Below are 57,365 nucleotides of genomic sequence, written 5' to 3'. Positions count from 1 at the left end.
ATTGGCGAAGTCATCTTCAATGCTGTCTGTATCGCCAGTGTTTTTTTTTGTTGCCACAAAAATAGCCTTATGTTCTGCGTTTTTATTATGGCGAATTTTATGGCGATTATTTGAAATTGGTCAATAAAGGATTTGTGAATAGCAGCTCGACACCTACCAAACCATGTTCCTATTGGTTACTTCAGAGAAACGACAACACGGTCGCCATTAACATGGCTGACCGGCGCTTCGTCGTAACCCGCAGGTGCGACTCTCCAGAATGCCGCAGTTCTGTGCCAGACGATCTCCCGAGCAACACTGGAGCCGTTCTCAAAATTGAGCGGCAGGTTTCCGACTCGGATCGGTGAAGCTGAACAAGCCAGAAGGCAAGCGTGGCGCGGCAGGAAGCAAGGGGGCTGCTACCGCTCCCGCCCCGCCTCATGCCACGCCTTTCTGACCGGCGACAGTAGATACTCCATCACCGTCCGGTCGCCCAATTTGATCTCGGCATTGGTCTGCATCCCGGCCGAGAGCGTGAAACGCTTTTCGTCCATCTCCAGACTCATCTGTTTGAGCACAACGAGCGCCTTGTAGAGCAACTGGTTCTTCTTCGAAGAATCGGTCTGGGTATTGCCGTTGCCGGTGTTGTTATCGGCCGCATCGGCACTGACGTGTTCGACCGTGCCTTCGACCATTCCATACTTCTGGAAAGGGAAAGCTGCGAACTTCAGTTTGACCGCTTGCCCCTGACGCACAAAGCCGATGTCTTCATTACTGACCCAAACCTCGGCGCGCAGGATTTCGTCTTGCGGGACCAGTGTTAGCAGTACGGTACCGGGTTGGACGACAGTTCCTGTGGTGTGAGTAGCGAGATCCTTCACCACTCCAGCCTGTGGTGCCTTGAGTTCAAGCAAATCCTGCTTGTGCGCCTGTTTGGTCACTTCCTGCGCCAGTTTGTCGAACTGGCCTTGAATGTCATTGCGTTCGGCATGCAGTTGCCGGCGATAGTCGGAATCGATCTGGGCCAACCTCTTCTCCGATTGGAGCATACTGGCTCTGGCCGACTCGATGACGAAGGTTTGGGTTTGTAGTTCCTGCTCTTTCTCGACGCGCTCCCGTCGCTTGTCGCTACCCATCAGCGAACCGGCGTAGCCATCCTTGACGAGCTTTTCGTAGGCTTTGTCCTGCTCCCGATAATGGGGCAAGGTTTCTTCGAGTTTACGTTTGATCTGCTCGGCAGCGGCCAACTCCTGTTTAGCCTTGCTCAGTCGGGAGCGCTCTTCGGCGAGTGCCGCTTCAAAGGATGTGCGGTTGGCCCGGTATTGGGCGCCAATCTCTTGGGCGAGGTCGGATGGATCGCTGGCTTCCGTCTTGAACGTGGCACCCGACAATTCAGCCTGTATTCGGCGTATTGCCAGGCGCTTGCGCTGGTAGTCAGCATCGATGGCTTTGGTATCGGCTTCGCTGATCAGGGTATCCATGCGCATCAATACTTGGCCTGCTTTGACGCTTTGTCCTTCCCGGACCAGGATGTCTTTGACGATACCCGATTCGGCGGGCTGGACGATCTTGACGTAGCTTTCGGGGATGAGCTTGCCTTCAGCGACGGCCACGATGTCGAGTCGGCCGAGCATGGCCCAGAGCAACAAGGCCGCTAAAAGGGTGAGCAGCAGCCAGAGTACCTTGCGGCCGAGGGGATTGGGCGGAGCGTCCTGCAGACGCAGCAGGGGGGGCGAGAAATCGAGGGGATCGACTTCGTTAGCGGGAAACATCGATTTCATCGGAAGCGATTCAAAAGATTGAAGAACAAAGGAGGCGGCTGAGTGCCGCCTCCTTTGTAATGGGCACGTGCCTTATGACAGACGCACTGAGCCAGTCTGCAGTCCAGACAACGGGGTCAGGGTTTGGGCGGCAGTTCCCAGATTGGCATCAGACAAGGTGGCCAGCGCAGGCGTCACCCCGATCCCAGCCAACGTACCATTCTTACCATACTGGTAAGCCAGATCGCCACCTAGGGCTGCCGTATCCGAACCGGCCAACTGGAAGCTGGTCAGGGCATTGGTCAGCGCCCAGTTTGTCAGGCTGCCGTTGGCCGCCCGTGCGGCATCGAAGGCCCCGGCCAGGCCGGCGAAGTTGAAGTTTTCCACCTTTTGATCCTTGAGCGGGTCGGCCCCGCCGGCGGCGAAATCGGCCATGGCTTCTGCGATCATCTGCAGCTTGGCGACCGGCTTGGACGGCGTTCCTGCATACCAGTCCTTGAAGGTGATCTGGTCGGTTGCCCCAATCTTAAGGACGAGGTCGTTGGTCGCCTTGGTGAAGACCAGATCGGCGTAGGTAATGCCGCCGCCCAAGGAAATGACGTCACTGCCGGTTCCGCCCGTGGCAAAGGTGTCCTGACCATCGCCTTTGTTGAACAGGATGGTGTCGTTGCCCGCCGCCGTGGTGTAGGTATCGTTGCCCAGCCCACCGAGAAAGACTTCAGCACTGGCGCCACCGGTAATCGTATCGGCACCGGTGCCACCATTGAACAGGGCCGTGCCCGAAGTATCGGTCAGGATGTCGTTGCCATCGCCGCCTTCGAGGATGTCGTTGCCAGAGCCGCCATTCAGGGTGTTGATAGCCGTGTTGCCGCGCACCAGATTGCTCAAGGTGTTGCCGGCGCCGTTGATGGCCGTCGTTCCGGTGAGTACGAGATTTTCGACATTGGTGGTCAGCGTCAGCGTCACCGCAGACTGAATGGTGTCGTTGCCGGCATTGGCCGCTTCGGTCACGACATCGGTGCTGACGTTGACAACATAGACGTCGTCGCCCAGACCGCCGACCATGGTGTCGGTACCGGTCCCGCCATCGAGTGTGTCGTTGCCGTCACCGCCGGTCAGCGTGTTGTTGGCGCTATTGCCGGTCAACACATTGTCCAAGGCATTGCCGGTACCGTTGATGGCCGTGGTGCCGGTCAGGGTCAGGTTCTCGACGTTGGCGGACAGCGTCAGGGTCACGCTAGACTGAACGGTGTCGTTGCCGGCACCGGCTGCTTCGGTGACGACATCGGTGCTGACGTTGACAACATAGATGTCGTTACCCAGACCGCCGACCATGGTGTCATTGCCGGTGCCGCCATCGAGCGTATCGTTGCCGTCACCGCCGGTCAGCGTGTTGTTGGCGCTGTTGCCGATCAGCAAGTTGTCCAGGGTGTTGCCGGTACCGTTGATGGCCGTGGTGCCGGTCAGCGTCAGATTCTCAACGTTGGCGGACAGGGTGGTGGTGACACTGGACTGGACGAGATCGGTGCCTTCACTGGCATTCTCCGTAACGACATCACCGATGTTGTCGACGACATAGGTGTCGTTGCCGGCACCGCCTATCATCGCGTCGGTACCCGTGCCGCCGGATAGCGTGTTGGCGGCGCTGTTGCCGGTCAGCACGTTGTTCAGTGTGTTGCCCGTGCCGTTGATAGCGCTGGTCCCGGTAAGTAATAGGTTCTCGACGTTGGTCGCCAGCGTCAGGGTCACGCTCGACTGAACGGTATCGTTGCCGGCACTGGCGGCTTCGGTCACGACATCGGTGCTGACATTGACGACATAGGTGTCATCGCCCAGCCCACCGACCATGGTGTCGTTGCCGGTGCCGCCATCGAGCGTGTCGTTGCCGTCACCGCCGGTCAGCGTGTTGTTGGCGCTGTTGCCCGTCAGCACGTTGTTCAAGGCGTTGCCGGTGCCGTTGATGGCCGTGGTGCCAGTCAGCGTCAGGTTCTCAACGTTGGCGGCCAAGATATAGGTAACGCTGGTCTGGACCAAATCGGTCCCTTCGTTAAGTGCTTCGGTCACGACATCGCTGCTGCTGTCGACGACGTAAGTGTCGTGCCCAGAACCGCCAACCATCGTGTCGTTGCCGGTGCCACCGTTCAGGGTATCGTTACCGGCAGCACCGTTGAGGGTGTCATTGCCGGCCTGGCCATTAAGCGTGTCGTTGCCGGCACCGCCGTTCAAGGTATCGGCACCGGTGGTGCCATTCAACGTCAGGTTCTGGACGCTGACCACAATATCGAAGATATCAGAAGCGCTCAGATTGCCCACATCCTTGGCCGTCACCTTGACGCTGATGGTACCGAGCGTGCTGGGTGAGCCACCGAAGGTGCGTGTCGCCGCATTGAACGTTAGCCAGGAAGGCAGGGCACTACCATCGGACAGGGTTGCTGTATACGACAACGCATCGCCATCCGGATCGGTGAAAGCCCCCGATGGCACGGTGTAGCTGAAGGTGCCGCCTTGGGCTGCCACCTGGTCTGCCAAAGCCGTCGCTAGGGTCGGTGTCCGGTTTGGCGTACCGATGGTCATGTTGACGTATTCGCCGGCCGAGTAATTGTAGTTGTCCGTGCCCCACAGGATGAACTGCAGGGTGCCCACATCACCGACTGCCGGCGTTCCGGACATGATGCCGGTGACCGAGTCGAATTGGAGCCAGGCTGGCACGGCGGAGCCATCGGGCATCTTAATGCTGTAGGTAATGGAATCCCAGACGTCCGGATCGGTGATGGTATTGGCCGGCACCGTATAGTTGAAGCTCGTACCGGCCCGTGCCTGCAAGGTTGGCAGGAAACTATTGATGGTCGGAGCATGGTTGTTGTTGGCCCGGTCGACGACAGTCTGGATCATGGCCTGATCCCAGATGACGCCGTTGGCGAACTCGATCTGGTCGACCTTATGATCAGCCGCGATTCCATCAATCGTGGTCGTGCCACCGTAGTAATCGATGAAGCCGACTTGGTCGTTCGTTCCCTTGATCTTGAGGAACATGTTGCTTCCGTACTGGAAGGCCAGCACATCGTTGTCGGTGATACCAGCGCCGAAGCGTAAGGTGTCGGTCGCATCCAGAACGTCGGTGGTGTCGATGGAGTCCTGGCCGTCACCCCGGTTGAAAACGTAAACGTCGTCACCTTGATCGCCATAGAGGTAGTCGTTGCCGGTACCGCCAGTCAGAGTGTTATTGCCCAGATTGCCCCACAAACCGTTGTCCAGAGCGTTGCCCGTCACCGTGAGGTCGGTATCGCCATCGACGGCAAGGCGTTCGAGATTGGCACCCAGAGTCCAACTGACGGTGGAGCGTACAAAGTCGTCGCCTTCGCTTGCGTTTTCGACAATCACATCGCCGGCATCATCGATTTCGTAGTAATCATCAGCAGCGCCGCCGATCAGGGTGTCCTGGCCAACATCGCCGAACAGGGCATCAGCGCCGCCGCCACCGATCAAGGTGTCATTGCCCGCCATACCCCAAAGGTTATTGTCCGAATCGTTGCCGGTGATGACATTGTCGAGTTCATTGCCGTTGCCGCGATAGATGGCTCCGGTCAGGGTCAGGTTTTCGATGCCATTGGCCAGCAGGTACATCGTCTCGAAACGGCGGATTTCGGTGTCGATGCCTTCATTAAAGGATTCGTCGATCTGATCGTTTTGAGTGTCGGTGTAGTAGGTATCGTTACCCGCACCACCAGACATCCAGTCGTCGCCTTCACCACCGTCGAGCCGGTTGTCGCCAGAATTGCCGATGAGGTCGTTGTCACCGCTATCACCAGTGGCATCGATATTACCGGACCCGGTCAGATGGATATTTTCAATATTGTTTCCGGCCGAGTAGCTGGTACCAACCTCAACCGTATCGATACCGCCATTGGCCAATTCAACGACCTGGTCACCCACGTTATCCAGGACGTACACATCATTTCCATCACCACCGGTCATTACATCGGCACCCAGCCCTCCATCCAGGCGGTTGTTGCCGCTGTTTCCAGTCAATATGTTGTTTAACGTGTTACCGGTCGCATTCGCGTCGAAGTTCCCGGTCAGCGTCAGATTTTCCAGATTTGTTCCAAGAACATAAGATACCGAGCTCTGTACCGTATCCGTTCCTTCATTCGTGGCCTCGGCAACGCTATCGGCGATGTCATCAACCTCGTAGGTATCATCACCGGTTCCGCCAGTCATGGTGTCTACGCCGAGACCACCGATCAAACGGTCATTGCCAGCACCACCGATCAGTACATCGTTGCCGCCGTGCCCATCCAAGATGTTGTCCTGAGCATTTCCGGTAATGGTGTTTGCCTGATCGTTGCCCGTGCCGGCAAGTGCAAGACCCGACAGGGTCAGGGTTTCAATATTGGCACTCAGCGCGTAGTCGGCGCTCGCCAGGGCCGTATCGTTACCTTCCGCCGAAAACTCAGTGATCAAGTCGCCAGTGGCGTCGACGACGTAGGTGTCGTCACCGCTGCCGCCGACCAGTGTGTCCGTGCCAGTGCCCCCATCCAGCAGGTCATTTCCCTCACCACCCATCAGAGAATCGTTCCCAGCCATGCCCAGCAGGGTATTGTCGTTAGCGTTGCCAGTCAGTGAATTGGCCAACTCGTTGCCGGTTCCCACCAAGGCAGAGGGATCATTCTCCAGAACCAGTGCTTCGACGTTGGCGCTCAGGGTAAAGCTCTTCATGCTGCGTACCGTGTCGTAGCCCTCGGCCACCATTTCCGTAACCTGATCAGCAAGTTCGTCAACAAGGAAGGTGTCATCGCCGGTGCCACCCACCATCTGGTCGCCCCCTGCGCCTCCATCCAACAAGTCGGTGCCGTCGCCACCATTCAGGATATCGTTCCCCACGCCACCGTTTAGCGAGTCGTCACCAAGAGCGCCGGTCAGGATATCGTCTCCGCTGCCACCGGCAAGGAGGTCGTTGCCGTCACCACCATCCAACGCATCGGTGTCTGCGCCACCGTCGAGTGTGTCGTTGCCGGCATCCCCATACAGGGTGTCCATGCCGGCACCACCGGTTACCGAATCATTGCCGGCGCCGCCATATACGGTGTCGTCACCGTCGTCGCCCGTTACCAGATCATTGCCATCGCCGGCATCGGCCATGTCATTACCGGCACCCAACGTGACTTGGTCATCACCCGCACCTGCACTGACGGTATCGTCTCCGGCAAGCGCATCAATATTGTCTCGACCGGAAGTGCCTTGAACCGTATCGGCATCCGGCGTCGTCGGCAGATCGATACCGACGGCCGCGATGACGTCGGCGACGCTCATCGTCTGTCCGTTCGAGAACTGGATCGAACTGATTGGGGAGGTTCCTGCGAGATTGTCGTAGTCCACACCGTCCAGGTGGATTTCATCGCCGGCAACGCCGGTGCTGATTTTGAGGGAGCCCAGCCCCAGATGAATCATGTTCAGGTTGATTCCCCCTTGGAGAATCAGCATGTTCGAACCAGAGCTATCCTGAATATGTTTCGCGCCGCTTCCCAGTTCGATAGCGTAAATGTCGTCACCATCGCCACCGTCCAAGGTGTCATTGCCTTTGCCGGAACTCAAGAAGTCGTTGCCGGCGCCACCATTCAGGATATCGTCACCATCGCCGCCATATAGACTGTCGTTACCGTCCCCTCCGTCGAGAACGTCGTTGCCCGCATAGCCATTGAGAACATCGTTGCCGGCACCGCCGTCAAGAATGTCATTTCCCTGAAACACCAGTGGCGTATCCGAAGAGTCGCCATGCAATTGGTCATCACCGTCGCCGCCGAGAAGGATGTCGTTGCCACCCGCACCGACTAGTAGATCGTTACCGAGGCCGCCGTCGAGGTAGTCGTTTCCGAGTTTCGATGTCGGTGTAGTTTGGTCGTCGCCGTATAGCTGATCATTGCCGCTCCCCCCGAGCAACGTATCGTCGCCACCTCCGCCAGCCAACATGTCATTATCTTCGCCGCCATCAAGATAGTCGTTGCCTTGAGCACTTTCCGGCGTGTCATCAGCATCGCCAAAAAGTTGATCAACACCCGCCCCTGCAATCAAGGTGTCAGCACCGCCGCACCCGACCAGAATGTCGTTGCCATCCCCGCCGTCCAGATAGTCGTCGCCCTGCTTGTCGGCTGGCACATCGGCATCATCGCCATAAAGTTGGTCGTTACCGGCGCCGCCCAACAGCGTATCGCTGCCTCCTGCTCCGTCTAAGTAGTCATCCCCTTCTTCACCATCCAGATAATCGTCACCCAGCAAGTCTTCTGGGGTATTGGCGTTATCCCCGAACAATTGATCATGGCCGGCACCGCCATAAAGCGTATCTGCTCCTCCGCCAGCAAACAGCAGATCATTTCCGTCCTCACCATCCAGATAATCATCCCCGTCAGCGGGGTTGCTATCGTCGCCGCTTAGTGTGTCGTCCCCCGCGCCACCGAACAGAACGTCGTTGCCGCCATTGCCATAAACAGTGTCGTTGCCCTCCCCGCCGTCGAGGAAGTCGTCTCCATGCAACGCTTCATCGAGATACGAGGCATCTCCGGAAATATCGTCATCGCCCGCGCCCCCCAGGAGAATATCGTTACCGGCTTCGCCAATAAGAATATCGTTTCCGCCTTCACCGAAAACATTGTCATCACCTTCACCAGCCCAGACATGATCACTACCGTTTCCGGCGTAGATCGTGTCAGCGGCAGCGCCCACAGGGTTCGTCTCGCCCGTCACCGGGGAAAATACGCGGCCCCCCGTTGTATCGGTAAAGCCCCAGTCAAAGGTCGCGGTACTGCTGTGATACCAGTCGGTGTTGCCAATCGTGTAACGCTTGCTGGCTTCAGCGATGAACTGAGCGTCATAATTTGCATCACCTAAAATATTGTCGTCACCAGCCCCCGCAATCAGGAGGTCGGAGCCAGCCCCTCCGGTCAGCACATCATTGTCGCTACCCGCAACCAGTACGTCGTCGCCTTCGTTTCCGGAAAGCCAGTCGCCTTTCTGGCCACTGCCGGTGTCATTAGTGCCGTTGGCAATGGCTGTGGCAGTATCGATCTTGGCATTGCCATAGAGACGATCGTTGCCAGGGTCGCCGATAAGGATGTCACTGCCAGTTCCTCCCTCGATCAGATCGTTGCCGGATACCCCATACAGATAATCGTTCCCTTTTCCGCCTTCGATCCAGTCATCACCAGCACCGCTTTTAACGTCGTCATCGAGGTCTCCGGAAATGATGTGGTCATTGCCAGAGGTTCCTCCCAAGATGTCGCCATAGGAAGAGGATTCTCCTACTGGATTCCCGTATGCGTCGGCTTGTGCTTGTATGCCCGCCTTGCTGGTATCGGTATCGGTGGGGTTAATATCGCCAGTAATTGTGGTGCCCGTTTCCGGAGATTGAGCTTCGTCGACCGCATCGAAGTTGATAGTCATGTCGTTGGTTGTTACCTCACTACCATCCGCGAGCGTTAATGCGGCAGAGAGCGTAAGTACGGTATCGGTATCGACATCTCCAGTGCTCAAAAAGGCAAATGAAATCTCGGTTTGCCCTTCCACGAGTTCAAGGGTGATTTCCCCATCGGAAAAACTGATTACCTCATCTCCGGTGACACAGGAAAACTTCCCCACATCACCACCAGCAAGGCTCAGTTTGAGTATCTCCCCTAGTTTTGCAGGAGCATTTAGGAAGCATTTAATGCCCTTGCCCAACCCTTCAGCCAAGTCAGAAACATTAGTTTGTGATTGGTGGCCGACTTCGCTAAATGGTTTTGAGCCGCCAGATTTAACTAGCTCAATAAGGGATTTTTGCTCGAGTTTTATACCAAGGTAGCCGCTTCCATTGCTTTGTGTGATGTCAAAGTGCTCAATAATGATCTGTCCGTCACCCAATGCACTACCTTTAAGTATCAAGGCTTTGGTGTTGGGGTCGTAGAGATAAGTAACGGTACCATCTGCCGATTCCCAAATCTGCTTATTGCCATCAAGGCTGTATTTACTTGATGGCGCGCCAGTAAACTCTTGGCCTCCGACAATAATGCGACCCACACCATCGCTATCATCAATAACATCTTTGCCCTGACCAGAACTGAAGATGTAACTATCAAGGCCAGAGCCGCCTTGTAGGGTATCGTTACCTAGGCCGCCGATAAGGAAATCGTCGCCTTGACCGGCTTTGAGTGTATCGACTTGATCAAGTCCAACTAATAAGTCGTTTTTGTCGCTGTAATAGGCTTCGAATATTGATGCGTCGATTGTCCATCCACGACTGCTGTCCGTCGTTTTGGCGGGATTGAGGTAGATATTTGAGGCGTTGATATTGGCAAGCTGCGCCGATAGATTTGGGTAGATAATTGCCAAGTCGGAAAGAAAGCGGTCTTTAGCCAAACCCAAGCCTTCTGCGTCATTTAAAGCAGGAACCGTGAGACCATATGTTGATGCAGCGGCGATACGTCTAGCGGCATTTGTTTGATCGTAATCCAGCATTTCCTTTCGATGTAAACTTAGCGTTCGGAATATGCTTTTTGCCTCATTTTCACTAACAGTACCGCTCTCATAAAGACCAAAATATGCCGATTCTGCATAACGTCGATTGATGACACCTTGACCATCAGCCGCAGACTTATACCGTATCTGATACCAAACTTCTGCTCGATTGCCATCGATAAGAGCTTGGGTCATATTGGTTATCGAACCGTATTTACTTCGGAAATAAACGGGAGTTTGATACCACATCGACATCAAAACGGCACGTTCGCGAGAGTCAGTAAGCGTGATTCCGTTACGGGTTAAAAATAGGTTGAATGCCGAATCACGAGCAGCAATTGCTCTGTTTAACAAACTTGTAGCAGCCGCTTCACTTGGCAGAGCCAATCCAACTAAGTCAGCGGGAATTCCGGTGGTGTTATCGGATAGCGCGCCAAGAGCCGTTCGCTGGGTTTCGGTAAGCACAACACCTATAGCTGTCAGATCATTAATAGCGGCCCCACGGTTCGCCACAAGGTCGTATCCATAGCCAATTACCGGGCGAGTTTTTGTGTCGGTCGTTATATTCAAATATGAAGCATTGCTTGGGTTTCGACGTAAATCATTGTTTTCAGCAACCTTTAGGAAAAACTGCAAGTCACTTTGATATGACCCGTTAACATAGTTGGTGTGAAGCGCGTTGAGCGACATATCAATCCCCTCCAGATACAGTGTTGTTATTCAGCATGATCATTCGGATGCGACATACGTTCTCCGTATTCGCCGTTTCTATAATTTGGCCTTCGAGACGCTTGCCACCTGCAAAAACACGCAGGATGTTCATGTATTCACGGTCGGGATATAGCTGATATCGATGATTTTTTTTGGGGGACAAGCTTTTGTCGTCCAACACGAATTGATATGCTGAAAGATAAGTTTTCCCCTTATAAACAAAGGGGCGGAGTTGTAGAGCGACCTTCAGGTCAAGCAATCTAGGTTGGCGACCAGGTTTTTGTCCGTGGACGAGTTGCTTAAGTGTCAAGGGCATCGTTAAATCAAGTCCATCTTTGGGAAATATAGCCAACCCATCTTCGCCAGAATAATCTTCGTCACCTGCATCAGAGACGAATTTGGTAGGAATCTTGAACATGAACGAATGCTTCACTACCCACTCTTTTTGCCCATCGTTGTCAATGTCGATTTCAGCAACTAGCATCGGACGAAGGTGGCAAATATCCTCTTTACCTCCCTCTGGGTAGCAAGTCCTCCCTTCCTTCCATCTAACCGCATCAAACTCTGGTGAAGACGGGAATTTTGACAGCAACATTTCGTAGGTCGATTCTTTGTCGAAACTAACATCAGGAAGCCGCTCATATAATTTGTCATACGGTTTACCAAAGATGAGCGGATTTTCCCCCTCAAATCCAATGCCTCTGTTCCACGGAGTCTTAAAATTTTGGTTGAAGACTTGAGTCATATGTACACACAGGCTCTTGTCCTTACTTTCTTCCAGACGGTATTTGTACATCTCGGTCTGGGAATGGCTTGCTTCTATCAATCCCCAGAAGAGAAAAATGGAAACCGGAGCTTGATAATTAATAGATTTACGTAGGCCAGCCCCGATTTTTGCTAGTGGCCTCCGAGTATTAAAAAATAGTAGCGACAATTGCGGTTTTATGGCATTTGCCATTTAAATCCCCCTAAAATATTTATCGCCATTTTTCATCTCTCTAATTTGCCGAAAAAAAATCGTTTATCTCTTCTTCTACGACTTCCATCTGTCGGGTTGTACTTGCTCCCAGATCGATGACCTCATCCACCATCAGCCCCCTCGGAACCTGATGCGTAATAAACAGCATCGTCACCTTTCCCTTGAGCTTGTTGATCGTTCTGGCGAAGTGCTCCGCTGTCTGCTGATCCAGGTTTGACACCGCCTCATCGAAGACCAGAATCTTCGGCCGTTTAAGCAGTGCTCTGGCAATGGCAATCCGTTGCCGCTGCCCACCCGATAGCCCGGTGCCGCGTTCGCCAATCTCCGTCTGATACCCATCATTGAGCGTCTCAATCACCTCATGAATCTCCGCCGCCTTGCACGCCTGTATCACATCCTCGAAGCTGGCATGCGGATGCGCCATGACCAGGTTGTCGTAGAGGGTACCGGCGAAGAGCACCGTCTCCTGCGGCACGACGCCGAAGATTTGCCGCAGTTCGTTGGCGGCGAGGTGGCGGATGTCTTTGCCATCGAGAGCGATCTGCCCTTCGTTCGGTTGGTAGAAGCCAAGCAGCAGTTTGGCCAGCGTGCTCTTGCCACAACCGGACGGCCCCATCAGCACGGTCAGGTGGCCGGGCTTCAGCGTCAGGCTGAGATTCTTGTAGAGCCAGGGGTGATGTTCGGAATAGCGGAAAGCGAGATGACTGAGGTCGATTCGACCGGGGCCTTGATTTTCCCGGGTCGGCGTCAAGGTATGCGGTTCCTGCGGCATGTCGAGAATGTCGCCCAGGCGTTTGACGGCGATGTTGGCTTGCTGGAATTCCTGCCACAGACCAACGAGCCTGAGGAGTGGCTGACTCATCCGCCCGGCGAACATCTGGAAGGCCACCAGCATGCCGACCGTGAAGCCGTCGTTCTGCATGACGAGCAAGGCACCGACGATCAGGATGGCCAGGGTCATCACCTGTTCCAGGGCATTGCTGATCACGTTATAGGTATTGCCGACCTGCTTGGTCGAGAAGCCGGCGGCCAGATACTGCGCGAGGAAGTCGCCGTACTTCTTGTCGATGTCGGCTTCCATCTGCAGGGATTTGACGGTGGCCATGCCAGCCACGTATTCAGTCAGGAAAGACTGGTTTCTCGCGCCAAGCATGAATTGCTGGTTGAGCTTGTCGCGGAAGACTGGCGCGACGAGAAAGCTGATGAAGGCGATAGTACCAAGCAGGCCGACGGCAATCAGCGAGAGTTGCCAGCTATAGGCGAACATCACGGCCAGGAAGATGAGCAGGAAGGGGAAATCGAGGACCAGCGTGACGGCGGCACCGGAGACGAATTCGCGGATAGTTTCGACGCCGTGTAATCGAGCGACTAGGGTGCCCGTGGGGCGGTGCTCGAAGTAAGGCAGTGGCAACCGCAGCAGATGCCGGAAGACCTGGCTGCCGAGGACGGCATCGATGCGATTGCCGGTATGCAGCACCAGGTATTGGCGTAGCCAGCTCATGCCGCTGGTGAAGAGCATGAACATGACCAAGGCCACGCCGAGCACGATCAGGGTGCTGTGGGTCTGGTGCAGCACGACCTTGTCGATGATGACCTGGGTGAACAGCGGGGTGGCCAGACCGACGAGCTGGATGGCCAGGCTGGCGAGCAGCACGTCGCGCCAGATGGCTTTGTACTTGAGGAGTTCGGGGATGAACCACTGGAAGCCGAATTCATTCTTCTCGACTTCAAAGCCGGGGATCTCCCCATTCTTGTTGGTACCACTGGCTTCGCGTGAGGCGAGGATCAGTTCGGGTTCAAACTGGGTGACGGCTTCTTCGACGGTGATCGTTTCGGGGGCTTGGCTGCCGGCGCGGAAGTAGAGCAGCTTGTGGCCATCGGTCTTGAGGATGAGGACCGGGAGGGTTGGGACAATTTCGTCGGAAGTGGTTTCCGGCACGGCACGCAGAAAGGCGATGGCCGGCAGCGGCATTTTTTGCCAATCGGCTGGATGTGGGCTGTGCCCAGTCTTGAAGCCAAGGGCGCGAGCGGCTTCATGGAAGGTGGCGAGGCTATGCGGCGGCGGAAAGTCCTGCTCGACCAGCTTGGGGTCGAAGGGAATGCGATATAAGCTGCATAGACTACCGAGCAGCCACAGCGCCTCCTGATACCCCAGCCCCCCTTCTGAAGTTTGCATCGCCCAGTTTGTTTTTATGAAGATTGGGCATTATGCAACTCGAATCATGCTGCGTAAATATCACAAACGGCGTAATTTGCGGAAGCGGAGTCTACGTTTTTGTGACAACGAAAAAAGTAGCGGACGGGAAATCCTCGACCGCATCAACATGGCGCGTGAACGGGCTTATGAATCCTCCTTGCTGCGTGCTCAGCATCTCCCGCTCTGGCTACATCACTACAACTGGCACAGACCACATGCCGGCCTTCAATATCAGCCGCCTATCTCTCGCATTCCCGAACTGAACAACCTGGTGGGTTTACACGGCTAGCAGTCGTGGTCGCAACGGTTGTGCCGTTTTCTCCAAGACTGTCATGGCACAGTTCAAACTGGGTACAAGCGTGGTTTCGTACCGGATTGCCGAACGCTTACATGAGGAAGCTGATCAGCGTTTGGCGGCTCTGACCGACAAACACAAGGCGGAAATTGCGGCACTGAACGACACCATCGTTCTTAATCTTGGGGAGCGGCGACATTCGGGAGTGCGCCATTTGTTCCGCGCGTACGCTTCCCGTTTAGGGGTTGGCGGAAAAGTGTTCTCGAAGCAGTTTGTCGGGCGCGGGCCAAACTGTGGCGGCAATGAGTCGGACGGTCGGATTGACCCAGAATCCGGCCATCATTTCGAGATTCTGCGCGGACGTACCGCCGACGCATTTGACTTAGCGAAGCGCCACGGCTTTCTCCGCTTTTAGGCTCTTCGGATTGTCGATCCCGACGAGCAGGACACACCAAGTCGCTCGACTATCACGCGACGCCAAATATATCGCGTTCAGATATCCCGTTCACAAACGACTCCGGAATAATTGGCCAGCGCCCCACGACTTCCGTGTGACCATATCCAACAATATTCGCGTTGGATAAATTGAGTCTAGTCTGTAAAAGAACCTTAATGGCTTTAGTGTAAGAACTGAAATTGTCGTGTGGAAGGTAAATCCGGAAGAAATCATCTAGACGATTGTCCAGAATCGCCTCAAGAACAGCGCGAACCTCCCGGCTATGAGAGGGTTCAGCTTGCAGATAAGCCGACCAAGCCAAGGCAATTCCAGAAACTCTGCTCATCTTTCCCATGGAGAGCCGGAGGCATCGATCAAAAACAGGCCCCAATCCATATTCAGCAATCAGTTCACTCATCCCGGGAATCGTTATGGGATTTTGCTGAACTAAGTTATGAACGACCAGTAGTTGATCAATCCGTTGTTGAACAAGCTCGGGAGAAACGGACGATTCTTGCAATAGTGCCCACAACTGGGCATTGTAAAGCGCTCTCGTGCCTTTGAAATCAGGGTGCCTGTCGACAGCCTCGACTAGTGCATCCATTGATCTCCAGCGCATGTCTCTCCCTGCTGGTTTTCTAGCTTTTTTACGTATCCACTCAAATGTTCTAGGTCGATTCACCGTTAATTCGGTGTCTTTATCTTTGTGCGCCCAAGCGAACTCCATGTCGAGTGCGTAATCAGACCATTGGCATAGGCGCTTAACTTCGTAGTACCACGTCCAGACACGAACTTTTTCTGCCCAGTGCTTTTTTTGGCCGCCTCGGGTTTTGGTCATTTTGGTGTCACTCGAATCGTAATTCAGGCGACCTAGATTCTACAGTGCGGGGTTGTCAATATATGCCCAACTCAACATTACTTAAGGTTCGACATGCCCTCCGGATCATCAAACGACCTCGCAAATAATTTGTTGGATCGATATGGCCCAACACTTGGTGGCCGAGATTTGTATGCGGCATTGGGTTTTAAAAGCTATGCCGCGTTTTACCGCAGTAAACAACGCGGCGAGGTTGGAATAGATGTCTTTACGCTGCCAGGACGACGGGGTTGGTTCGCATTTACAACGGAGGTCGCCGCATGGCTAATTAATCAGGCACATTCAGGAATGCGTGAAGGCGCCGAGGAGAGATGAAATGACCAGCTAAAGGGCCAATAACCGGCGTAGAAAAGCACAGGGCCCGGGAGCTTTTACGAGAAGCTATCCGAGCCCTTTGAAGTGCACAAGCAGGCCGCTTGCGCTTCATATTGTGTTAAATCAGGTTACCCATGTCAAGCCAGATTTTTGCTTGAGGGGGAGGGTTTTTCAAAAATCCTGAACTGCGCCACCAGTCCATCACAAGGATTGGCCAACAGGTGTCCAAATGTCTGCACGACAGGCATGGACACCGTTTGCAACGTTTCGACATGCAAATAATCTATGGCGCAACATTTCAGTCAAAGCAAAGAATTTCGAAACCTTACACTTCCAAAGATTCAAGAGCTAAGCGAGCAGGAGTCTTGGGAGTGCTTCGTTAAGCTTCGTTGGGGTAATTTGACAACTATGCCCTGCCCAAGTTGTGGCACGGTCGATAAGCATTACCCGCGGAGAGCTCGAAAACAATGGTGTTGCAGAAGTTGCAGCAAGGTCTTTAGTGTCACGACGGACACGCCATTCCTGGACCGGAAGCTGCCATTCAAGCAATTACTGCTGCTTATCTATCTGTTTGTCGCAGCGCCCAAAGGGCTTGCCGCCAATCAGGTTCTTGCCCTCATGGGTGTTACGTTCCGAACGGCCTACCAAAATCTCGGAAAAATCCGCGAGGCAATTTTTGAAACTCAGGACTGCTCGGCTATGAGCGGTGTTGTCCAGATTGATGGCGGTCATTTTTGTGGGAAACCCCGTCGTCCACGACGCAGAAACCATATGTCATCCGAGATCGCAAATCACAGATTGCGAAATCGAAAGGCCTCCATTGCTCCGCCCAAGGCATCTTATTCTATCGAACCATGGAATGCGGAAAAACTCAAAAAACGCAGGATTGTGCTTGTCCTCCGACAACTTTCAAATATCACTAGCAGAGGAGCAACAAGAACGATTATCGCCGTCATTCCTGCCGAAGACCAAAAAAATGCAATTCCAATAATTCAAAAATTAGTACGGAGAGAATCTACGATCCAGACAGATGATGGTCGAGCTTTCTCAAGCTTAACAGCATGGTATGAACACCAAACTGTTCGACATTCAGCCGAGTATTGTACTGACGACGGCGTTAACAACAATCAGGCTGAGTCGTACTTTAGTCGAATGAGACGTGCAGAATACGGCGTTCATCATGGCATGCGGCCGCAGTATCTTGCATTTTTTGCGACTGAATTTGCTTGGCGAGAAGACAGCAGAAAAATGCCTCTGCGGGAAAAATTTATTGGTTTGATTGAAAAGCTATTTCAATGCGATGTATCGCGCGCTTGGCGAGGCTATGCACAAGGGCATCGTTTGGGCTTTGAATATATGGATTACAGCTGAATTTCCGAAATTTCCCACCACCCGTCAGAGTTAGGGCGGGAGTTATGCTTCGGGGAAACCAATCCACTTCGTTTCAAGCCTTTAAGGCGGTAGCGAATAGACTGTCGTAATTTTTCAATGCTTTCAGGCTCGGCTGCTAGATCGGCATGTCTAGCGGCAATGAATTCAGCAATAACACTGGTGGAAACAGCAGAACCTTTGTTTAGTCTTAGGCATAACAGAATGCTACGAGTCAATTCGCCATGAGGAAGGGTGATACGTACATCATGGCTACGAATAGGGCTGATTTCATTCGGATCAATTTCGATGTCGTGAAGACCTAGAGTCTGGTCAACCGCGTGCAGCATATCTTTGAGTTGGTCTAGCTCTTTGACCAAGCTCTGGCAGTGGCTAAGCATCGACTCAATTTTCGTGATTTCGCCTGCTACACGAGCTCGTCGATCAATTAGCCATTTTAGTGAAGAAGGAAGTCTGGGCATTGGTCAATTAGACCAATGCCCAGACGAACCGCCAAGTGCACCAGAGACATAATGGCGGCCATAAGTAAAAAGCCCGCCAGAGCGGCGGGCTTTCTGTTCCTGAGCGGGTTTGCGTCAGCCTTTGACGTGCAGGCCGCACTCCTTGCTTTCCGGATTTTCCCACCACCAGCGGCCGGAGCGGACATCCTCACCGAGCGAGATGGCGCGCGTGCAGGGGGCGCAGCCGATGCTCGGGAAGAATTTGTCGTGCAGCGCGTTGTAGGGCACGGCGTTCTGCTTGATGTAGGTCCAGACTTCCTTTTCGGACCAATCGGCGAGCGGATTGAATTTCTCCAGGCCGTTGCCTTCGTCGAATTCGCGGAAAGCCAGGTTGCCGCGAGTGGCGGCCTGCTCGGCACGCATGCCGGTAATCCAGGCCTTCTTGCCGGCCAAGGCGCGCTTCAGCGGCTCGACCTTGCGGATGTAGCAGCAGGACTTGCGCAGCTCGATCGACTCGTAGAAGGCGTTGATGCCGTTGGCGCGAACGTAGTTTTCGACGCCTGCGCTGTGCGGGAAATAGATTTTCAATTTCAGGCCGTAGTGCTTGTCCACCGCCGCCATCAGGTCGTAGGTTTCGAGCGGCAGGCGGCCAGTGTCGAGGCTGAAGATTTCGATCGGCAGGCCGGCCTTGACGATCAGGTCGGTCAGCACCATGTCTTCGGCGCCGAGGCTGTTGGCGAAGGTGGCCGGCGACCAGTTGCCGGCGATGTCGGCAAGCAGAGCTTGCACGGCCGCCGTTTTGGTGGCGACGCTGGCGGTCAGTTCGGGCGTGATGTTGAGCAGGCTCGGGGTCATGGCGGAATCAGGCGCGGCGGCGGAAGTAGGGTTGCGGCTGGCTGGTCGAGGTCTGGTAGGTGTCGCTGAAGCTGTTGAAGCCGGCTTCCAGCGCATAGACCGCGTTCTTGCCATCCTTCAGGGCGTAGCTGTCGAAGCCGACGCGACGCATGAAGAACAGTTGATCGTGCAAGACGTCGCCGACGGCGCGCAGTTCGCCTTCGTAGCGGTAACGCTGGCGGAGCAGGCTGGCCGTCGAGTAGCCGCGACCATCGACGAATTTCGGGAAATTGACGGCGATGACGATGAAGTATTCGAGATCGCCGGCAACGTCCTCAATCAGTTCATCCGGCTGGATGAGCAGGCCAATGCGCTTGTGGCAGGAAATAATTTCGGTCTTGCGCGCTTGCCAGACGGCGAGCGGAAAGATGATGTCACCGGCCGGCAGGGCGACGGTTTCCGGCGTTTCACCTTCGGCCAATTCGAGCGTTTTCCAGGTGTCGACCGCAAGGGTGTCGTTCTTGATCAGCTGAGCCATTATGCGGCCTCCTTTTGTGCAGTCTTGGCCTTGCCGTGGGCGCGGCCTTCGTAAACGCGGTTCTTGAACGGATCGAGGCCGATGCGATCGAAGGTGTCGAGGAAGCGTTCGTCGGCATGACGGCTTTCCAGATAGACCTTGATGATCTTGTCGACGACATCCGGCATTTCGTCGGCCGAGAAGGACGGGCCGATCACCTTGCCGAGCCGGGCATCGTTGCCTTGGCGGCCGCCAAGGGTTACCTGGTAGAACTCCGAGTCGTTCTTGTCGACGCCGAGCACGCCGATGTGGCCGACGTGGTGGTGACCGCAGGCGTTCATGCAGCCGGAAATATTGAGGTCGATTTCGCCGATGTCGAACAGGTAGTCGAGATCGTCGAAACGGGCCTGGATGGCGTTGGCGATGGGGATCGACTTGGCGTTCGCCAGGTCGCAGAAATCGCCGCCCGGGCAGCAGATCATACCGGTCAGCAGGCCGATGTTCGGGGTCGCCAGGCCGGCCGCCTTGGCTTTTTCCCAGACAGCCGGGAGGTCAGCTTTTTTAACGTCGGCCAGGATGATGTTTTGTTCGTGGCTGATGCGCAGCTCACCGAAGCTGTACTGGTCGGCCAGATCGGCGACAGCGGCCATTTGCGCCGAGGTGATGTCGCCCGGGGCGACACCGTGCTGCTTCAGCGACAGGGTGACAGCAGCGTAGCCGGGCACCTTGTGCGGATGGGTGTTGCGGTCCACCCATTTGGTGAAGGCTTTTTCCGTTGGCAGGGCGACCTCGTCCTGCTTTTCGTAGTCCGGTGCGGTGAAGTGGGCGGCAACACGGTCGAATTCGGCTTGCGTCAGCGTCGCCGGGCCGTCCTTCATGTAGGCCCATTCGTCTTCGACCTGCTGGCTGAAGGCTTCGATGCCGGTCGCCTGGACGAGGATCTTGATACGTGCCTTGTAGGCGTTGTCACGGCGGCCAGCCCGGTTGTACACGCGGAGGATGGCTTCGCAATAGGTCAGGATGTGCTGCCAGGGCAGGAATTCGCGCACGACCTGGCCGCGGATCGGGGTCCGGCCGAGGCCGCCGCCGACGATCACGGTGAAGCCGACCTGACCGTCCTGTTCCTTCAGATGCAGGCCGATATCGTGGAACCAGGTGACGGCACGGTCTTCCCGGGTGCCGGAAATGGCGATCTTGAACTTGCGCGGCAGGAAGGCGAATTCCGGGTGGAAGGTCGTCCATTCGCGGAGGATCTCGGCCAGCGGCCGGGGGTCGATCACTTCGTCGGCGGCAACGCCGGCGAACGGGTCGGTGGTGATGTTGCGCAGGCAGTTGCCGGAGGTCTGGATGGCGTGCATCTCGACTTCGGCCAGTTCGGCCATGATTTCCGGCACATCCTCGATCTTCGGCCAGTTCAACTGCAGGTTGTGGCGGGTCGTGAAGTGGCCGTAACCGCGGTCGTACTTGGCGGCGACATCGCCGAGCTTGCGCAACTGGGCGGAATTCAGCATGCCGTAAGGCACGGCGATGCGGAACATCGGCGCATGGCGCTGGATGTAAAGGCCGTTCTGCAGGCGCAGCGGGCGGAATTCGTCATCGGCCAGTTCGCCGGCTTTCCAGCGGCGGACTTGGTCACGGAACTGGGCGACCCGCTCGTTGATCAACTGGCGGTCGATGGCATCGTATTTGTACATGAAACGTTCCTAACGTGAATCAGGCAAAGACCAGCTTGCTGCCGATCAGGATAAGCATGGAGGCCAGCAGGCGGCGGAGGATGTGCTCCGGCACCTTGGCGGAAACTTGCGTGCCGAGCCAGATGCCGGGCAGCGAGCCGAGCAGCAGGCTGCCGAGCAGCGACCAGTCGACCCCACCCAGCGCCCAGTGGCCGAGGCCGGCAACCAGTGTCAGCGGCACGGCGTGGGCGACATCGGATCCGACAATCTTGATGGGCGAAAGTTTGGGGTAAAGGAAGAAAAGGACGGCGACGCCGAGGGCGCCGGCACCCACTGAGGAAATGGTGACGAGGACGCCGAGAATGGCGCCGACGACGACGGTGATTTTACCCAGGCAGCACTTGCGGAGTTCTGATTCGTCGTGCTGGCTGGCGTATTCGCGGAGTCTGCGGCCAAACAGGATGGCAATCGCGGTGAGCAGCAGGGCGAAACCGAGACCGTGCGAAATGACGGCGCCAATGACATTGCTGCCCTTCGGCAGTTGCGACAGGATCCACAGCGTAATTGCCGCGGCTGGAATGCTGCCGAGCGCCAGGCGGCCGGTGATCGACCAGTCGATATGCCCTTTCTTGCCATGGGCGACGGTACCGCCGGCCTTGGTCAGCGCTGCGTAGAGCAGGTCGGTACCGACCGCGGTGGCCGGATTGACGCCGAACACCAGCACCAGCAGCGGTGTCATCAGCGAGCCGCCACCGACGCCGGTCAGGCCGACAATAGCGCCGACTGCGAAGCCGGAAAGGGTATAGAGATAATCCATGGGAACGAATCGTACCGGGCTTCATTTGAAACAAAAAGAATATTGGGTTAGATTGTTATATCGTTAAGTTATTAAATGTGGCCATGAAGCTTCAGCAACTGCGTTACATCGTCGAAATCCAGCGTCAGGGGCTGAACGTCTCGGAGGCGGCGGAATCCCTCTATACCTCGCAGCCGGGCATTTCAAAGCAGGTCAAGTTGCTTGAAGACGAGTTGGGGGTCGCCATTTTCGAGCGCAGCGGCAAGCGCTTTACCGGCATTACCGAGCCGGGCAAAAGCGTGCTGTCGATTGCCGAAAAAATTCTCCGCGAAGCCGACAACCTGAAGCGGGCCGCCGCCGAGTTTTCCACGGGCGACAGCGGGCGGTTGGTGCTGGCCGCGACCCATACCCAGGCACGCTACGCCCTGCCGGTCGTGGTTCGCGATTTCGTCGCCCAGCACCCAAGCGTCAAGCTGGAAATGCATCAGGGCAGCCCGACCCAGATTGCCGAGTGGGTGGCGGCCGGCGAGGCGGACATCGGCATCGCCACCGAGTCGCTCGACCAGTATGCGCAACTCGTCACGCTGCCGGTGCGCCAGTGGAGCCATTGCGTCATTGCGCCCGAAGGCCACGCGATTCTCAAGTCGCAACCGTTGTCACTGCATGAACTGGCGCGCTGGCCGCTGATTACCTATGACTCGGCCTTCACCGGCCGTTCGCGGATCAATCGCGCCTTCGAGCGGATCGGTACCCAGCCCAACATCGCGCTGACCGCACTCGATGCCGACGTGATCAAGACCTACGTCAGCCTCGGCCTTGGCTTGGGCATCATTTCGGCGCTGGCTTTCGATGCTCAGCGCGACAGCGGTCTGGTTGCGATCGATGCGGCGCATCTGTTCGAATCGAATACGACGCGGCTGGCCTTGCGGCGCGGCACTTTTCTGCGCCGTTATGACTACGATCTGATCGCGCTATTTGCGCCGCACCTGACCCGGCGCGTCGTCGAAATGGCCATGCAGGGCGGCGGCGACGAGTATCAGCTATGACTTTAGTCGTGTTCTCAGGGCAGACGTTACGGGGTAAGCTGCGCCGGTCTTGGGGAGCACGTTGGCATGAACGCAATTTCAGAAGAAACGCAGTTGCACACTCTGTTGCAGGGTGTCGATATTCCGCCTTGCCCGGCCATTCTGGTCGATCTCGATACCGAGCTGCGCAAGGACGAGCCCAATTCACGTGAAATCGCCCGCCTGATCAGCCAGGATGTGGCACTTTCCGGTCACCTGATGCAGCTCGCCAACTCACCGGCTTTTGCCCGGGGGCGGCGGCTTGAATCGGTAACCCAGGCGCTGACCGTGCTCGGCAACCGGCAAGTGTTCAACCTGGTGGTGGCGCAGTTGTTGAAAGTGGCACTGGCCGACAGTACCGACGCACGGATGGACCGCTTCTGGGAGTCCTCGGCGCTGATCGCCCGCTTGTCCGCCGAACTGGCCCGCCGGCTGCGTTGTGTGCGGCCGGATATTGCCTATACCTTCGGCCTCTTTCACGACCTCGGCATTCCGCTGATCATGAAGCGTTTCCCCAAGGCCCGCGAAGCCCTCGCCGCGGCCAATGCCGCCGAGGATTTGAGCTTTACCGAGACCGAAGAGCAGCACCTAGGCACCAATCATGCGGTCGTTGGCTATTTCCTGGCCCGCCGCTGGCAATTGCCGGATTTCGTCAGCGAAGGCATTCTGCATCACCACGATTATGTCGTACTCGCCGAGCCCGGCCGGGTGTCCGATCAGGCCCGGGTCTTGATCGGCATCTGCGTGCTGGCCGAGCACATCATCCGGCTACAGGCCAATGGTGACGGCGAGCACGAATGGGCGAAGGCGGCCCCGGCCACCTGCCAACTCTTCGGTTTGTCGCTGGGAGCCGTCGATGACCTGATCGAGGACATGCGCGACTGGTTAGCGTGACTTGCCGACGCGCGGCGCGCTGTCGCGCAGGATGAGGCCGGGCGACGAGAAGGGCGCCAGTCGTTCGAGGAAGTCGAGCAGTTCGAGGACCGGCGAGTTGCGGAAAAACTTGGTCGCCGGGGTATCGAGCCAGATCCGGTCGGCGTAAGCGTAGAGCTCATGCGGCGTGTCGCCGAGGCCGTCATGGTTGCGGTCGAAACCCTGGTAGTCATCCCAGTAATTGCCCCACCAGAAGTCGTTCAGCGGGTCGCCGTCGCCGATGATGCTGACTGGCCAGAGGTTGCCGCGGAAGGTGTTGCCGATGGCGATATGACCGCCTTTTGCACCGTAGAAATAGATGCCGGTGACGTTGTGGGCGATCAGGTTGTCGGTGAACACGATCCGGTTGGTCGGGTTCATTGGCGAATCGGCCATGATGCCGTGGGCGCAATGGACGATCTCGTTGCCCTCGATCAATGCCGACGAGGTTTCCTTGAGGGCGATGCCGGCGCCGGAGGCGTCCATGGCGTGCATGATCCGGTTGCGGCGAATGATCAGCCCTTCGGAGTTGAGAGCGATGATGCCGGTCGAGTTTTTCTCGAAATGGTTGCCCTCGATCAGCGTCCGGTGCGAAAAGAGGAAATTCAGCGCCCGCCGGCTGTCGCGGACAGTATTGCCGACAATCCGGTTGTGCGGCGAGTTGGAAATGGTGATGTCACGGATTTGCGCGATGTCGTTGTTTTCGATGCGGTTGAAGGTGCTATACCAGATGCGCAGGCCATCGCCACGCTCGGCCGAATCGCCGGCCCGGGAGCGGATCCGGTTGTGGCGAATGATGCTGTCCGTCGTGCTGTGCAACGAGATGCCGAATAGCACGTCCTCGATCACATTGTTCTCGATTAGCAAGTCGCGGCCTTCGGCCATGATGCCGCCGTCGATCTTGTCATGTGAGTCGCCGCTGCCGCGCAGGGTCAGGCCGCGCAAGGTAACGCGGTCGGCCTTGACGGTCAGCACTGTGCCCCGGCCTCCGCCGTCGATGACGACCTTGCCGTCACCCTCCAGGGTGATCGGCTTGCTTATGCTGACCGGGCCTTGATAGACACCGGGCGGCAGGCGGATGCGGGCACCGGGCAGCGCCGTATCCAGCCAGGGCTGGAGCGGTTGGGCGGCGTGAGCAGTGGAAAGCAGGCCGAGCAGGAGTGCGGCCAATCGGTAGAGAAACGTCATCAGGACCGAATGCTGCGGTCAACTGCCGGAAAAGGCCAGAATCTGGATCAAGTTTTCCCGATTTGGTGAGCGGGGAAGGCTATTCCCAGTGCTCGGTGACTTCGCTGGCCCAGGCGGTTGCGGCAAGCAGGGCGCGGTTGACGCTGGCCGGGTCGAGGCTGACGGCCTGGGCGGCATTCTGCATGCGCACCACGTCGAAGGCTTCGCTGGCCTCGGCAATGGCGAGCAGGCCGGCAAAAGGCCCCTGGCGTTCGAGCAGGGCGCTGCGAATGTCGTCGGAGATCGGCAGGTCGTGGATGATGTCGGCCAGCGGGCGGCGCAGCAGGCGATCCAGGCAGGAAAAAATGCCGGTCAGGAAGAGCGGGTCGTGCGCCTGGTCGGGCAGCAACTCGGCGCCGAGTTCTTCCATCAGGCGGCCGCGGGTGAGGGCGCTTTCGACCAGCATCCAGTCGGCAAAGTTGGGTTCGCGCACCGAGAATAGCAGCACCGAGAGCCAGCGGGTCAGCCGTTGCCGGCCGAGGATGATCAGCGCCTGGCCGATCGAGTCGATCCGGTGACTGAGGCCGAGCGTCGGCGAGTTCAGGTAGCGCAGGATACGGAAGGTGAGCAGCGGATCCTGCTTCATCGCCTCGGCCAGTTCGCCGGTCTCGGCTTCGCCCTGGACGAGGTGCAGCAGGTGCAATAGCTGGATCTTGTGCGGATCGGCCTGGGCCGATTCCGGGCGGGGCGGGGCGTTGACCGCGAACGGGCCGTGAAAGAAGTCGAAATGCCATTGCTGGCACAGACGATGTTCGTCGGGTGTCTCGATATTCAGGGCCAGCAACTGCATCGGCTGTTCGCGCTCGCTGGCGCGCAGGGCAGCCGAAAAGTCGCGGACGGTGCCCGCTTCATGGCCATTGACGTTGAGTACGCCGAGATCGGCCTGCAGAATGGCGGCGGCAAACAGCGGGTGACGCGGCTGGCGGAAAATACCGATCTTCAGGCCGCGTTCGCGCAGGGTGGCGAGGCGGATGATCAGCGCCGCCTGATCGTCCTCGTCGGGGGCCAGTTGAACGAGCAGGCCGACGTTGCGGGTCGGCAGGCGGTCGACTGCAGTCAGGTCGAGCGAACCGGAGCCGAGCGGCAGGAAGGCAAATTGCGTATTCCAGGCATCGGGGCTGGCGGCCAGAATGGCGAGCAGGCGGGCATCGACCTGGCGCTGGATGTCGCGCGGCGCGTCGGCGAACAGCGAGCTTTTTTGCAGCGAGAACAGGTGGGCGCTCAACCGGTTCTGGCGATCGAACATCGCCTCCCGGCGCAGAAAGGCGCTGATGCTGTCGGAGGGCGGTGCGTCGACCGGTACCGGCGGCGCGGCGGCGGCCGGGGCTGCGTTTTCGGTTTTTCCCCCGAACAGTTTCTTCAAGCTGAACACGCGCTGACTCTCCAAACAAAAATGCCCGCCGGTGGGCGGGCACGGGTCACGGCCGCTGGCCGATCAGTTAACCTTGGCCTTGGCGCGCAGGTCCTTGAGCAGGTTCTCGATCTGCTGCTGGCTGGCACGCTGCTGCAGTTGCGGCTTGACCTGTTCGAACGGCGGCGGGGTCATCGGACGGGAGTCGTCGAGCTGGATGACGTGGTAGCCGAAGTCGGACTTGACCGGGGTCTTGGTGTATTCACCCTTCTTCAGCTTGGTCAGCGCTTCGCCGAACGGCTTGACGTAGGCGGTCGGCGAGCTCCAGCCGAGTTCGCCGCCCTTGTCCTTGGAGCCCGGATCCTTCGACTGCTTGGCCAGTTCGGAGAACTTCTCGCCCTTGTCGAGCTTGGCGATGATCGCCTTGGCGTCGTCTTCCTTCTCGACCAGCACGTGGCGGGCCTTGTATTCGGTGTTGCCGAGGTTGGCCTTGATCAGTTCGTATTCGGCCTTGAGCTGCGCTTCGCTGACCGGGTTGGCCTTGACGTAGTCGGAGAGGAAGGCGCGGATCAGCACGGCCTGCTTGGCCAGTTCAACTTGACCCTGGATGTCGCCCTTCTTGTCCAGACCCTTTTTCTTGGCTTCCTGGGCGAGGATTTCGCGGCGAACCAATTCTTCCTTGACGGCGTTTTGCAGTTCCGGCGAATCCGGCGTGCCCTGAGCCTTTTGCTCGGCAACGAAAGCGTCGTATACGGATTGCGGAATCGGCTGGCCATTCACCGTGGCAAAGGCCTTGCCCTTGTCGGCAGCGAGAACCGGGGCGGAAACAATGGCGCCGGCGACCAGCAGGGCGGCCAGACGGGAGAGCTTGAGCATGTAATGTGTCCTTGGGTGGAGGGAAAACCGGAAAATTATACTTCGTCGGGCGTCAAAGCGCGGATGACCAGCGCATGGATGCGGCCACGCATCAGATCGCCGGCTGCATCATAAACCAGGCGATGCCGGGCCATGGTGTTCTTGCCGGCGAAGGCCTCGGCGACGATGGTCAGCACATAGTGGCCGCCACCGCCCTTGGCGCCGGCGTGGCCGGCATGTCGGTGCGATTCGTCTTCGATGTCGAGCGATTGCGGCTGCAGCGCCGCCAGGCGCTGGCGCAACAGTTCGATGGTGTCCTGGCTCACGCCGGCAGCGCCTTCTTGAAAGGCTTGACCGTGACTTTTTCGTAAACGCCGGCTGCGACATAGGGGTCGGCCTCGGCCCAGGTTTGGGCGGCGCTCAGCGAGTCGAATTCGGCGATGATGATGCTGCCGGAGAAACCGGCCGGGCCGGGGTCGGGCGAATCGATCGCCGGGCAGGGGCCGGCCAGGAGCAGGCGGCCGGCGGCCTGCAGGGCCTGCAGGCGTTCGAGGTGGGCGGGGCGGGTGGCGAGGCGCTGGTCGAGCGAGCCGGTGCGGTCTTCACCGATGATGGCGTAGAGCATTACTTGTCTTCCTCAACGTACTTCGAGAGCAGCATGCCCTGGCCGAGCACAAAGATCAGCATCAGGCCCATGCCGCCGAACAGTTTGAAATTGACCCAGACGTCGGTCGGGAAATTGAAGGCGATGATCAGGTTCAGGAAGCCCATCACGATGAAGAAGGCGACCCAGGAAAAATTGACCTTGCTCCAGACCGCCTCGGGCAGCGTCAACTGTTCGCCGAGCATGGTCTTGATGGCGTTCTTTTTGAGAACGAGGGCGGCGAAGCTCATGCTGCCGGCGAACACCCAGTAGAGGATGGTCGGTTTCCACTTGATGAAGGTTTCGTCCTGGAAGATCAGGGTCATGCCGCCGAAGACGGCGACCAGTACCAGGCTGACCCAGAGCATCTTGTCGACCTTGCCGTGGCGGAACCAGACCCAGGCGATCTGGGCGACGGTGGCGGCGATGACGACGACGGTGGCGAGCAGAATGGGCGCCTGTTTGACGTCGACCGCAGCGGAACCGAGCAGGGAGCCAATCCAGCTTGCCGCCAGCTCCGGATTTTTCTCGGAGTACTTGAAGGCGACGAAGAAGAGGATGACGGGGAAGAGGTCGAAAAGCAGTTTCATGGCGCCGCATTATATACTGCGCAAAACAACCCACCAGCCTTTGAGAGAGCTTATGCATACGGTGTTGATCATCGACGACAGCGACATCAACCTGACCCTGATCAAGGCGCTGGTGATGAAGCTCGGCGAGTGCGAAGCGGTCTTGTTCGCCAATCCGTTGAAAGCGCTGGAATGGTGCCGGAGCAACGTGCCGGACCTGGTGATCGTCGATTACATGATGCCGGACATGGACGGTCTGAAGTTCATCAGCGCCTTTCGTGCCCTGCACGGCCGCGATGAGGTGCCGATCCTGATGGTCACCGCCAACGACCAGAAGGATGTGCGCTACGAGGCCCTGCTCGGCGGCGCCAACGATTTTCTGACCAAGCCGATCGACCGCATCGAGTTTTCGGCCCGTGCCCGCAACATGCTGTCGCTGCGCACCGGCCAGAAATTTCTAGCCGACCGCGCCCAGCACCTGGCCTCGCTGGTGGATGAGCAGACTCGCGAGATTCGCGACCGCGAGAAGGAGTTGATCTTCCGCATGTCGCGCGCTGCCGAGTTCCGCGATCCCGAAACCGGCGCTCATATCCAGCGCATGGCGCATTACTCGCAAGCCATCGCGATCGGCCTCGGGCTGGAGCGGGCGGCGCAGCAACTGATTCTCGAAGCGGCGCCGATGCACGATGTCGGCAAGATCGGCATCCCGGATTACATCCTGCTCAAGCCGGGCAAGCTGACGGTCGAGGAGTTCGAAGTCATGAAGGGACATGCCCGTCTCGGCTACGAACTGCTCAAGGACAGTCGCTCCGACATTCTGCGGGCGGGGGCGCAGATCGCCCTGACCCACCACGAGAAATACGATGGCACGGGCTATCCGCGCCACCTGAAAGGCAACGACATTCCGGTTTTCGGGCGCATCGTCGCGGTCGCCGATGTCTTCGACGCGCTGACCTCCGAGCGGCCGTACAAGAAAGCCTGGTCGCTGGAAGACGCCTGCCGTTTTCTCGAGGATGGGCGCGGCAAGCATTTCGACCCGTTATGCGTCGAGGCGCTGCTTGCCGAATGGAACCGCGTGCTCGATATCCGCCAGCGCTTCCAGGATGAAGTCGTGCCGATGGTTTGACGGCTGTCATGCGCTTCTTGATTCCACGGCGTCTCAGCCATCAGATTGTGCTGGTCGCCGCCTTGCTGCTGGCGGCCACTTTCCTTGGCTATGGTGCCTATTCCGTGCGCCAACAGAGCGGCGAGGCCGAGCAGCGCCTGCTCAGCCAGAGCGAGGTGCTGGCCCGCGGCATCGCCGAAATGCTCGATAGCGACCTGCTGCGCGACGATCGCCGGGCGCTCGGCGGCTTGCTGGCCCAGATCGCCGCCTACCCCGAAGCCCGTTCGATTCACCTGGTCGACCGCGAAGGCCGGTTGATTGCCGGTGTTCGCAAGGATGGCAGCGGTGTCGTCTTCGATGACGTGCCGACCACCGCCTTCGCGCCGCCGTCGGCGGCCGGGCCGGAATGGGCGGCGCACGAACTGGTCGTCTGGCAGGGCCGGCCGGGCAGCGCAAGCGGCATCTGGGTCCGGATGGCGATCGGCCTGGAGCGTCTCGACCAGCTGCGTCAGCGGATCTGGCAGGACAGCTTGATTGCCGGCCTGCTGGCGATTTCCGGGGCGATGGCGCCGCTCCTTTTGCTGCTGGCGCGACCGATGCGGGTGCTGGCCGAGGCCAGTCGCTTCGCCGCGGCGCTCGATGTCCGGCGCGGCGGTCAACTGCCCGAATATCGCGGAAACCAGGAAATCAGCAGCCTGGTCGATGCCCTGAACCGGGCTTCAGTCAGGCTGAAAGAGCAGGAAGAATGGATCGAAGCGCAGAACCGCTTCCTCTCCAGCCTGACCGACGCGCTGGGCGAGGGGGTCCTGGCGGCCGACGCCGAGGGCCGCTGCACCTTCGTCAATGCCGAGGCCGAGCGCCTGCTCGGCTGGTCGCGCGACGAGTTGATCGGGCGCGACCTGCACCAGACCATTCACTATCAGACGGCGTCGGGCCAGCCGGTTCGCCACGACGAATGCCCGATGCACGCGCCGGTCGCCGCTTGCCACGCCTTTCGCTCGGAATTTGATGCCTTTACGGCGCGGGACGGCCAGGTCTTTCCGATCTCGGTGGTCTCGGTGCCGCTCTTCGAGGGCGAGCGCTTCGTCGGCACCGTCGCTGCTTTCCAAGACATCACGCTGCGCAAGCGCGACGAGGAATATTTGCTGTCGACCAGTTCGCGTCTTTCGGCGCTGCTCGAAAGCATGCATTCCGGCGTGCTGGTCGAGGACGAACAGCACCTGATGGTGATGGCCAACCAGGCGCTGTTCAACCTGTTCGGTATCGAAGACCTGTCGCTGGACGCGGTCGGCCAGCCGACGCTGCAACTGCTTGATGCCTGCCGCGCCAACGTGGTCGAGGCCGATCAATTCATCGCCGGCGTGCAGGCCACTCTGCAGGCCGGCGTGGTGTCCACCGAGCACGAACTGCAACTGACCGACGGCCGGATTCTCGCCTTCGATTACGTGCCGATCTACATCTTCCCGTTCAACCCGCAGCCGGACGAGTGCCGTGGCCATCTCTGGCTGTTCCACGACATCACCGGGCGCAAGCAGGTGGCCGAGGAACTGCGCCTGGCCAAGGAAGCGGCCGAAACGGCGAACCGGGCGAAGAGCCATTTCCTGGCCAACATGAGCCATGAAATCCGGACGCCGATGAACGGCATCATCGGCATGACGGCGCTGGCGCTCGATACCGAACTGCTGCCCGAACAACGGGTATATCTCGAAATGGTCCGTTCGTCGGCCGATGCGCTGCTCGAACTGATCAACGAGATTCTCGACTTTTCCAAGATCGAGGCCGGCAAGATGCAGCTTGAGGAAGTCGAGTTCAGCCTGCCCGCCTTGCTGCGCGAAACGGTCAAGCCGCTCGGCCTGCGTTGTGAACAGAAAGGTCTCGAACTGGTCATCCAGCTCGCGCCCGAAGTGCCGGACTGGATGGTCGGCGACCCGGCCCGCCTGCGCCAGATCATCATCAATCTGCTCGGCAATGCGATCAAATTCACCGAGCGCGGCTCGGTACTGCTGCGTATCACCCAGCTCGACGACGGGCCGCGCCCGATGCTGCAATTCACGATCAGCGACACCGGCATCGGCATCGCGCCAGACCAGCAGGCGAGCATTTTCGAAGCCTTCTCGCAGGCCGACTCCTCGGTGTCGCGGCGTTTCGGCGGTACCGGCCTCGGCCTGAGCATCTGCGGCAAGCTGGTCGCCCTGATGGGCGGCCAGATCTGGGTCGAGAGCGTCGAGGCGCTGGGCAGCGAATTCCATTTCACGATCGAGACCCGCAGCGCGCGGGCGCAACAGGCGGTGCGCGTGCCGGATCTGGCGGGCTGCCGGGTGCTGATTGCCGACGACCTGCCGGCCAATTGCGAGGCGCTGGTCGCCGAACTGCGCGGCTGGGGGGCGCAGACGACGGTCGTCGGCAGCGGCCAGGCGGTACTTGAGGCGCTGAGCGGTTCGACCTATCAAGTCCTGCTGCTCGACGCCGCCTTGCCCGAGTGCAGCGGCTTCGAGGTGCTGGCCGCGCTGTCGGCCAGCGCTTTGTCGCGCCCGGCAGTCCTGATGATGATTTCGGCGGTCGCCCTGGCCAGCGAGGCCGAACAATGTCGCCGCTTCGGCGTCGAACATTACCTGACCAAGCCGCTACTCCGCGACGAGTTGGGCGAGATGCTGCAGCGCCTGCTCGGGCCGGCCCGGCAGGCGGCAACGCCGATCGGCCAACCGGCGCCAAGGTCAGCCAAGCCGGGCGGGTTGTCGATTTTGCTGGCCGAGGACAATCTGGTTAACCAGAAACTGGCGCTGGCGATTCTGAAAAAGCAGGGCCATCAAGTAACGGTGGCCAATAATGGCAGGGCGGCGGTCGACCTGTCCCTGGCCGAGGATTTCGATCTGATCCTGATGGATCTGCAAATGCCGGTGATGGATGGCCTGGAAGCGACGGCGATGATTCGCCAGCGTGAAGCCGGGCTACGTCATACGCCGATCGTTGCAATGACGGCCAATGCGCTGGCCGGCGACCGCGAGCGTTGCCTGGCGGCCGGCATGGATGGCTACGTTTCGAAGCCGATTCGGGTCGATGCCTTGATGCTGGCGATCGCCGACTGCTATCCCGAACAAGAAAAAGCGCCGCGCCTGGTCGTACCGGCGGCCTGAGAGGAGAAAAAGATGCTGGATGTTTTTGTGCTGGATCGTGCCCCCATCCTTGAGCGCCTGGGCGGTGACGAAGAAATTTTCACCATGATGATCGACATGTTCCAGCAGGACGTCGATAACAACTGCGCCACACTGATCGCGGCGCTGGCCAGCGGCGACCCCCTGCTGCTGCAGCGTGAGGCTCACACATTGAAGGGCTTGCTCGCCACCTTTTCGGACGATGCCGGCGCCGAACGTGCCTTCGCGCTGGAGCAGAAGGTGAAACGTGGCGAACTGGCCGGGCTCGACGCCGAGGTCGAGATTCTCGTCGCGCGTCTGCGCGAGGTGGCCGGCGTGCTGGCGCAGGCCTGAGCCAGCTTTCAGGCGGCCGGAAACTGCAGGAAGGCGGCTGCCCCGGCGCTGCCGCCGGCGGGATTGTGCGGCACGACGCCGAGCAGCGGGGCGGGCAGCAGGGCTTGCAGGGTCGCCATATTTTCGTCAAAACGCGCCATTGCCGGGTCGATCCGGTTGGCGACCCAGCCGGCCAGCGTCAGGCCGCGGGCGGCGATGGCTTCGACGGTCAGCAGCGCGTGGTTGATACAGCCGAGGCGCATGCCGACGACCAGGATGACCGGCAGGGCGAGTGCCACGGCGAGATCGGCACTGTCGCCGTCGCCGCCGAGCGGCACGCGAAACCCGCCGACCCCTTCAATGATCACCAGGTCGGCCTGCTGCATGGCTTGCCGGCAGGCGCTCTGGATCGTCGCGAATTCGATGCGCCGTCCTTCCTCGCTGGCGGCGATGTGCGGCGCGATGGCGGCGCTAAAGCAATACGGGTTGAGGATGTCGTCGGCCAGTGCGACCGTGCTGGCGGCACGGATGTTCTCGACATCGTCGTTGCGGCCGTCGGCATCGGTGCCGGCCGCCACCGGCTTGACCCCGGCGGCACGGATGCCGCGTTGCGCGGCATGGTGGAGCAGGGCGCAGGTGATGAAAGTCTTGCCGATTTCGGTATCGGTACCGGTCAGGAAATAGGCTGGGTTCATGCTCGGGCGTAAAGGGTGATGACGTCGTAGGTCAGCGGCAGGCCGGCCGCCGTGCGCAGGGTTTCGAAGGCCGTTTCGGCGCGCAGGAAGGTCTGGCGGCTCATCAGGCTGCGCCGCTGGCCGTCGCCGATCTGGTTGGCACCAATCGCCTTGACCGCATGCAGCAGGCTTTTGAAATCGGCGTAATGGGCGGTTTCCGTGCTTTCTTGCACGTCGACCGCAGCAAAGCCGGCGGCGGAGGCCATTTGCCGGATTTCATCGACGCTGTGGAAGCCCAGGGTGTGGCGATATTGGTCGACGTCGGCAAAGGCATGGCGCAGTTCGTGGAAAGTTTGCGGGCCGAGGCTGGCCAGCGCCAGCCGACCGTCGACGCGGAGCACGCGGCGGGCTTCCTGCAATACATTGGGCAGCTCGCACCACTGCACGGCCAGGCTGGACCAGTAGAGATCGAGGCTGGCCGTGACCAGCGGCAGATGTTCCAGATCGCCGGCCAGCCGGGCGCAGGCCGCCGTGATCTGCTGCAGCATGCCGGCCGAGAGATCGAGCGCCAGCGCCTGGGCGGCCGGGAAGCGGGCTTGCAGCAGGGCCTGGGCGTAGCCGGTGCCGCAGCCGGCGTCGAGCAGACGGCCGACCGTGGCGTCGCCCGGCAGGCCCTGCAGCAACTGGCCGCAAATGCGGCGCTGGACATCGGCCGCGCTGTCGTAGGTTGGCGCGGCGCGTTCGAAGGACTGGCGGACGCGAGCCTTGGAGGGGCGCTGGCCGGCCTTCGGGGTCAGCTCACGGCTCATTGACGAAGGCGGCAACCCGGGCGATGAACTCGGCCGGGGTCGAAATGAACGGGGCGTGCGCGCAGTCGGCGAAGACTTCGAGACGGGCGCCGGGAATCAGCGCGGCCAGCGCTTCGGCCGCCGGCAAGGGCATCAGCGGGTCGGCCGAGCCGTTGACGAGCAGCGTCGGCGCCTTGACCTGGCCGGCGGCCTGGCGCAAATCGACATCGCGCAGCCAGTTGAGGCCGACGCCAAGCACTTGGCCTGACGGACGCGGGTCGGCCAGCTTGAGCAGTTCCAGCGTTACCGCCTTGGCTCGGGCATCGCCGCGGTTGAAGCCGCCGACGAAGCGCGGCAGCATCGCTTCGGCATCGGCTGCGATGCCGGCCGCGAATTCGGCCAGCATTTCCGGCGGCATGCCGTGCGGCCAACCGTCACGCTGGATGAAGGAGGCGGTGCCGGCGACCAGCACCAGCTTGCCGACCTTGGCCGGGGCACGGGCGGCGACGGCCAGTGCCAATTGGGCGCCGAGTGACCAGCCGCACAGCGTGCTGCCGGCTGGCAGGCGAGCCGCGACGTCGTCGGCGGCGGCGTCGAAATCCTCGATCAAGGGCGCGCTGCCGTAGCCGGGCAAGTCAAAAAATTGCCCGTGCAGCGCGTCGACCGCAGCACTCAGCGGGCCGCGGCCGAGACACCAGCCGGGGATGAATACGAGAGGGGCGTTCATGCCAGTTCCTTCAGTGCGTTGATCAGGTGCTCGATGTCGGCGGCGGTGTGGGCGGCCGATACCGAAATGCGCAGGCGGGCGGTGCCTTTCGGCACCGTCGGCGGGCGGATGGCCGGTGCCCACAGGCCGCGTTCCCAGAGCGCTTTCGAGAGGGCGATGGCGGCCTCGTTCTCGCCGACGATCAGCGGCTGGATGGCGCTCAGCGACGGCAGCAGCGACCAGCGCAGGCCGGCCAGGCCGTCGCGCAACTGGCCGATGCGGGCGAACAGGTTGGCGCGCAGGGCATCGCCCGCCTTGATGATGGTCAGGCTCTTGCTCAGTGCGCAGGCGATCGGGGCCGGGGCGGCTGTCGTGAAAATGTAGCTGCGCGCCCGCTGCAGCAGGTATTCGATGGCGATGTCGGAGCCGGCGACGAAGGCACCGCCGACGCCGGCCGCCTTGCCGAGGGTGCCCATCAACAGCAGGCGCGGGTGAAAGGGCAGGTTGAAGTGGGCCAGGCTGCCCTTGCCGTGCGGGCCGAGGACGCCGAAGCCGTGCGCATCGTCGATCACCAGCCAGGCGTCGTAACGTTCGGCCAGTTGAAAGAGCAGCGGCAGCGGCGCGAGGTCGCCATCCATGCTGAATACGGCGTCGCTGACGATGACCTTGGTCGGTGCGCTGCTGGCGGCGAGCTGGCGCTCCAGCGCCGCCATGTCGTTGTGCGGGTAGCGCTGGCTGTCGGCGCCCTGGGCCTTGGATAGTTGCACGGCGTCGATCAGCGAGGCGTGGTTCAGCTTGTCGGCGAAGACCGCCGCGCCGCGCCCGGCCAGGGTCGGCACGATGGCGAGGTTGGCCAGGTAGCCGGTGGAAAAGGTCAGGGCGCGCGGAAAGCCGAGGAAGGCGGCGATCTCCTCTTCCAGCCGGTCGTGCGGCGCCAGGTGGCCGCTGACCAGGTGCGAGGCGCCGCTGCCGGCGCCCCAGTGCAGCGCGCCATCGGCCATCGCCCGGGCGATCTCGGCATTACCGGCCAGCCCGAGGTAGTCGTTGCTGGCGAAATTGAGCATTTTCCGGCCGTCCACCGCAGCAATCCGGCCGCAGGGCGATTCCAGCACGCGGCGGCGGCGGCTCAGGCCGAGGCTGGCGATTTCGGCCAGTTCGGCCTGCAGGCGGTCTTCGATCATGGGTTTCCTTCGTCTTCAGCCAAGCCGGAAGCGGTTGGCGGCGTCCCCTGGCCGGACGGCGGTCCGGGCTGCGGCGGCGGGCGATACACTGCATGCCGCTGGGCCGGCGGGCGGGCCGGCCATCCTAGAGGTCTTGGCCTGAATTGGCAAGCCTGGGCGGGGCACCACTAATTGCGCCGCGCCACCCAGTAGCAGGCGCCGTGCTCGCCGTAGCGTTCGGCATGCGGCACTTCCCGCGCCAGCTCGAAAGTGTCGCCGGCATTCAGATGCCGGGTCTCGGGGCCGACGCTCAGCCACATTTCGCCGTCGACGACGAGTGCCTTCAGGGCGAAGGGATGAGTATGCGTTTCGAGGACGGTCAAGGGCGGCCAGGTGCGCTCGATGACTTCGTCGAAACCTTCGGTCAGGGCCTGGCGGCGGAAGTCGTCGAAGTCGGGCCGCGTCATGGCGTAGTCCCGGAGGATGGCCGGGCCGGCAGGCCGCTGGCGAGCAGAGTGAGCAGTTCGGCGAAGGGCATCGGGCGGGCGAACAGGTAGCCCTGGCCTTCCTCGCAGCCGAGGTTTTCGAGGATCTCGGCCTGGGCCGGGTGTTCGATGCCTTCGACGGTGATCGACATCTGCATGGCCTTGCTCAACGCGACGATGGCCTCGACCACGGCGCGCTGGTTTTCGCTGGTCGGCAGGTCGATGATGAAGGAGCGGTCGATCTTGATGCGCTTGATCGGCAGGTCGCGCAGGACGCTGAGCGATGAATAGCCGGTGCCGAAATCATCGATGCTGATGGCGACGCCGAGCGCTTCCAGGGCCTGCAGAATGGACAGGCTGCGCTCGGTGGCCTGCAGCGTGCTCTCGGTGATTTCCAGTTCGAGCGCACTGGCCGGGAAGCCGGTTTCATCGAGTACCGAGCGGACGACGGCAACGAAATCGACACCGAGAAACTGGCGGGCCGAGACGTTGACCGCCAGGTGGAAAGTCTCGCCGGGCGGCCTGCTGCGGACCACGGCCAGCATTTCGGAACAGGCCCGCTGTAGTACCCAGCGGCCGAGATGTTCGATGATGCCGCACTCTTCGGCGATGCTGATGAAGCTGAGCGGGGAAATGATGCCGCGTTGCGGGTGCAGCCAGCGGACCAGCGCCTCGACGCCGACAATGCGCCGATCGGCGAGATCGACACGTGGCTGGTAATGGACGAGCAGGCTGTCGGTGGCGAGGGCACGGCGCAGGCCCTGCTCGATGTCCATGCGCAGATGGGCCCGCTCCGACATGTCGTTGGCGTAGAAATGGTAGCGGTTGCGACCTTCGGCCTTGGCCGTATACATCGCCATGTCGGCGGCCCGCATCAGTTGCTGGCAATCGGCGCCGTTTTCCGGGAAGACGGCAATGCCGAGGCTGCCGGTGACCGACAGCAGTTCGCCGGCCACCGGCACCGGCACGCGCAATTGATCAAGGATCTTCTGCGCCAGTTGCGCCGCGTACTCCGGGTTGATGCTGCCGGCCAGGATGACGAACTCGTCGCCGCCCAGGCGGGCGATGGTGTCGCTGCTGCGCAGCACGTTGCGCAGTCGGCCGCCGACGACGCGCAGCAACTCGTCGCCAATGGCATGGCCGAGCGTGTCGTTGATCACCTTGAAACCGTCGAGATCGAGAAAGAGCAGCAGGCAGCGCTGTTCGTTGCGAATCGCCTGTTCGATGGCAGTTTTCAGCCGGTCGTCGAACAGCAGGCGGTTGGGCAGGCCGGTCAGCGGATCGTGGTGGGCCAGGTGGTGAAGTTTCTGCTGCGCTTCGTAAATGGCGGTGACGTCGGAAAATGCGGTGACGAAATGGGTCAGCTTGCCGTCCGGATCGTGCACGACGCTGACGCTCTGCCAGGCCGGGAAGATGCTGCCATCGTGGCGGTGGCAGCTCACTTCGCCCTGCCAGAAACCGGCGGCCCCCGGCTGCAGGCTGTCGGCATAGTGTTCGAGCGCCGGTGTGACGCGCAGCAGGATGTCCGGATCGAACCCGGTGACCTCGTTTTCCGGGTAACCGGTAATGCGCGAAAAAGCGCTGTTGACCGCAACGATCCGGCGCTGCGCATCGCTGATCACGATGGCTTCGGCCGTCGTCTGGAAAACGACGCTGGACTGGCGGAGCAGGGTTTCGTCCTGATGGCGCTGGGTGACATCCTGCAGGATGCCGACCACCCGCTGCACGTTGTCGGCATGGCCGTAGGCCTTGGCGTGGGCCTCCATGCGGCGGGGCGGGTAGGCTTCGCCGGCAATGCGGAACTGGACGCAGACGGCCTCGCTGCCCGGCAGCTTGGCGGTCAGCGCGAGGCGCACCCGTTCGCGGTCGGCTTCGTCGACACGGGCGATGAAGTTCTCCCATGGTTCGTCGAGCGGCTGCGGCAGGTTGCCGAACAGCATGCCGAGGTAGTCGTCGCCGGTCAGTCGGTTCGAGGTCGGGCTCCATTCGAGGACACCGAGCGAGGCCGCTTCCAGCGCCAGGCGCAGGCGCTGTTCGCTCTGTTCGATGGCGACTTCGTCTTCCCGGCGGGCCAGCGCCATCTGGATCGTCGCATGCAGCTCGCGCCCTTCGCAGGGTTTGATCAGGTAGCCGAAAGGCCGGCTGTCCAAGGCGCGGCGCAGGGTGTCGTCCTCGGCGTAGGCGGTCAGGAAGACGACCGGAATCTGATGCCGGGCCCGAATCCGGGCGGCGGCCTCGATACCGTCCATCTGCCCTTCGAGGTGGATGTCCATCAGTACGAGGTCGGGTTTTTCATGGGCGGCCTGGCTGACCGCCTGTTCGCCGCTGGCAACGACGCTGCCGACGTGATAGCCGAAACCCTGCAACTGGCGTTTCAAATCGAAGGCGACGATACGCTCGTCTTCGACCAGCATCAGGTTGATCGGCAGGCGAGCAGTCATGGAATCTCCTTGGCGGCAAAGCGTTTCGGGAACCGGATCGAGAACCTGGTACCGCTTTCCCGCTCGACGCTCAAGGCGCCATGTAATTGTTCGACGAACAGCTGGACAAGCTGAAGACCCAACGAAGAACTCTGGGCCAAATCGGCTTCCGGAGGCAGGCCAATACCGTCATCGCTGACGCTGAGGCAGATCAGGGTATCGGCATCCTCACTGATTTCGATCACGATTTCGCCGTGGCGTTCCGCCGTGAAGGCGTGTTTGTAGGAATTGGTTACCAGTTCGTTGATCAGCAGGCCGCAGGGAATGGCCCGTTCGAGATCGAGCTGGACATCGGTGGCCGGCGATTGGAGGCGCAGGCCGATGCGGTCGCCGCTCGCCCGGTAGCTGGTGCGGATCGACTGGACCAGGCGTTCGAGATAGTCGCCGAGGTCGAGCCGGGAAAAATCCTTGCGCTCGTAGAGCAGTTGGTGGGTCAGCGCCATCGCCTTCACCCGGCCGCAGCTTTCGGCCAGGATCGCCCGCAGCCGCGGGTCGGCGGCAAAATCGGCCTGCAGGTTGAGCAGGCTGGTAATGACCTGCAGGTTGTTCTTGACCCGATGATGGACTTCGTTGAGCAGCACGGTCTTTTCGAGCAAGGCATCTTCCAGGCGTTGCTGGGCCCGGCGGCGCTCGGTGATGTCGATGATCGAGGCGAGGACCATGGTGCCGGCCTCGGTGGCGATCGGATTGAGGCCGATCTCGATGGGAAATTCGCTGCCGTCGGCGCGACAGCCGGCCAGGTCGCGGCCAACCCCCATCGGGCGCGGTGCCGGGTCACCGAAGTAGCCGGCACGGAACGAGCGATGGTGCTGGCGAAAGCGCTCGGGGACGAGAATTTCGACCGGCTGCCCGATCAGAACCTGGCGGTCGTAATCGAACATCCGCTCGGTCTGGGCATTGACCAGCACGATGATGCCTGCCTGGTCGATCATCACCATTGCGCTGGGCGCCCATTCGACGACCCGGCGGAAAGAGTCTTCGCCGAGCGCGGGGCCGGCCGCATGGGGCGGCACGAAGGGGCAGGAAGCCGGCTCCGGTTTTTCCGGTGGGGCGTTGGTGGTGGGGGCGGCATCCATGGAAAACTCCTGAAAGAGTGCTGTCACCACGGAAGGCCAGGCAAGTCCGGGGATCACATTCGGGGCTGTGCTGGGAATTTGGACAGCCGCCGGCTGAAAATGATCGCGGGAGGCTAAAAAATTATTGGCGATGCCGCCGGCTGGCCGGCGAAGGGGCGCCTTCGCTACCGGCCGCCAGAGGTTCAGGTCAGCGCGCTGTCGAGTGCGGCGTGGATGGCCCGGCCGAGGTGCGCAATCTCGTCATCGCTGACGATGTAGGGCGGCATCAGGTAGACCGTGTTGCCGATCGGCCGGATCAGCGCTTCATTGTCGAGCGCGGCGCGGTAGAAGCGGCGGGAGAAATAAGGGTCGGCGGTCGCCACGTCGAAGGCGGCGATCATGCCGCGCTGGCGCAGGTGTTTTACCTGCGGATGGTCGGCGAGCGGGGCGAGGGCGGCGCTGATTTTTGCCGATTTCAGGCGGTTGACCGCAAGGATGTCGTCTTCGGCAAAGATGTCGAGCGTTGCCAGCGCGGCGCGGCAGGCCAGCGGGTTGCCGGTGTAGGAATGCGAGTGCAGGAAGGCACGGGCCACCGAATCGTCGAGGAAGGCGTGGTAGATCGTGTCGCTGCACAGCACGATGGAGAGCGGCAGGTAGCCGCCGGAAATGCCTTTCGACAGGCACATCAGGTCGGGCCTGATTTCTGCCTGCTCGTGGGCGAAGAAAGTGCCGGTGCGGCCGCAGCCGACGGCGATTTCGTCGCAGATCAGGTGCACTTCATACTGGTCGCACAGGGCGCGGGCGAGGCGCAGGTATTCCGGGTCGTACATCGCCATGCCGGCGGCGCCCTGGACCAGCGGCTCGACGATCAGTGCGGCGATGCGCTCGCCATGCTGTGCGAGATGCGCTTCCAACGCAGCGGCAGCGCGGCGGGCGACATCGGCCGGGCTTTCGCCGGCTTCGCCGAGGCGGAAATCGGGTGAGGGCAGGACGTGAGCGGCGGCGCGGACCAGCGGCGCGTAGGCATCCTTGAAGATGGCAACGTCGGTCACCGCCAGCGCGCCGACCGTTTCGCCGTGATAGCTGCCGGCCAGGCAGAGGAATTCCGCCTTCTCCGGGCGGCCGACATTGCGCCAGTAATGAAAGCTCATCTTCAGCGCGATCTCGGTGGCCGAGGCGCCGTCCGAGGCGTAGAAGGCGTGGCCGAGGGCGCCGCCGGTCAACGCGCTCAAGCGCTCGGAAAGCTCGACCACCGGCTGGTGCGTGAAGCCGGCCAGCATGACGTGTTCCAGCGTTTCCAGCTGATCCTTCAAGGCCGCATTGATCCGCGGGTTGGCGTGGCCGAACAGGTTGGTCCACCACGAACTGATGCCGTCGAGATAGCGCCGGCCGTCGAAGTCGTAGAGCCAGGCCCCGCTGCCGCGGGCAATCGGCACCAGCGGCAGGTGGGACGGCGCAGCGGCATCGGCGTGGTGCTGCATCTGCGTGCACGGGTGCCAGACGGCAGCCTGGCTGCGCGCCAGCCAGTCATTGTTGGAGGAGTTGCTCATGGCTTCAGTTGGTCATTCCCGCGCAGGCGGGAATCCAGTTCAATCATCCTGGGTCCCCGCCTGCGCGGGGACGACATTTTCCGGCTCATCAATGCAAAGCTTGCGAGTTGGCGGCGGCCTGTTCCGGCATTTCGGCGTGCACCAGTTCGGCTTCGGCGTTGGGATAGAGCGGGGCGCCGCAGTCGTCGCAGAATTCCATCGGGAAGTGATGGTCGAGGAAGAGGACGTCCTTGACGCCGGCTTCGCGCAGTACGGTTTCGATCTCGCCGGCGGCGTCGGTCGCTTCGTCTTCGGCGCCGAGCAGCGGCCAGACGATGCCGTGGTAGGTCTCGCCACCTTCTTTCGGGCCGAGGCCGACGCGGTATTCCTCCATCCGGCGGTCGTAGCACGGGCCGACGACGGCGCGGATGTCGGCCGGCAGCAGGCCGAGCATGGTCTGCAGGAAGGCGACCGAAGCTTTCAGCGAATAGGGCCGCGACAGGCGGTCGGCGTTGCGGCAGCCAGCGTGGTAGGCGTCCGGCAGCAGCGGTTGCCAAGCGCAGCCGGTGAGCAGCGCTTCCAGGTTGGGGCTGCCCTGCTTGATCCATTCCTTGAGCGAATTTTCCTTGCTGCCATCCTTTTCGTTCCAGCGGAACAGCGGCTTGCCGCGCGGCACGGCCACGCTGCCGACCAGGTAGCGAACGTCGGACAGGAAACGGTTGGTTTCGGCCATGCCGGTGGTGTCGACCGCCAGGGCCTGGCCGGCCAGTGTGGCCTGGCCGAGGGCCTGGGTCAGTTGCCAGGTGTCGCAGAAGCTGCGCGGCAACTGGTCCGGGCTGAACAGGAAGTCGGCCAGCGCGACGCGGCTGTCGGCACCGAAAACGTGGGCGCCGAGATGCACGGTCAGCGCCTCGACGGTGCTTTTCGGCAAGGCGGCGGCGGGAATCGAGAAGCGCGACCAGGCCAGCACCGGTGCGGCAAAGAGCTGGATGTCGAATTCCTGGCCGTTGAAGTCCATGCGGCTGGTTTCGGCACGCGATTCGACCATGTCGGCCAGTTCGTCGTGGGCGCGCGGGTTGCCTTCGAACAGGCGGTCGAGGGCGGTGTTGATGTCGTCTTCGGCGCCGTTCTTGAGCAGGCTGTCGACGGTTTCGGCCAGCTGGCTTTCCCAGTAGCTGTCTTCCAGTTTGCCGCCGGATTCGGAGAGGCCGGTGGCCAGGCGCTGGAGTTCAGCAGCATCGCGGGAAAGGCGGTCGCGCGCGCCGAAGCGGGTTCGTTTCATGGGTGTTCCAGAAGATACAAAGAGAGAATTTTACCAGCCGGCCGCCCGATTCGCCGCGCAGCCTGTCGGGCGAAGGCGATTCAGCCGTTGCCTAGCGCTGATGGGTGAAAACTTTGAGCGGATTCCGACAATGCTTGAGCGTCCGGCAACAGCAGCCCGGGGCGCCGGCCGGCACACTGGCCGCTGTCCAAACCACGCACGGAGAAGCAAGATGAACTTGAATTTCAACCGCAAGATATTCAGCCGAAAAACTGTCGGCCTGCTGGCCACCCTGGCACTGGCCGCGGGGTTCGCCCAGGCTGCCGAGTTCAAGGTGGAAAGCGTCAGCCAGCAAGATGGCCGCCTGCTCAATGCTCAGTTTGCCAATGGCATGGGCTGCCAGGGCGGCAACCAGTCGCCGCAAGTCAAATGGTCGGGCGCGCCGGCCGGCACCCGGAGTTTCGTCGTCACCATGTACGACCCCGACGCGCCGACCGGTTCCGGCTGGTGGCACTGGGTGACGGCGAATATTCCGGCCAGCGTCAGCGAATTGCCGGCCGGCGGCAAGCTGCCGGCCGGCGCGCTGGCGATCAATAACGACGCCGGCCAGCCGGGCTATGGCGGCGCCTGCCCGCCGCTCGGCCAGAATCACCGCTATGTGATTACCGTGCATGCGCTGAAGGTGGAAAAGCTGGACCTGCCGCCTAATGCGACGCCGGCCCTGGTCGGCTTCATGAGCTGGGCGCATGGCCTGGGCAAGGCCAGCCTGACCTTGATGGGCAGCCGCTGAGCGATGGGGCGCGACGGCCGCGGGCCGTTATCATGAGGCCTGCGGTCGACTGCCTGGAAAGGGCAAAAATGATCGCCATCCTCGTCGATCTTGGCGCATTGCAAACTTGAACAGGACAAGCATGGAACCGCGCATCATTCACCGGCCCGGGGTCGGCACCACGGCCGGCGTGTTGCAGAAGCAGGAACTGGAATTCAAGCGCCTGTTCATCGACCAGCCGGTGCTGATCGTCGTCGAGCGCGGCAGCAAGGCGCTGCGCTGGGCACAGGGCGAATACATCATCCGTGCCGGCGAGGCGATTGCCATTGCCGGCGGCCAGACGGTGGATATCATCAACCGGCCGGCGGCGGATGGCAGTTACCGCGCTTTCTGGCTGGTCTGGGATGCCGCCCTGATCGCCGCCCATGCCCTGGCCCACCCCGCCCAGCCGGTGATCCGCCATGCCTGGCCGCTGCCCGGCCAGCCCGGTGAATTCATGGCCGCCTTTCGGCGCGCGGTCGATGCTGTCGAGGACGAGGCGATGCCGGCCGACATCGCCCGTCATCGGGCCAGCGAAATGTTGCTGTGGATCGGCGCCCAGGGTGGCAAATTTGCCCCGGCCGAGGCGTTGACCGTAGGCATCAAGGTGCGCCGGCTGATCGGCAGCGACCTGGCTCGTGACTGGAGCGCCGCCGCCATCGCCTCGGCGCTGGCGATGAGCGAAGCGACGCTGCGCCGCCGACTGGCCGACGAGGACACCAGCCTGTCGGAAATCCTGCTCGATGCCCGCATGTCGTTCGCCCTCAACCTGCTGCAATGCAGCGCCCAGCCGGTGACGCAGATTGCCTACCACGTCGGCTACCAGTCGCCGTCGCACTTCGCCGTGCGTTTTCGCCAGCGCTTCGGTTTCTCGCCGAGCGCCATCCGCCAGGGCGCGCTGCGGGCCTGAAAGCCTTCCGGTAAAATCGCCGGCATGCTGATCTTCCTCTCCCCCGCCAAGTCGCTCGACTACAAGACGCCGCCGCACGTCGCGATGCACACGCTGCCGGCCTATCTGAAACAATCCGAAGCGCTGATCAAGCAGTTGCGCAAGCTGTCGCCGGCCGACATCGCCCAACTGATGGATCTCTCCGATCCGCTCGCCGTGCTCAACTTCAACCGCTACGCCGAGTGGTCGCTGCCCTTCACGCCGGACAATGCCAAGCAGGCGGCGCTCGCCTTCGACGGCGATGTCTATGATGGCCTGGGTGCCCGGACGCTGGCCGCCGACGACCTCGATTTCGCCCAGCGGCAGGTGCGCATCCTGTCCGGCCTCTACGGCATCCTGAAACCGCTCGACCTGATCCAGCCCTACCGGCTGGAAATGGGTACCAAGTTCGCCAACAAGGCCGGCAAGGATCTCTACGCCTTCTGGGGCGAGACCCTGCTCACGGCGATCAATGCCGAACTGGCCGAAATGCCGCGCCCGGTCGCGGTCAACCTGGCTTCCGAGGAATATTTCAAGGCGGCGGTCGGCCGCAAGCTCAACGGCCAGTTGATCCAGCCGGTGTTCGAGGACTGGAAGAACGGCAAGTACAAGATCATCAGCTTCTACGCCAAGCGGGCGCGCGGTCTGATGACGCGCTACGCCGTGCTGAACCGCCTGCGCGAGCCGGAAGGGCTGAAGGATTTCGACGTCGACGGCTACGCCTTCGCGCCGGAAGTTTCGGATGAGCAGCGCTGGGTTTTCCGCCGGCGCGAAGCATGAACGAGTTTCCAGAACGGCCATCGATCAGCGAGCGCGGGACGCGGGTGGCGCTGATCTTCGCGCTCGCCGCCGAACGCCTGTCGGCTTTCTACGAGCATGGCCAGTGGCTGACCGAGGCGCAAGGGGCGAGTCTGGCCGCCGACTGGCTGACGCGCTCGAAACGCAGCCTGCCGCTCAACGAACGCCGCCAGCTTTCCGGCTTGAGCGATCAACTGGCGCGGCAGATCGCCGGCACCCTGTCGCGCGAAGCGGGGATGTACACGGCGCATGAAATGATGGAAGCGCTTGATCCGCGCTATCACTCGGAACTGGCCGACTCGATGCTGGTCGAGTGCGAACGGCTGCTCGACGGCGCCGCCGCCGACTGAGCTTCAGCCGGCGAGCAGGGCCGAGGCGGCGGCCGGTTTCATGATCTGGAAAGTCAGCGTCGTCCGGCCGCGCAGCCGGAGCAGCGCCTTGTCCTTGCTGACCAGCACATTCGCGGCACAGCGGGCGGCCAGTTCGAGGAACTTCTGGTCGTCGCGGTCCTTGCAACGCGGCAGGTGCGGCGCCTCGCCGGGCGGCACCAACTGGATCAGACCGCTGTAGCGGGCATAGCGCTCGCTGATCATGTCCGGCGTCATTTTAAGTTGCGGGTAGGTCAGCACCCGCTGCAACTCGTCGAGCGTGCGCTCGTCGGCAAAGCATTCGATCTGCCCGGCTTCGAGCGCGGCCATGATCGGCACGGCATCGGTATTGGCCCAGTGGAAGAGATCGAGGACGACGTTGGTATCGAGAACAAAACGCAGCATGGTGCGGATTATAGATCAAAGACCATCAAAACATAAAAATTGCAAATATAACTTGTTGATTTGTATATTTTTGTGTCTTCCCTGCTTTGTTGTTTTCAGGGGTTAAAAAACAACATGGGCCATTCGTTAGAGACATGCTTGAACAGTGAAATTGCAGAGGTGGCAATGGAGCAGAAATGCCGCCATTCGAATCAAAAATGGCGATGAGTACAAGCGGCCATGAGCGCTCATTGGTCTAATTATCCGAAAGCTGCCATCCGTAGCACGGTCCAGATTGAAGCGATAATAAACATTTTCATGGCAGGAGACGGCATGAGCGGAACTGCAGGCACGGCTGATCAGTCTGGGCGAGAGCTTCGGGTATTTGTGGCGAACTGCCTGATGGGTGGGGATGAAATTACGCGAAACGGCAACAACTGGATTCGTGATCGGGTCGTGTTCAACTGTGGAGACCGACGCTTTCTGTTTCGCCAAAAACCAGAGATCGTTAACAATCAGCTATTGCAGTTAAAAGACCGCTTTGCGGAAACGACGGAGGTTGTTGTTACAGACGTAGCGGTAAGTGATCTACAAGATGTTCTGGCCGTGATTGACCGTATTTGTTGGCTTTTGTCTTTTGTCGGCACATGCCGAGTCATCCGATTCGGATATGAATACCCCAACGGTTCCGGGTTGGTCAGCCAACAATCCGTATCTGGTATCGGGCGGCTTTCCAGGCCTGTGCTTGATATTCGTGATGGCAAACGCGTCAAGTCACTGGTTGAGCAAACTTATGACAAATACACTCAGCTTGCACAAGTCCGTAAACTGCCGATTGTGATTGATTACCTTGCACAAGCAGAGGTGCCCTCACAAGTGATAGAAGTCAAGGCTGTATTGGCGTTTGTCGCGCTGGAGTGCCTGAAGCATACATTTGCAGTTGAAAAGGGCATCCGGTACGAAAAAGGCGCTTTCCGCAAGCCGACATGGGTGCCGAGTGGAAAGAACAAGAAAAGTGATACGTACACATTCAAGGAGCTGGTTGGGATGATGCTAGGTAGCGTCAATATGAGTCACAACCTTGATGCTTCGTACCGGCTGAGGAACGAACTAATCCACTCTGGTTTTTCCAGCGAGTCCTTCAACCGTCGGCGTGAACTGTATGAAGACGTATACGACCTTATTCGTGAATATATGCTGAGATTGCTTGGCTACCGAGGCCGCTTTGCGCTGTATTCAAACCCGATGGGTGATACAGCGGAGATTTAATAGGGGATTGCTGAGATTCCCGAAACTCCGTCGATTTGGGCTACACACCCTATTGAACGTCTGCTTTTCAATGTCAGAACGGCAGTTTTGGGTCGCGAACTGCCGATGCCAGTCAGAAACTGATCGTCTGTTAATACTGCCAATGCAAGCTTAGCCTACCCACATCAATTTCGTTCTTCGTATTGATTGCATTTCAAAACGAGTCGAGTTTTGAAATCGTAGAATTCAGGCTGATGCCTAAAACATATTAAAAATTAAACAGTTAGGTGGCTTTCGGTTTTTGTTTTTGGTGGCTGCGCAGCTTATAATGCGCGGCTCTTCAGCGCCTTGTCCGGAATTCCCGTAAATGCCCCGTATTCTTCTCGCCCCGATGGAGGGGCTCGCCGACAATCTGTTGCGCGGCGTGCTGACCGGCATTGGTGGCTACGACTGGGGCATCTGCGAATTTGTCCGGGTTTCCAACAGCCTGCTGCCGGTCAAGACCTACGAGCGGATCTGCCCGGAGTTGCTGACTGACAGCAAGACGGCAGCCGGGACGCCGATGCGCGTCCAGTTGCTCGGTTCCGACCCGCATTTCATGGCCGAGAACGCGCGCCGCCTGGTGACGCTGAACCCGGCCGGCGTGGACATCAATTTCGGCTGCCCGGCGCCGACCGTTTTCCGCCATCGCGGCGGTTCGGCGCTGCTCGGCGAGCCGGAACTGCTGCATGAGATCGTCAGCGCCGTGCGGGCGGTGGTGCCGGTCGACATCCCGTTTACGGCAAAAATGCGCCTCGGCATCGAGGACACCAGTCGCGCCGTCGACTGCGCGCTGGCCTTGCAGGCAGGCGGCGTCGATGAACTGATCGTGCATGGCCGGACCAAGGTCGACGGCTACCGGCCGCCGGCGCGCTGGGAATGGATCGACAAGGTGCGGGCGGCGGTGAATATTCCGCTGATCGCCAATGGCGAGGTGTGGACGGCCGAGGATTTCCGCAATTGCCAGCAGGTTTCCGGCTGCGCCGACATCATGCTCGGCCGCGGCGTCATCGCTGATCCGCTGCTGCCGCGCAAGGTGCGCGGCGAGGAAACCGGCGGCTGGGCCGAGGTGGCGCCGGGTGTCGCCGCCTACTGGCTCGGTGTCCGCCAGAAAGTCGTGCCGGACCATGCCGGCGGCCGCGTCAAGCAATGGCTGGCCTTGTTGCGCCGCACTTACCCGGAAGCCGAAGTGCTCTACCAGACCCTGCGCCCGATCAAGACGGCCGAGGGGATCGATGCGGCGCTGCTCGCCGCCGGTGTGCTGCAGGAAAGGCCGGTGCTGCAATGAGCACCGCCCACGACGGCAATTCGCGTTTCATCTCCAGCGCCCAGGACGGGCCGCACCGCGACCTGGAGGAACTCGTCCGCCGCCACATGGCGCACCCGTTCCGCAAGCCGATCCTCGATTACAACCGGGAGGCCTTCGCCGCCGCCATGGCTGCCCGCGCCGCCTGGCAGCCGGATGCGCCGCTGATCCTCGACGCCGGCTGCGGCGTCGGCTGGAGCACGCTGCGGCTGGCCGAGCAGTTTCCCGATCATTTCGTGTTCGGCGTCGATCAGTCGAGCGACCGCATCGGGCGCGGCAAGCCGATGGCGCTGCCGGCCAATGCCGTGCTGATCCGCGCCGATCTGGTCGATTTCTGGCGCCTGCTCGCCGAGCACGGCGTGCGGCTGGCCCGCCATTACAACCTCTACCCGAACCCGTGGCCGAAGATCGGCCACCTGGCCCGGCGCTGGCAGGGGCATGCGGTGTTTCCGGTCTGGCGCGAACTGGGGGGCAAACTGGAATGCCGCAGCAACTGGCGGATCTACATCGAGGAAATGGCGCAGGCGCTGAGCCTGCTCACCGGTCAGACGGTCGCCGCCGAGCCATGGGCAACGGACGATCCGATGACGCCTTTCGAGAAGAAATACCTCGCTTCCGGCCATCAGCTATGGCGCTGCCGGGTCAGCCTGCCGTGAGTCCCTGCCAGTCCTGCGGCGCCTGCTGCGTCAGTTTTCGCGTCGATTTTCACCCGGCCGAGCTGGCCGGCGGCGCCTTCGCCTGGGGGCCAGGCGTGCTGCCGGCGATGACGGTGCCGGTCACCGCCAACATCGTCCGCATGGCGGGCACCGATGCCAGCCCGCCGCGCTGCGTGGCGCTGGCCGGCGAAATCGGCAGCGCCGTGAAATGCACGATTTACGACGGTCGACCGTCGCCCTGCCGCGAATTCGATACCGAGCATGCCGCCTGCAACCGGGCTCGGCAGCGCTGCGGCCTGCCGCCGCTTTAGGAACTGGCCGCGCTTTCCCAGGGCGGAGCGGGCTGGAACAGACTGGCCAGTTCGTCGAGCAAGACCCTCACTTTCGGCACGCGGACCCGGCTCGGCGTATAGCAGGCGTAAAGGTGGCGGCCGAAGCTGCTCATCGGCTCGAAATCGTCGAATAGCGTCTTGAGCCGGCCGGCGGCGATTTCCGGGCCGCACAGGTAGGTCGGCAGCAGCGCGATACCATGCCCGGCCAGCGTGGCGTCGAGAATGCAATCGACGTTGTTGAAACGGATCTTGCTGTCGATCGGAATGCGGATTTCATCACCGTTGCGGTCGAGCAGCTGCCATTCGCGACCGTCTTCGAGTTGCAGGAAGTTGAAGCACTGGTGATGGGCGAGTTCGTGCGGCGTCTTCGGCTCGCCATGCGCCGCGAAGTAGGCCGGCGTCGCGCAGATCACCCGTTTCATGTGCGCCAGCTTGCGCGCCACGGCGTCCTGCGGCGGGCTCTTGGTCAGGCGCAGGGCGAGGTCGATGTTGTCTTCGAGCAGATCGACCAGGGCATCGGTCAGCACCAGTTCGCAGGTCAGTTCCGGGTATTTGGCGACGATTTTCGGCAAGAGCGGGGCAATGTACAGCCGGCCGAAGGTGATCGAGGCGCTGATGCGCAGCACGCCGTGCGGCGCGTCGCCCAGGTTGCGGACGGCAACTTCGGTGCTGTGGATGGCCTCCAGGGCGCGCAGCGCGTGCTGGTGGAAGATTTCGCCGGAGGGCGTCAGGCTCAGCTTGCGGGTCGAGCGTTCGAACAGGCGGACGCCGAAACTCTGTTCCAGTTCGGCCACCTGCTTGCTGATCTGGGCGCGCGAGCAGTCCAGCCGGCGTGCCGCCGCGGCCATGCTGCCGCTTTCGACGACCTTGATGAAGGCGTCCCAACTATTGAGCCATTGCATATTGTCAATGATCCGTTGACGTAGTGGGCCGAATTATCGGCTTTTTGCCAACGGATTTGCTAACTATAGTGTGGGCTCAAACAAGACTTCTGGAATAAGCATATGTTGCGTTCATTGAATCGCCCCGACATCCTGATCGTCACGCTGGCCGCCGCCGGCATCCTGATGGTCACCATGGGCGCCCGTCAGTCGCTGGGCCTGTTCATCGCGCCGATCGACGCCAGTACCGGCCTCGGCATTGCCAGCATCAGCCTGGCGCTGGCCGTCGGCCAATTCACCTGGGGCGCGATCCAGCCGGTGGCCGGCGCCGTGGCCGACCGTTACGGACCGCGCGCCGTGCTGATCGGCGGTCTGGTCGTCCTGGCCCTCGGTTGCGCCATCACCCCCTTCATGGGCACCGGTTTCGGCCTGGTCGTTTCACTCGGTCTGCTTTCGGCCATCGGGTCGGGGGCGGGCAGCTTTTCGGTGCTGATCGGTGCCGCCGCCCAGCGCCTGCCGCTCGAAGCGCGCGGTTCGGCGTCCGGCGTCATCAATGCCGGCGGCTCCTTCGGCCAGTTCGTTTTTGCCCCGATCCTGCAGAAACTGATCCAGGGCATCGGCTGGATGGGCGCCATGTGGGCGATGGCCCTGATGACGTTGGCCGCCTTGCCGCTGATTGGCAAGCTGACCCGGCCGGTGGAAGGGCACGTCCCGCACACGCATGAAGAAGGCGGCCTGAAGCGGGCGGTCGGTACGGCGATGAAAGACCCGAGCTACCTGCTGCTGCATGCCGGCTTCTTTACCTGCGGCTTCCATATCGCTTTCCTGGTCACGCACCTGCCGGGCGAAGTCAATCTGTGCGGGTTGCCGCCGGCGGTCGCCAGCTGGTCGCTGGCCATCATCGGGCTGGCCAATATTTTCGGCAGCCTGTACGCCGGTTCCTGCGTCGCCAAATACCGCAGCAAGTACGTGCTGGCCGCGATGTATGCCTCGCGCGCCGTGCTGATTGCCCTCTACCTGATGGCGCCGCGTACCGAACTGACCTTCTACCTGTTCGCCGCCGGCCTCGGCTTCACCTGGCTGGCCACCGTGCCGCCGACCGCGGCCATCGTCGGCAAGCTGTTCGGCATCCGCTATCTGGCCACTCTGTTCGGCCTGACCCTGCTCAGCCACCAGATCGGCGGCTTCCTCGGCGCCTACCTGGGCGGGCTGGTGATTACCCAGTTCGGCGACTTCGGCTGGATGTGGTACGCCGACATGGCGCTGGCCCTGGCGGCAGCGATCGTCAATCTGCCGATCCGCGAAGCGCCGATCGCGCCGAAACTGGCGATGGCCTGAATAGAACACACCATAAAAGGAGAACAGTAAATGACGACACTACGTAGCGATGTTTCCATTGCCGAACTGAACGAGCGCGGCCTGGAATACCTGCCGGGCTATCTCGGTATCCAGATTCTCAGCCTGGCACCGAATACGGTGAGCAGCCGGATGCCGGTCAAGAAGCTGCATTTCGCCCCGAACGACTTCCTGCATGCGGCAAGTGTCGTCGCGCTGGCCGATACGACCTGCGGCTACGCGACCATCGCCCATCTGCCGGACGGCGCGCAGTCCTTCACCACCATTGAACTGAAAAGCAACCATCTCGGCACGGTCAAGGAGGGCAGCATCGCCTGCGTGGCGACGGCGCAGCATCTCGGGCGCAATACGCAGGTCTGGGATGCGGTGGTCACCGACGAGGCGAACGGGCGGAAGATCGCGCTCTTCCGCTGCACGCAGATGATTCTCTGGCCGAAGGGCTGAGTTCCGGCTTCAGGACGGCGACAGCGTCGCCACGACGCGGCCGGGTTCGATGCGGATGCTGCGCAGCAGCCAGCGGGCGGCGATTTCTTCGGCACTGCCGTCCTCGCGCAGCACATAGACCGGCTTGCTGCGGAAATAGCTGGCGATCAGCGCGTTGACCGCCTGCTTGGCGCCCGGTGCCGCCTCGCGCGGAATGGCCTGCGATTCGATGCTGTGGGCGACCGGGTTTTCCAGGAAGAAGGCCTTGCGCTGGTCGTCGTAGCGGACCCCGGCCGTCCCGGTGACCTCGACCGGCACGGCGCTGCCGCCGAGCAGCGCGATGTACAGGCGGGCGGCGATGCCGACCTTGCCTTCCGGGTTGCCCAGCGTGATCCGCGGTGCTTCGCGCAGCGTCACGGTCATCCAGCCGCCGTAGTTTTGCGATTGCTGCCCGTTCTTGAGCAGCGAATTCTGGATTTCCGTTTCCGAAAAGACCACCTCCCGGTCGAACAGGGCAGCGCCGACGCTGCCGGCCAGGGCCAGGCCGGCGATCAGCAGCAGCGCAAAGCGGCTCGTTTTCATGCCGACTACTGCACCAGTTCCAGCAACTTGGCGAAGGCCTCGGCGAATTGCTTGAGGCCGGCCTGCTGCAATTCTTCGCCGACGGCATCGAGGTCGATGCCTAGCGCGGCGAGGGCGGCCAGTTGCGCCTGTGCTGACTCCAACTGGCGGCCCAGCGTGGCGGCCGCTTCGCCGTGGTCGCGGAAGGCGGTGAGGGTGACGTCGGGCACGGTATTGACGGTGCCGGCGCCGATCAGTTCCTCGACGTAAATCACATCGCGGTAGGCCGGGTTCTTGGTCGAGGTCGAGGCCCAGAGCAGCATTTGTTGCCGGGCGCCGCCGGGCAGGGCGGCGGACTGCTGCCAGCGGGCGTATTCGTTGCGGGCGAAGGCGATCGCCGTCTTGCCCTGTAATTCGGCCGGCAGCCTGGGGTCGAGCAGGCTGTCGAGGCGGCTGATGAAGACGCTGGCCACCGAAGCGATGCGGTCGACCGGCTGGCCGGCGGCAAAACGGCGCTCGATGCCGGCCCGATAGGCGGCCTGGACGCCGGCCAGTTGGGCCGGCCCGAAGATCAGCGTGACATTGACGTTGATGCCTTCGGCGATGGCGTCGGCAATCGCCGTCAGGCCGGCCGTCGTCGCCGGGATCTTGATCATCGCGTTCGGCCGGTCGATTTCCTGCCACAGCCGGCGGGCGGCGGCCAGCGTGCCGGCTGCGTCGTCGGCCAGTTCCGGCGCCACTTCGAAACTGACGAAGCCGGCCCGGCCTTGGCTGGCGGTATGGAGCGGTGCGAATAATTCGCAGGCCCGACGGATATCGGGCAGGACGAGCGTTTCGAAGCGTTTTTCCGGGTCGACCGCAGCGCTCTTCAGGCGGGCGGCTTCGGCCTGGTAGCCGGGGTCGCTACGAATCGCGTTGTAGAAGATGGCCGGGTTGGAAGTGACGCCAGCGATGGCGTCGTCGGCAATCCAGCCGGCAAGTTCGCCGGAATCGAGCAACTGGCGGGTCAGGTTGTCCAGCCAGATCTGCTGGCCGAGCGGGGCGATGGCTTTGATGCGGGACATGCGCGTGGGTCCGTTAGCTAAAAACGTCAGTCTAGCAGCGCACTTTCATAAATTCTATTTATCCCCGTTTTGGTCGGGTAAGTCTGTGGATAAGCTCGGGATGGTTTCGCTAATCCATTGTCCGGCAAGGAAAAAGAGGCAGTGCCCAAAAAATGGGCGACTGTCGCTTGGTTATCGCTTATTCAGATCGAAGCTATCGCCACAATGCAATTTTCCCGCCGCGGCCTTTGCGGTACGCTGCCTGTTTTTAGAGATCAGGAGAGCGCGATGCCTTACGTCAATATCAAGATCACCCGCGAAGGGGCGACGACCGAGCAGAAGGCTGAACTGATCCACGGCGTCACCGAACTGCTGCGCACGGTGCTTGGCAAGAATCCGCAAACCACGGTCGTCGTCATCGATGAAGTGGAGACCGACAACTGGGGGATTGGTGGCGAAAGCGTCACCCTCCGCCGCCAGCGCGGGCAGTAGTTTCAAGCGGCACGGCGCTGTGTATAAGCAGCGTTTATCCACTTTTTCATTGGGTAAGTCTGTGGATAAGCGCTGGATAGATTCGCCAAGTCATTGATGGTGCAGCGTTTGTGGGTGTGTGCTCAAGAATTGGGCAGATTCGCTGTTCTGAGGATAGATAATTTTTATCCCCGTTTTAGTCGGGTAAGTCTGTGGATAAGCTCTGGGCAAGCGGGCTAATCCATTGATCTGGCAGGCCTTTCTATGCTTTGCGCAAATTTTGAGCAGTCGACCGTTGGGGTCTGGCGCCAGCGCATGCCGCACTTAGCAAAAGCGGTGAGATAACATATAATATATAAGACTTGCGGGCCGGCCTTGGGAAGCAACATGCCGAACCATTCGGCCGTCGCCATTGTCGTAAAATATTCGTTTTCCCAGAGCAACCCTTTACGAAAGGAAGTCGCCGTGCTTGAAGCCTATCGCGCCCACGTAGCAGAGCGTGCAGCCCTCGGTATCCCGCCGCTGCCCCTGTCCAAGCAACAGACCACCGAACTGGTCGGCCTGCTGAAGAATCCGCCGAAGGGCGAAGAAGCCGCTCTGGTCGAGCTGATCACCTACCGCGTGCCGGCTGGTGTGGATGACGCCGCCAAGGTCAAGGCCGAGTTCCTGGCCAAGGTCGCCAAGGGCGAAGAAGCCTGTGCCCTGATTTCCAAGGAAAAAGCCACCGAATTGCTCGGCACCATGCTCGGCGGTTACAACGTCAAGCCGCTGATCGACCTGCTCGCCTGCCCGACTTGCGGCGCCGTGGCCGCCGAAGGCCTCAAGAAGACCCTGCTGGTGTTCGACTTCTTCCACGATGTCGCCGAGCTGGCCAAGGCCGGCAACGCCAATGCCAAGAACGTCATCCAGTCCTGGGCTGATGGCGAATGGTTCACCTCGCGTCCGGAAGTTCCGGCTTCGCAGAAGCTGACCGTCTTCAAGGTCACCGGCGAAACCAATACCGACGACCTGTCGCCGGCACCGGATGCCTGGTCGCGTCCTGACATCCCGCTGCACGCCCTGGCCATGCTGAAGAACCCGCGTCCGGGCATCGAAGCCGACGAACCGGGCTCGCGCGGCCCGATCAAGCAACTCGAAGCGCTGGCCAAGAAGGGCAACCTGATCGCCTACGTCGGCGACGTGGTCGGTACCGGTTCTTCCCGCAAGTCCGCCACCAACTCGGTGCTGTGGTTCACCGGTGAAGACATTCCTTTCGTCCCGAACAAGCGTTTCGGTGGCGTCTGCCTCGGCTCCAAGATCGCCCCGATCTTCTTCAACACCATGGAAGATGCCGGTGCGCTGCCGATCGAACTCGATTGCGGCCAGATGGACATGGGCGACGAGATCGAACTGCGGGTCGATGCCGCTACCGCCAAGGTCACCGCGCTGAAGAACGGCACCGTGATCGCCGAATCGCAGCTGAAGACTGCCGTGATCATGGACGAAGTCCGTGCCGGCGGCCGTATCCCCCTGATCATCGGTCGCGGTCTGACCACCAAGGCGCGCGAATTCCTCGGCCTGCCGCAATCCACGCTGTTCCGCCTGCCGCAGAACCCGGCCGACGACGGCAAGGGCTACTCGCTGGCCCAGAAGATGGTCGGCAAGGCCTGCGGCGTGACCGGCATCCTGCCGGGCACCTACTGCGAGCCGAAGATGACCACCGTCGGTTCGCAAGACACCACCGGCCCGATGACCCGCGACGAACTGAAAGACCTGGCCTGCCTCGGCTTCTCCGCCGATCTGGTCATGCAGTCCTTCTGCCATACCGCCGCTTATCCGAAGCTGGTCGACGTCAAGATGCACCGCGAACTGCCGTCCTTCATCTCGACCCGTGGCGGCGTTTCGCTGCGTCCGGGCGACGGCGTCATCCACTCCTGGCTGAACCGCCTGCTGCTGCCGGATACCGTCGGTACCGGCGGTGACTCGCACACCCGTTTCCCGATCGGCATCTCCTTCCCGGCCGGTTCCGGTCTGGTCGCCTTTGCCGCCGCCACCGGCGTCATGCCGCTCGACATGCCGGAATCCGTACTGGTTCGCTTCAAGGGCAAGATGCAGGACGGCATCACCCTGCGCGACCTGGTTAACGCCATTCCGCTGTACGCCATCAAGGCTGGCCTGCTGACTGTCGAGAAGAAGGGCAAGAAGAATGTCTTCTCCGGCCGCATCCTCGAAATCGAAGGTCTGCCGGATCTCAAGGTTGAACAGGCTTTCGAACTGTCCGACGCCGCCGCCGAGCGTTCCGCCGCTGCCTGTGCGATCGCCCTGAACAAGGAACCGATCGTCGAGTACATGCGTTCGAACATCACCCTGATGAAGTGGATGATCGCCGAAGGCTACGCCGATGCCCGCACCCTGAAGCGCCGCATCAACGCCATGGAAGACTGGATCGCCAACGGCACGCTGCTCAAGGCTGACGCCAACGCCCAGTACGCTGCGGTCATCGAAATCGACCTGGCCGAAGTCACCGAGCCGATCCTGGCCTGCCCGAACGATCCGGACGACGTCAAAGTGCTGTCCGAAGTCGCCGGCGCCAAGATCGACGAAGTCTTCATCGGCTCCTGCATGACCAACATCGGCCACTTCCGTGCCGCCGGTAAGGTCCTCGAAGGCAAGTCCGACATCCCGACCCGTCTGTGGATCGCTCCGCCGACCAAGATGGATGCGCTGATCCTGACCGAAGAAGGCTACTACGGCGTTCTCGGCAAGTCCGGCGC

At 60.8% G+C, this 57,365-nt stretch carries 48 protein-coding genes and 1 pseudogene; 20 read left to right on the top strand and 29 right to left on the bottom strand.

The window, feature by feature from the left end; all coding sequences use genetic code 11:
• Positions 1-398: 398 nt before the first annotated feature.
• The 4 genes from AT959_RS02560 to AT959_RS02545 all read right to left on the bottom strand — a co-directional run bounded on the left by AT959_RS02560 (position 399) and on the right by AT959_RS02545 (position 14,089).
• Positions 399-1,760, bottom strand: a complete 1,362-nt coding sequence (locus AT959_RS02560) for an HlyD family type I secretion periplasmic adaptor subunit (RefSeq protein WP_066880220.1) — start codon at positions 1,758-1,760, stop codon at positions 399-401.
• A 72-nt stretch (positions 1,761-1,832) separates the two neighbouring features.
• Positions 1,833-10,913, bottom strand: a complete 9,081-nt coding sequence (locus AT959_RS21710; RefSeq protein ID WP_240481673.1) for a putative Ig domain-containing protein — start codon at positions 10,911-10,913, stop codon at positions 1,833-1,835.
• A gap of 1 nt (position 10,914) precedes the next feature.
• Positions 10,915-11,892 carry a hypothetical protein gene (locus AT959_RS02550; RefSeq protein WP_157651187.1) on the bottom strand — a complete coding sequence of 326 codons (978 nt, stop codon included), beginning with the start codon at positions 11,890-11,892 and terminating at the stop codon, positions 10,915-10,917.
• A gap of 40 nt (positions 11,893-11,932) precedes the next feature.
• A complete protein-coding gene (locus tag AT959_RS02545; RefSeq protein WP_066880214.1) occupies positions 11,933-14,089 on the bottom strand; it encodes a peptidase domain-containing ABC transporter in 2,157 nt (718 codons plus the stop codon).
• A gap of 166 nt (positions 14,090-14,255) precedes the next feature.
• Here AT959_RS02545 and AT959_RS20880 point away from each other — a divergent pair.
• Both AT959_RS20880 and AT959_RS20875 read left to right on the top strand, forming a co-directional pair.
• Positions 14,256-14,399 (top strand): annotated as a pseudogene (locus AT959_RS20880) (integrase core domain-containing protein); the annotation flags it as partial.
• A gap of 43 nt (positions 14,400-14,442) precedes the next feature.
• The gene (locus AT959_RS20875; protein WP_157651186.1) at positions 14,443-14,820 is read left to right on the top strand and encodes a hypothetical protein; all 378 of its coding nucleotides are present in this window, start codon (positions 14,443-14,445) and stop codon (positions 14,818-14,820) included.
• Between the two features lie 52 nt (positions 14,821-14,872).
• Here the strand turns inward: AT959_RS20875 and AT959_RS02540 are convergent, their stop codons facing one another.
• Complete coding sequence (locus AT959_RS02540) at positions 14,873-15,679, bottom strand: hypothetical protein (protein ID WP_066880211.1); 807 nt, start codon at positions 15,677-15,679, stop codon at positions 14,873-14,875.
• A 639-nt stretch (positions 15,680-16,318) separates the two neighbouring features.
• Between AT959_RS02540 and AT959_RS20235 the strand changes: the two genes are divergently transcribed.
• A complete protein-coding gene (locus AT959_RS20235; protein WP_083518161.1) occupies positions 16,319-17,404 on the top strand; it encodes an IS1595 family transposase in 1,086 nt (361 codons plus the stop codon).
• Here the strand turns inward: AT959_RS20235 and AT959_RS20870 are convergent.
• The 5 genes from AT959_RS20870 to AT959_RS02515 form a co-directional block, all read right to left on the bottom strand.
• The gene (locus tag AT959_RS20870) at positions 17,395-17,802 is read right to left on the bottom strand and encodes a hypothetical protein (protein ID WP_169795436.1); all 408 of its coding nucleotides are present in this window, start codon (positions 17,800-17,802) and stop codon (positions 17,395-17,397) included. The two genes, AT959_RS20235 and AT959_RS20870, sit on opposite strands and share 10 nt — an antisense overlap.
• A 195-nt stretch (positions 17,803-17,997) precedes the next feature.
• Positions 17,998-18,717, bottom strand: a complete 720-nt coding sequence (locus AT959_RS02530) for a phosphoadenylyl-sulfate reductase (protein ID WP_066880207.1) — start codon at positions 18,715-18,717, stop codon at positions 17,998-18,000.
• A gap of 7 nt (positions 18,718-18,724) precedes the next feature.
• On the bottom strand, positions 18,725-19,234 hold the full coding sequence (locus AT959_RS02525; protein ID WP_066880205.1) for a DUF934 domain-containing protein: 510 nt from the start codon (positions 19,232-19,234) through the stop codon (positions 18,725-18,727).
• Complete coding sequence (locus AT959_RS02520; RefSeq protein WP_066880203.1) at positions 19,234-20,907, bottom strand: nitrite/sulfite reductase; 1,674 nt, start codon at positions 20,905-20,907, stop codon at positions 19,234-19,236. The genes AT959_RS02525 and AT959_RS02520 overlap by 1 nt, the downstream gene beginning before the upstream one ends.
• A gap of 19 nt (positions 20,908-20,926) precedes the next feature.
• A complete protein-coding gene (locus AT959_RS02515) occupies positions 20,927-21,703 on the bottom strand; it encodes a sulfite exporter TauE/SafE family protein (RefSeq protein ID WP_066880201.1) in 777 nt (258 codons plus the stop codon).
• An 83-nt stretch (positions 21,704-21,786) separates the two neighbouring features.
• Between AT959_RS02515 and AT959_RS02510 the strand changes: the two genes are divergently transcribed.
• Together AT959_RS02510 and AT959_RS02505 are read left to right on the top strand one after the other, a co-directional pair.
• On the top strand, positions 21,787-22,728 hold the full coding sequence (locus tag AT959_RS02510; protein ID WP_066880199.1) for a CysB family HTH-type transcriptional regulator: 942 nt from the start codon (positions 21,787-21,789) through the stop codon (positions 22,726-22,728).
• A gap of 66 nt (positions 22,729-22,794) precedes the next feature.
• Positions 22,795-23,640 carry an HDOD domain-containing protein gene (locus AT959_RS02505; RefSeq protein WP_066880197.1) on the top strand — a complete coding sequence of 282 codons (846 nt, stop codon included), beginning with the start codon at positions 22,795-22,797 and terminating at the stop codon, positions 23,638-23,640.
• Here the strand turns inward: AT959_RS02505 and nosD are convergent.
• From nosD to AT959_RS02475, 6 genes are all read right to left on the bottom strand, one after another.
• A complete protein-coding gene (gene nosD / locus AT959_RS02500; RefSeq protein ID WP_066880195.1) occupies positions 23,632-24,846 on the bottom strand; it encodes a nitrous oxide reductase family maturation protein NosD in 1,215 nt (404 codons plus the stop codon). The two genes, AT959_RS02505 and nosD, sit on opposite strands and share 9 nt — an antisense overlap.
• 79 nt (positions 24,847-24,925) lie before the next feature.
• On the bottom strand, positions 24,926-26,257 hold the full coding sequence (locus tag AT959_RS02495; protein WP_066880193.1) for an EAL and HDOD domain-containing protein: 1,332 nt from the start codon (positions 26,255-26,257) through the stop codon (positions 24,926-24,928).
• 63 nt (positions 26,258-26,320) lie between these two features.
• The gene (locus AT959_RS02490; protein ID WP_066880191.1) at positions 26,321-27,112 is read right to left on the bottom strand and encodes a peptidylprolyl isomerase; all 792 of its coding nucleotides are present in this window, start codon (positions 27,110-27,112) and stop codon (positions 26,321-26,323) included.
• Positions 27,113-27,147: 35 nt separating this feature from the next.
• Positions 27,148-27,417: a BolA family protein gene (locus tag AT959_RS02485; RefSeq protein WP_066880189.1), complete on the bottom strand. Its 270-nt coding sequence runs from the start codon at positions 27,415-27,417 to the stop codon at positions 27,148-27,150.
• Positions 27,414-27,716, bottom strand: coding sequence for a YciI family protein (locus AT959_RS02480; RefSeq protein ID WP_066880187.1), 303 nt, complete (start codon positions 27,714-27,716; stop codon positions 27,414-27,416). Before AT959_RS02480 ends, AT959_RS02485 begins: the two co-directional genes overlap by 4 nt.
• On the bottom strand, positions 27,716-28,324 hold the full coding sequence (locus AT959_RS02475) for a septation protein A (protein WP_066880185.1): 609 nt from the start codon (positions 28,322-28,324) through the stop codon (positions 27,716-27,718). The genes AT959_RS02480 and AT959_RS02475 overlap by 1 nt, the downstream gene beginning before the upstream one ends.
• A gap of 52 nt (positions 28,325-28,376) precedes the next feature.
• On the opposite strand from AT959_RS02475, the gene AT959_RS02470 reads away from it, so the two are divergent.
• The 3 genes from AT959_RS02470 to AT959_RS02460 are packed head-to-tail and all read left to right on the top strand — an operon-like array spanning position 28,377 to position 32,893.
• On the top strand, positions 28,377-29,429 hold the full coding sequence (locus tag AT959_RS02470; protein WP_066880183.1) for an HD-GYP domain-containing protein: 1,053 nt from the start codon (positions 28,377-28,379) through the stop codon (positions 29,427-29,429).
• An 8-nt stretch (positions 29,430-29,437) separates the two neighbouring features.
• Positions 29,438-32,542, top strand: coding sequence for a response regulator (locus AT959_RS02465; RefSeq protein ID WP_157651184.1), 3,105 nt, complete (start codon positions 29,438-29,440; stop codon positions 32,540-32,542).
• A gap of 12 nt (positions 32,543-32,554) precedes the next feature.
• Positions 32,555-32,893 (top strand): Hpt domain-containing protein, encoded by a 339-nt coding sequence (locus tag AT959_RS02460; RefSeq protein WP_066880179.1) that lies wholly within the window; start codon positions 32,555-32,557, stop codon positions 32,891-32,893.
• An 8-nt stretch (positions 32,894-32,901) separates the two neighbouring features.
• On the opposite strand, the gene bioD is transcribed toward AT959_RS02460, so the two are convergent.
• The 9 genes from bioD to AT959_RS02415 form a co-directional block, all read right to left on the bottom strand.
• On the bottom strand, positions 32,902-33,567 hold the full coding sequence (bioD, locus tag AT959_RS02455) for a dethiobiotin synthase (protein WP_066880177.1): 666 nt from the start codon (positions 33,565-33,567) through the stop codon (positions 32,902-32,904).
• Positions 33,564-34,355 (bottom strand): malonyl-ACP O-methyltransferase BioC, encoded by a 792-nt coding sequence (gene bioC, locus AT959_RS02450; protein ID WP_066880175.1) that lies wholly within the window; start codon positions 34,353-34,355, stop codon positions 33,564-33,566. Before bioC ends, bioD begins: the two co-directional genes overlap by 4 nt.
• Complete coding sequence (locus AT959_RS02445) at positions 34,345-35,061, bottom strand: alpha/beta fold hydrolase (protein ID WP_066880173.1); 717 nt, start codon at positions 35,059-35,061, stop codon at positions 34,345-34,347. Before AT959_RS02445 ends, bioC begins: the two co-directional genes overlap by 11 nt.
• Positions 35,058-36,221 (bottom strand): 8-amino-7-oxononanoate synthase, encoded by a 1,164-nt coding sequence (gene bioF, locus AT959_RS02440; protein ID WP_066880170.1) that lies wholly within the window; start codon positions 36,219-36,221, stop codon positions 35,058-35,060. Before bioF ends, AT959_RS02445 begins: the two co-directional genes overlap by 4 nt.
• A gap of 167 nt (positions 36,222-36,388) precedes the next feature.
• The gene (locus AT959_RS02435) at positions 36,389-36,667 is read right to left on the bottom strand and encodes a cupin domain-containing protein (RefSeq protein ID WP_066880168.1); all 279 of its coding nucleotides are present in this window, start codon (positions 36,665-36,667) and stop codon (positions 36,389-36,391) included.
• Positions 36,664-39,126, bottom strand: coding sequence for a two-component system response regulator (locus AT959_RS02430; protein WP_066880166.1), 2,463 nt, complete (start codon positions 39,124-39,126; stop codon positions 36,664-36,666). The genes AT959_RS02435 and AT959_RS02430 overlap by 4 nt, the downstream gene beginning before the upstream one ends.
• Complete coding sequence (locus AT959_RS02425) at positions 39,123-40,241, bottom strand: sensor histidine kinase (RefSeq protein WP_083518160.1); 1,119 nt, start codon at positions 40,239-40,241, stop codon at positions 39,123-39,125. Before AT959_RS02425 ends, AT959_RS02430 begins: the two co-directional genes overlap by 4 nt.
• 182 nt (positions 40,242-40,423) lie before the next feature.
• Entirely contained in the window at positions 40,424-41,770 is a 1,347-nt protein-coding gene (bioA, locus tag AT959_RS02420) for an adenosylmethionine--8-amino-7-oxononanoate transaminase (protein ID WP_066880164.1), read from the bottom strand.
• An 88-nt stretch (positions 41,771-41,858) separates the two neighbouring features.
• Entirely contained in the window at positions 41,859-43,031 is a 1,173-nt protein-coding gene (locus AT959_RS02415; protein WP_066880163.1) for a DUF2863 family protein, read from the bottom strand.
• Positions 43,032-43,242: 211 nt separating this feature from the next.
• On the opposite strand from AT959_RS02415, the gene AT959_RS02410 reads away from it, so the two are divergent.
• The 4 genes from AT959_RS02410 (at position 43,243) to AT959_RS02395 (ending at position 45,894) form a co-directional block, all read left to right on the top strand.
• A complete protein-coding gene (locus AT959_RS02410) occupies positions 43,243-43,800 on the top strand; it encodes a YbhB/YbcL family Raf kinase inhibitor-like protein (RefSeq protein WP_066880162.1) in 558 nt (185 codons plus the stop codon).
• Positions 43,801-43,921: 121 nt separating this feature from the next.
• Positions 43,922-44,728: an AraC family transcriptional regulator gene (locus AT959_RS02405; RefSeq protein ID WP_066880160.1), complete on the top strand. Its 807-nt coding sequence runs from the start codon at positions 43,922-43,924 to the stop codon at positions 44,726-44,728.
• Between the two features lie 24 nt (positions 44,729-44,752).
• Positions 44,753-45,526 carry a peroxide stress protein YaaA gene (gene yaaA, locus AT959_RS02400; RefSeq protein ID WP_066880158.1) on the top strand — a complete coding sequence of 258 codons (774 nt, stop codon included), beginning with the start codon at positions 44,753-44,755 and terminating at the stop codon, positions 45,524-45,526.
• Positions 45,523-45,894: a hypothetical protein gene (locus AT959_RS02395; RefSeq protein WP_066880155.1), complete on the top strand. Its 372-nt coding sequence runs from the start codon at positions 45,523-45,525 to the stop codon at positions 45,892-45,894. The genes yaaA and AT959_RS02395 overlap by 4 nt, the downstream gene beginning before the upstream one ends.
• A gap of 3 nt (positions 45,895-45,897) precedes the next feature.
• Here the strand turns inward: AT959_RS02395 and AT959_RS02390 are convergent, their stop codons facing one another.
• On the bottom strand, positions 45,898-46,317 hold the full coding sequence (locus AT959_RS02390; protein ID WP_066880153.1) for a putative toxin-antitoxin system toxin component, PIN family: 420 nt from the start codon (positions 46,315-46,317) through the stop codon (positions 45,898-45,900).
• A gap of 312 nt (positions 46,318-46,629) precedes the next feature.
• Here AT959_RS02390 and AT959_RS02385 point away from each other — a divergent pair, with 312 nt between their 5' ends.
• From AT959_RS02385 to AT959_RS02370, 4 genes are all read left to right on the top strand, one after another.
• Entirely contained in the window at positions 46,630-47,565 is a 936-nt protein-coding gene (locus tag AT959_RS02385; RefSeq protein WP_157651183.1) for a hypothetical protein, read from the top strand.
• Positions 47,566-47,911: 346 nt separating this feature from the next.
• Positions 47,912-48,871, top strand: coding sequence for a tRNA dihydrouridine synthase (locus tag AT959_RS02380; protein ID WP_066880149.1), 960 nt, complete (start codon positions 47,912-47,914; stop codon positions 48,869-48,871).
• Complete coding sequence (gene trmB / locus AT959_RS02375) at positions 48,868-49,545, top strand: tRNA (guanine(46)-N(7))-methyltransferase TrmB (RefSeq protein ID WP_066880147.1); 678 nt, start codon at positions 48,868-48,870, stop codon at positions 49,543-49,545. The genes AT959_RS02380 and trmB overlap by 4 nt, the downstream gene beginning before the upstream one ends.
• Positions 49,542-49,856: a YkgJ family cysteine cluster protein gene (locus AT959_RS02370; protein ID WP_240481671.1), complete on the top strand. Its 315-nt coding sequence runs from the start codon at positions 49,542-49,544 to the stop codon at positions 49,854-49,856. The genes trmB and AT959_RS02370 overlap by 4 nt, the downstream gene beginning before the upstream one ends.
• On the opposite strand, the gene AT959_RS02365 is transcribed toward AT959_RS02370, so the two are convergent.
• Positions 49,853-50,779, bottom strand: coding sequence for a LysR family transcriptional regulator (locus AT959_RS02365; RefSeq protein WP_066880143.1), 927 nt, complete (start codon positions 50,777-50,779; stop codon positions 49,853-49,855). The genes AT959_RS02370 and AT959_RS02365 overlap by 4 nt on opposite strands.
• A gap of 102 nt (positions 50,780-50,881) precedes the next feature.
• Here AT959_RS02365 and AT959_RS02360 point away from each other — a divergent pair, with 102 nt between their 5' ends.
• Together AT959_RS02360 and AT959_RS02355 are read left to right on the top strand one after the other, a co-directional pair.
• Entirely contained in the window at positions 50,882-52,096 is a 1,215-nt protein-coding gene (locus AT959_RS02360) for an MFS transporter (protein WP_066880141.1), read from the top strand.
• Positions 52,097-52,126: 30 nt separating this feature from the next.
• Positions 52,127-52,558, top strand: coding sequence for a PaaI family thioesterase (locus tag AT959_RS02355; protein ID WP_066880139.1), 432 nt, complete (start codon positions 52,127-52,129; stop codon positions 52,556-52,558).
• A gap of 9 nt (positions 52,559-52,567) precedes the next feature.
• Here the strand turns inward: AT959_RS02355 and AT959_RS02350 are convergent, their stop codons facing one another.
• Entirely contained in the window at positions 52,568-53,119 is a 552-nt protein-coding gene (locus AT959_RS02350; RefSeq protein WP_066880137.1) for a DUF1439 domain-containing protein, read from the bottom strand.
• Positions 53,120-53,124: 5 nt separating this feature from the next.
• The gene (gene tal, locus AT959_RS02345) at positions 53,125-54,162 is read right to left on the bottom strand and encodes a transaldolase (RefSeq protein ID WP_066880135.1); all 1,038 of its coding nucleotides are present in this window, start codon (positions 54,160-54,162) and stop codon (positions 53,125-53,127) included.
• A gap of 267 nt (positions 54,163-54,429) precedes the next feature.
• Between tal and AT959_RS02340 the strand changes: the two genes are divergently transcribed.
• Together AT959_RS02340 and acnB are read left to right on the top strand one after the other, a co-directional pair.
• Positions 54,430-54,633: a tautomerase family protein gene (locus tag AT959_RS02340; protein ID WP_066880133.1), complete on the top strand. Its 204-nt coding sequence runs from the start codon at positions 54,430-54,432 to the stop codon at positions 54,631-54,633.
• 444 nt (positions 54,634-55,077) lie between these two features.
• The coding region (gene acnB / locus AT959_RS02335) for a bifunctional aconitate hydratase 2/2-methylisocitrate dehydratase (RefSeq protein ID WP_066880272.1) at positions 55,078-57,365 on the top strand (2,288 nt) is incomplete at its 3' end.

Origin of the sequence: Dechloromonas denitrificans (genome assembly GCF_001551835.1) — a bacterium.
Taxonomy (GTDB): domain Bacteria; phylum Pseudomonadota; class Gammaproteobacteria; order Burkholderiales; family Rhodocyclaceae; genus Azonexus; species Azonexus denitrificans.
The sequence above is the reverse complement of the archived record's forward strand: the minus strand, read 5'-3'. Positions and strand labels throughout refer to the sequence as shown.

What these genes read in the sequence shown, in the direction of transcription:
- AT959_RS02560 (WP_066880220.1), bottom strand. Translation starts at nt 1,760, where the DNA reads ATGAAATCGATGTTTCCCGCTAACGAAGTCGATCCCCTCGATTTCTCG.
- AT959_RS21710 (WP_240481673.1), bottom strand. Translation starts at nt 10,913, where the DNA reads ATGTCGCTCAACGCGCTTCACACCAACTATGTTAACGGGTCATATCAA.
- AT959_RS02550 (WP_157651187.1), bottom strand. Translation starts at nt 11,892, where the DNA reads ATGGCAAATGCCATAAAACCGCAATTGTCGCTACTATTTTTTAATACT.
- AT959_RS02545 (WP_066880214.1), bottom strand. Translation starts at nt 14,089, where the DNA reads ATGCAAACTTCAGAAGGGGGGCTGGGGTATCAGGAGGCGCTGTGGCTG.
- AT959_RS20875 (WP_157651186.1), top strand. Translation starts at nt 14,443, where the DNA reads ATGGCACAGTTCAAACTGGGTACAAGCGTGGTTTCGTACCGGATTGCC.
- AT959_RS02540 (WP_066880211.1), bottom strand. Translation starts at nt 15,679, where the DNA reads ATGACCAAAACCCGAGGCGGCCAAAAAAAGCACTGGGCAGAAAAAGTT.
- AT959_RS20235 (WP_083518161.1), top strand. Translation starts at nt 16,319, where the DNA reads ATGGCGCAACATTTCAGTCAAAGCAAAGAATTTCGAAACCTTACACTT.
- AT959_RS20870 (WP_169795436.1), bottom strand. Translation starts at nt 17,802, where the DNA reads ATGCTTAGCCACTGCCAGAGCTTGGTCAAAGAGCTAGACCAACTCAAA.
- AT959_RS02530 (WP_066880207.1), bottom strand. Translation starts at nt 18,717, where the DNA reads ATGACCCCGAGCCTGCTCAACATCACGCCCGAACTGACCGCCAGCGTC.
- AT959_RS02525 (WP_066880205.1), bottom strand. Translation starts at nt 19,234, where the DNA reads ATGGCTCAGCTGATCAAGAACGACACCCTTGCGGTCGACACCTGGAAA.
- AT959_RS02520 (WP_066880203.1), bottom strand. Translation starts at nt 20,907, where the DNA reads ATGTACAAATACGATGCCATCGACCGCCAGTTGATCAACGAGCGGGTC.
- AT959_RS02515 (WP_066880201.1), bottom strand. Translation starts at nt 21,703, where the DNA reads ATGGATTATCTCTATACCCTTTCCGGCTTCGCAGTCGGCGCTATTGTC.
- AT959_RS02510 (WP_066880199.1), top strand. Translation starts at nt 21,787, where the DNA reads ATGAAGCTTCAGCAACTGCGTTACATCGTCGAAATCCAGCGTCAGGGG.
- AT959_RS02505 (WP_066880197.1), top strand. Translation starts at nt 22,795, where the DNA reads ATGAACGCAATTTCAGAAGAAACGCAGTTGCACACTCTGTTGCAGGGT.
- nosD (WP_066880195.1), bottom strand. Translation starts at nt 24,846, where the DNA reads ATGACGTTTCTCTACCGATTGGCCGCACTCCTGCTCGGCCTGCTTTCC.
- AT959_RS02490 (WP_066880191.1), bottom strand. Translation starts at nt 27,112, where the DNA reads ATGCTCAAGCTCTCCCGTCTGGCCGCCCTGCTGGTCGCCGGCGCCATT.
- AT959_RS02480 (WP_066880187.1), bottom strand. Translation starts at nt 27,716, where the DNA reads ATGCTCTACGCCATCATCGGTGAAGACCGCACCGGCTCGCTCGACCAG.
- AT959_RS02475 (WP_066880185.1), bottom strand. Translation starts at nt 28,324, where the DNA reads ATGAAACTGCTTTTCGACCTCTTCCCCGTCATCCTCTTCTTCGTCGCC.
- AT959_RS02470 (WP_066880183.1), top strand. Translation starts at nt 28,377, where the DNA reads ATGCATACGGTGTTGATCATCGACGACAGCGACATCAACCTGACCCTG.
- AT959_RS02465 (WP_157651184.1), top strand. Translation starts at nt 29,438, where the DNA reads ATGCGCTTCTTGATTCCACGGCGTCTCAGCCATCAGATTGTGCTGGTC.
- AT959_RS02460 (WP_066880179.1), top strand. Translation starts at nt 32,555, where the DNA reads ATGCTGGATGTTTTTGTGCTGGATCGTGCCCCCATCCTTGAGCGCCTG.
- bioD (WP_066880177.1), bottom strand. Translation starts at nt 33,567, where the DNA reads ATGAACCCAGCCTATTTCCTGACCGGTACCGATACCGAAATCGGCAAG.
- bioC (WP_066880175.1), bottom strand. Translation starts at nt 34,355, where the DNA reads ATGAGCCGTGAGCTGACCCCGAAGGCCGGCCAGCGCCCCTCCAAGGCT.
- AT959_RS02445 (WP_066880173.1), bottom strand. Translation starts at nt 35,061, where the DNA reads ATGAACGCCCCTCTCGTATTCATCCCCGGCTGGTGTCTCGGCCGCGGC.
- bioF (WP_066880170.1), bottom strand. Translation starts at nt 36,221, where the DNA reads ATGATCGAAGACCGCCTGCAGGCCGAACTGGCCGAAATCGCCAGCCTC.
- AT959_RS02435 (WP_066880168.1), bottom strand. Translation starts at nt 36,667, where the DNA reads ATGACGCGGCCCGACTTCGACGACTTCCGCCGCCAGGCCCTGACCGAA.
- AT959_RS02430 (WP_066880166.1), bottom strand. Translation starts at nt 39,126, where the DNA reads ATGACTGCTCGCCTGCCGATCAACCTGATGCTGGTCGAAGACGAGCGT.
- AT959_RS02425 (WP_083518160.1), bottom strand. Translation starts at nt 40,241, where the DNA reads ATGGATGCCGCCCCCACCACCAACGCCCCACCGGAAAAACCGGAGCCG.
- bioA (WP_066880164.1), bottom strand. Translation starts at nt 41,770, where the DNA reads ATGAGCAACTCCTCCAACAATGACTGGCTGGCGCGCAGCCAGGCTGCC.
- AT959_RS02415 (WP_066880163.1), bottom strand. Translation starts at nt 43,031, where the DNA reads ATGAAACGAACCCGCTTCGGCGCGCGCGACCGCCTTTCCCGCGATGCT.
- AT959_RS02410 (WP_066880162.1), top strand. Translation starts at nt 43,243, where the DNA reads ATGAACTTGAATTTCAACCGCAAGATATTCAGCCGAAAAACTGTCGGC.
- AT959_RS02405 (WP_066880160.1), top strand. Translation starts at nt 43,922, where the DNA reads ATGGAACCGCGCATCATTCACCGGCCCGGGGTCGGCACCACGGCCGGC.
- yaaA (WP_066880158.1), top strand. Translation starts at nt 44,753, where the DNA reads ATGCTGATCTTCCTCTCCCCCGCCAAGTCGCTCGACTACAAGACGCCG.
- AT959_RS02395 (WP_066880155.1), top strand. Translation starts at nt 45,523, where the DNA reads ATGAACGAGTTTCCAGAACGGCCATCGATCAGCGAGCGCGGGACGCGG.
- AT959_RS02390 (WP_066880153.1), bottom strand. Translation starts at nt 46,317, where the DNA reads ATGCTGCGTTTTGTTCTCGATACCAACGTCGTCCTCGATCTCTTCCAC.
- AT959_RS02385 (WP_157651183.1), top strand. Translation starts at nt 46,630, where the DNA reads ATGAGCGGAACTGCAGGCACGGCTGATCAGTCTGGGCGAGAGCTTCGG.
- AT959_RS02380 (WP_066880149.1), top strand. Translation starts at nt 47,912, where the DNA reads ATGCCCCGTATTCTTCTCGCCCCGATGGAGGGGCTCGCCGACAATCTG.
- trmB (WP_066880147.1), top strand. Translation starts at nt 48,868, where the DNA reads ATGAGCACCGCCCACGACGGCAATTCGCGTTTCATCTCCAGCGCCCAG.
- AT959_RS02365 (WP_066880143.1), bottom strand. Translation starts at nt 50,779, where the DNA reads ATGCAATGGCTCAATAGTTGGGACGCCTTCATCAAGGTCGTCGAAAGC.
- AT959_RS02360 (WP_066880141.1), top strand. Translation starts at nt 50,882, where the DNA reads ATGTTGCGTTCATTGAATCGCCCCGACATCCTGATCGTCACGCTGGCC.
- AT959_RS02355 (WP_066880139.1), top strand. Translation starts at nt 52,127, where the DNA reads ATGACGACACTACGTAGCGATGTTTCCATTGCCGAACTGAACGAGCGC.
- AT959_RS02350 (WP_066880137.1), bottom strand. Translation starts at nt 53,119, where the DNA reads ATGAAAACGAGCCGCTTTGCGCTGCTGCTGATCGCCGGCCTGGCCCTG.
- tal (WP_066880135.1), bottom strand. Translation starts at nt 54,162, where the DNA reads ATGTCCCGCATCAAAGCCATCGCCCCGCTCGGCCAGCAGATCTGGCTG.
- AT959_RS02340 (WP_066880133.1), top strand. Translation starts at nt 54,430, where the DNA reads ATGCCTTACGTCAATATCAAGATCACCCGCGAAGGGGCGACGACCGAG.